At 47.8% G+C, this 57671-nt stretch carries 44 protein-coding genes (2 of these 44 running past the window's edge); 34 read left to right on the forward strand and 10 right to left on the reverse strand.

What is annotated here, in order from left to right:
• Together ACFORK_RS13620 and ACFORK_RS13625 are read left to right on the forward strand one after the other, a co-directional pair.
• Positions 1 to 252, forward strand: partial view of a response regulator gene (locus tag ACFORK_RS13620; protein WP_379199695.1) — the 3' portion only. 426 nt of this gene lie to the left of the window's left edge; only the last 252 of its 678 coding nucleotides appear in the window; its start codon lies off the left edge, out of view; its stop codon occupies positions 250 to 252.
• A 120-nt stretch (positions 253 to 372) separates the two neighbouring features.
• Positions 373 to 1632, forward strand: coding sequence for an MFS transporter (locus tag ACFORK_RS13625; protein ID WP_379199697.1), 1260 nt, complete (start codon positions 373 to 375; stop codon positions 1630 to 1632).
• Between the two features lie 135 nt (positions 1633 to 1767).
• On the opposite strand, the gene ACFORK_RS13630 is transcribed toward ACFORK_RS13625, so the two are convergent.
• Complete coding sequence (locus ACFORK_RS13630) at positions 1768 to 2970, reverse strand: MFS transporter (protein ID WP_379199699.1); 1203 nt, start codon at positions 2968 to 2970, stop codon at positions 1768 to 1770.
• Positions 2971 to 3354: 384 nt separating this feature from the next.
• On the opposite strand from ACFORK_RS13630, the gene ACFORK_RS13635 reads away from it, so the two are divergent.
• Positions 3355 to 5196 carry a UbiD family decarboxylase gene (locus ACFORK_RS13635; RefSeq protein ID WP_379199701.1) on the forward strand — a complete coding sequence of 614 codons (1842 nt, stop codon included), beginning with the start codon at positions 3355 to 3357 and terminating at the stop codon, positions 5194 to 5196.
• A gap of 211 nt (positions 5197 to 5407) precedes the next feature.
• Here the strand turns inward: ACFORK_RS13635 and ACFORK_RS13640 are convergent, their stop codons facing one another.
• Positions 5408 to 6289, reverse strand: a complete 882-nt coding sequence (locus tag ACFORK_RS13640) for a glycosyltransferase family 2 protein (protein WP_379199703.1) — start codon at positions 6287 to 6289, stop codon at positions 5408 to 5410.
• 258 nt (positions 6290 to 6547) lie between these two features.
• On the opposite strand from ACFORK_RS13640, the gene ACFORK_RS13645 reads away from it, so the two are divergent.
• From ACFORK_RS13645 to ACFORK_RS13670, 6 genes are all read left to right on the forward strand, one after another.
• Positions 6548 to 6985, forward strand: coding sequence for a MarR family winged helix-turn-helix transcriptional regulator (locus ACFORK_RS13645; RefSeq protein WP_379199705.1), 438 nt, complete (start codon positions 6548 to 6550; stop codon positions 6983 to 6985).
• Positions 6986 to 7082: 97 nt separating this feature from the next.
• Positions 7083 to 7775, forward strand: coding sequence for an MBL fold metallo-hydrolase (locus ACFORK_RS13650; RefSeq protein WP_379199707.1), 693 nt, complete (start codon positions 7083 to 7085; stop codon positions 7773 to 7775).
• A gap of 479 nt (positions 7776 to 8254) precedes the next feature.
• Positions 8255 to 8668 carry a VOC family protein gene (locus ACFORK_RS13655; protein ID WP_379199709.1) on the forward strand — a complete coding sequence of 138 codons (414 nt, stop codon included), beginning with the start codon at positions 8255 to 8257 and terminating at the stop codon, positions 8666 to 8668.
• Between the two features lie 69 nt (positions 8669 to 8737).
• The gene (locus ACFORK_RS13660; RefSeq protein WP_379199711.1) at positions 8738 to 9607 is read left to right on the forward strand and encodes a LysR family transcriptional regulator; all 870 of its coding nucleotides are present in this window, start codon (positions 8738 to 8740) and stop codon (positions 9605 to 9607) included.
• 204 nt (positions 9608 to 9811) lie between these two features.
• Complete coding sequence (locus tag ACFORK_RS13665) at positions 9812 to 10708, forward strand: NAD-dependent epimerase/dehydratase family protein (RefSeq protein WP_379199714.1); 897 nt, start codon at positions 9812 to 9814, stop codon at positions 10706 to 10708.
• A gap of 365 nt (positions 10709 to 11073) precedes the next feature.
• Entirely contained in the window at positions 11074 to 12954 is a 1881-nt protein-coding gene (locus ACFORK_RS13670; RefSeq protein ID WP_379199715.1) for an amidase family protein, read from the forward strand.
• A 103-nt stretch (positions 12955 to 13057) separates the two neighbouring features.
• Here ACFORK_RS13670 and ACFORK_RS13675 read toward each other — a convergent pair whose 3' ends face one another.
• From ACFORK_RS13675 to ACFORK_RS13690, 4 genes are all read right to left on the reverse strand, one after another.
• Positions 13058 to 14137 (reverse strand): Ger(x)C family spore germination protein, encoded by a 1080-nt coding sequence (locus ACFORK_RS13675; protein WP_379199717.1) that lies wholly within the window; start codon positions 14135 to 14137, stop codon positions 13058 to 13060.
• Positions 14134 to 15198 carry a GerAB/ArcD/ProY family transporter gene (locus tag ACFORK_RS13680; protein WP_379199719.1) on the reverse strand — a complete coding sequence of 355 codons (1065 nt, stop codon included), beginning with the start codon at positions 15196 to 15198 and terminating at the stop codon, positions 14134 to 14136. Before ACFORK_RS13680 ends, ACFORK_RS13675 begins: the two co-directional genes overlap by 4 nt.
• On the reverse strand, positions 15191 to 16537 hold the full coding sequence (locus ACFORK_RS13685) for a spore germination protein (protein WP_379199721.1): 1347 nt from the start codon (positions 16535 to 16537) through the stop codon (positions 15191 to 15193). The genes ACFORK_RS13680 and ACFORK_RS13685 overlap by 8 nt, the downstream gene beginning before the upstream one ends.
• A gap of 159 nt (positions 16538 to 16696) precedes the next feature.
• Positions 16697 to 17350 (reverse strand): helix-turn-helix transcriptional regulator, encoded by a 654-nt coding sequence (locus tag ACFORK_RS13690; protein WP_379199724.1) that lies wholly within the window; start codon positions 17348 to 17350, stop codon positions 16697 to 16699.
• A gap of 224 nt (positions 17351 to 17574) precedes the next feature.
• Here ACFORK_RS13690 and ACFORK_RS13695 point away from each other — a divergent pair, with 224 nt between their 5' ends.
• From ACFORK_RS13695 to ACFORK_RS13735, 9 genes are all read left to right on the forward strand, one after another.
• Entirely contained in the window at positions 17575 to 18804 is a 1230-nt protein-coding gene (locus ACFORK_RS13695; protein ID WP_379199726.1) for a multidrug effflux MFS transporter, read from the forward strand.
• 100 nt (positions 18805 to 18904) lie between these two features.
• The gene (locus ACFORK_RS13700) at positions 18905 to 19471 is read left to right on the forward strand and encodes a dihydrofolate reductase family protein (protein ID WP_379199728.1); all 567 of its coding nucleotides are present in this window, start codon (positions 18905 to 18907) and stop codon (positions 19469 to 19471) included.
• Positions 19472 to 19592: 121 nt separating this feature from the next.
• On the forward strand, positions 19593 to 20390 hold the full coding sequence (locus ACFORK_RS13705) for a helix-turn-helix domain-containing protein (RefSeq protein WP_379199730.1): 798 nt from the start codon (positions 19593 to 19595) through the stop codon (positions 20388 to 20390).
• Between the two features lie 85 nt (positions 20391 to 20475).
• Entirely contained in the window at positions 20476 to 21378 is a 903-nt protein-coding gene (locus ACFORK_RS13710; RefSeq protein ID WP_175371320.1) for a LysR family transcriptional regulator, read from the forward strand.
• A 221-nt stretch (positions 21379 to 21599) separates the two neighbouring features.
• The gene (gene treC, locus ACFORK_RS13715) at positions 21600 to 23303 is read left to right on the forward strand and encodes an alpha,alpha-phosphotrehalase (protein WP_379199733.1); all 1704 of its coding nucleotides are present in this window, start codon (positions 21600 to 21602) and stop codon (positions 23301 to 23303) included.
• Between the two features lie 39 nt (positions 23304 to 23342).
• Positions 23343 to 25433: a PTS system trehalose-specific EIIBC component gene (gene treP / locus ACFORK_RS13720; protein ID WP_379199736.1), complete on the forward strand. Its 2091-nt coding sequence runs from the start codon at positions 23343 to 23345 to the stop codon at positions 25431 to 25433.
• A 108-nt stretch (positions 25434 to 25541) separates the two neighbouring features.
• The gene (gene treR / locus ACFORK_RS13725) at positions 25542 to 26258 is read left to right on the forward strand and encodes a trehalose operon repressor (protein WP_379199991.1); all 717 of its coding nucleotides are present in this window, start codon (positions 25542 to 25544) and stop codon (positions 26256 to 26258) included.
• A 40-nt stretch (positions 26259 to 26298) separates the two neighbouring features.
• On the forward strand, positions 26299 to 27048 hold the full coding sequence (locus ACFORK_RS13730; RefSeq protein ID WP_379199739.1) for an NADPH-dependent oxidoreductase: 750 nt from the start codon (positions 26299 to 26301) through the stop codon (positions 27046 to 27048).
• A gap of 580 nt (positions 27049 to 27628) precedes the next feature.
• Complete coding sequence (locus tag ACFORK_RS13735) at positions 27629 to 29470, forward strand: methyl-accepting chemotaxis protein (protein WP_379199741.1); 1842 nt, start codon at positions 27629 to 27631, stop codon at positions 29468 to 29470.
• A 221-nt stretch (positions 29471 to 29691) separates the two neighbouring features.
• On the opposite strand, the gene ACFORK_RS13740 is transcribed toward ACFORK_RS13735, so the two are convergent.
• Entirely contained in the window at positions 29692 to 30573 is an 882-nt protein-coding gene (locus tag ACFORK_RS13740) for an NAD-dependent epimerase/dehydratase family protein (RefSeq protein WP_379199743.1), read from the reverse strand.
• 35 nt (positions 30574 to 30608) lie between these two features.
• Entirely contained in the window at positions 30609 to 31340 is a 732-nt protein-coding gene (locus tag ACFORK_RS13745) for an RNA polymerase sigma factor (protein ID WP_379199744.1), read from the reverse strand.
• A gap of 185 nt (positions 31341 to 31525) precedes the next feature.
• Here ACFORK_RS13745 and clpP point away from each other — a divergent pair, with 185 nt between their 5' ends.
• Together clpP and ACFORK_RS13755 are read left to right on the forward strand one after the other, a co-directional pair.
• Entirely contained in the window at positions 31526 to 32107 is a 582-nt protein-coding gene (gene clpP, locus ACFORK_RS13750) for an ATP-dependent Clp endopeptidase proteolytic subunit ClpP (RefSeq protein WP_379199745.1), read from the forward strand.
• 30 nt (positions 32108 to 32137) lie between these two features.
• Positions 32138 to 32344, forward strand: a complete 207-nt coding sequence (locus tag ACFORK_RS13755; RefSeq protein ID WP_379199748.1) for a hypothetical protein — start codon at positions 32138 to 32140, stop codon at positions 32342 to 32344.
• Between the two features lie 43 nt (positions 32345 to 32387).
• On the opposite strand, the gene ACFORK_RS13760 is transcribed toward ACFORK_RS13755, so the two are convergent.
• A complete protein-coding gene (locus ACFORK_RS13760; protein WP_379199750.1) occupies positions 32388 to 33383 on the reverse strand; it encodes a LacI family DNA-binding transcriptional regulator in 996 nt (331 codons plus the stop codon).
• A gap of 280 nt (positions 33384 to 33663) precedes the next feature.
• On the opposite strand from ACFORK_RS13760, the gene ACFORK_RS13765 reads away from it, so the two are divergent.
• The 8 genes from ACFORK_RS13765 to nspC all read left to right on the forward strand — a co-directional run bounded on the left by ACFORK_RS13765 (position 33664) and on the right by nspC (position 50088).
• Positions 33664 to 35415 (forward strand): glycoside hydrolase family 13 protein, encoded by a 1752-nt coding sequence (locus tag ACFORK_RS13765; RefSeq protein ID WP_379199752.1) that lies wholly within the window; start codon positions 33664 to 33666, stop codon positions 35413 to 35415.
• 234 nt (positions 35416 to 35649) lie between these two features.
• Positions 35650 to 40038, forward strand: a complete 4389-nt coding sequence (locus tag ACFORK_RS29095; protein ID WP_483874849.1) for an S-layer homology domain-containing protein — start codon at positions 35650 to 35652, stop codon at positions 40036 to 40038.
• 783 nt (positions 40039 to 40821) lie between these two features.
• Positions 40822 to 41094, forward strand: coding sequence for a hypothetical protein (locus ACFORK_RS13785; protein WP_379199754.1), 273 nt, complete (start codon positions 40822 to 40824; stop codon positions 41092 to 41094).
• Between the two features lie 369 nt (positions 41095 to 41463).
• Complete coding sequence (locus ACFORK_RS13790) at positions 41464 to 45036, forward strand: M14 family metallopeptidase (protein ID WP_379199756.1); 3573 nt, start codon at positions 41464 to 41466, stop codon at positions 45034 to 45036.
• A gap of 637 nt (positions 45037 to 45673) precedes the next feature.
• Positions 45674 to 46069, forward strand: a complete 396-nt coding sequence (locus ACFORK_RS13795; protein WP_379199758.1) for a GntR family transcriptional regulator — start codon at positions 45674 to 45676, stop codon at positions 46067 to 46069.
• Between the two features lie 11 nt (positions 46070 to 46080).
• On the forward strand, positions 46081 to 47445 hold the full coding sequence (locus ACFORK_RS13800; RefSeq protein WP_379199760.1) for a DUF5808 domain-containing protein: 1365 nt from the start codon (positions 46081 to 46083) through the stop codon (positions 47443 to 47445).
• 292 nt (positions 47446 to 47737) lie between these two features.
• Positions 47738 to 48937, forward strand: a complete 1200-nt coding sequence (locus tag ACFORK_RS13805; protein ID WP_175370424.1) for a saccharopine dehydrogenase family protein — start codon at positions 47738 to 47740, stop codon at positions 48935 to 48937.
• Positions 48938 to 48951: 14 nt separating this feature from the next.
• A complete protein-coding gene (gene nspC / locus ACFORK_RS13810) occupies positions 48952 to 50088 on the forward strand; it encodes a carboxynorspermidine decarboxylase (RefSeq protein ID WP_379199995.1) in 1137 nt (378 codons plus the stop codon).
• 98 nt (positions 50089 to 50186) lie between these two features.
• Here nspC and ACFORK_RS13815 read toward each other — a convergent pair whose 3' ends face one another.
• Complete coding sequence (locus ACFORK_RS13815) at positions 50187 to 51668, reverse strand: stalk domain-containing protein (RefSeq protein WP_379199763.1); 1482 nt, start codon at positions 51666 to 51668, stop codon at positions 50187 to 50189.
• A 260-nt stretch (positions 51669 to 51928) separates the two neighbouring features.
• Here ACFORK_RS13815 and ACFORK_RS13820 point away from each other — a divergent pair, with 260 nt between their 5' ends.
• The 6 genes from ACFORK_RS13820 to ACFORK_RS13845 form a co-directional block, all read left to right on the forward strand.
• Complete coding sequence (locus tag ACFORK_RS13820; RefSeq protein ID WP_379199766.1) at positions 51929 to 52552, forward strand: deoxynucleoside kinase; 624 nt, start codon at positions 51929 to 51931, stop codon at positions 52550 to 52552.
• Positions 52549 to 53202, forward strand: a complete 654-nt coding sequence (locus ACFORK_RS13825; RefSeq protein ID WP_379199768.1) for a deoxynucleoside kinase — start codon at positions 52549 to 52551, stop codon at positions 53200 to 53202. Before ACFORK_RS13820 ends, ACFORK_RS13825 begins: the two co-directional genes overlap by 4 nt.
• Before the next feature lie 120 nt (positions 53203 to 53322).
• Positions 53323 to 54504 (forward strand): MalY/PatB family protein, encoded by a 1182-nt coding sequence (locus ACFORK_RS13830; protein ID WP_379199770.1) that lies wholly within the window; start codon positions 53323 to 53325, stop codon positions 54502 to 54504.
• Positions 54505 to 54533: 29 nt separating this feature from the next.
• Positions 54534 to 55484 carry a nucleoside hydrolase gene (locus ACFORK_RS13835; RefSeq protein WP_379199771.1) on the forward strand — a complete coding sequence of 317 codons (951 nt, stop codon included), beginning with the start codon at positions 54534 to 54536 and terminating at the stop codon, positions 55482 to 55484.
• A 112-nt stretch (positions 55485 to 55596) separates the two neighbouring features.
• Entirely contained in the window at positions 55597 to 56847 is a 1251-nt protein-coding gene (locus ACFORK_RS13840) for a stalk domain-containing protein (RefSeq protein ID WP_379199773.1), read from the forward strand.
• Between the two features lie 72 nt (positions 56848 to 56919).
• Positions 56920 to 57671, forward strand: the 5' portion of a protein-coding gene (locus ACFORK_RS13845) for an MBL fold metallo-hydrolase (RefSeq protein ID WP_379199775.1). Its footprint extends 100 nt past the window's final position; only the first 752 of its 852 coding nucleotides appear in the window; its start codon is at positions 56920 to 56922; its stop codon lies beyond the right edge, outside the window.

Genomic DNA, 57671 nt, shown 5'->3' on the forward strand with positions numbered 1-57671 from the left:
TCCTCCAGATTGCCAGCCCCTCTGGAGGACCCCGTGCCGGGCCTGTTACCGTCCTTCGATCCACTGACTGAGCGGGAGCTGGACGTCCTCCAGCAAATGGCATACGGACTACGCAATGAAGAGATTGCGGCCGCGCTCTATATCGGCGAGAGTACGGTGAAGACCCATGTCCACCGTATCCTGCAAAAATTCGGCGCGGAAGATCGTACTCAAGCTGTCGTATTTGCTATTCGCAATCGAATCGTCAAGTAGCCCTCCTTTTACAAAAGGAGGGTCTTTTTTTTACAGGAACTCATTTACAAATATGCGCGCTCTGATTATACTCATCCATATATTTCAATTATTACAGAGAGATTCCCTAACAAAGGAGAGTTGAAAACGTTGAGTGCAGTGCCTAACGCACCGAAATCACCAAGCCTTCTCAGCAACCGCTTCATCCAGACGATCATATTTTCTAATGTTCTGCTACAGATCGGAATCTGGGTCCGTAATTTTGCCATTTTGCTGTACGTTGCGGAGAAGACAAACAAGGATCCGTATGCGATCTCATTGATCAGCCTGGCCGAATTCGCCCCGATCTTTGTGTTCTCCTTTATTGGCGGAACGTTCGCAGACCGTTGGCGGCCCAAGCGGACCATGATCTGGTGTGATTTGCTGTCAGCGGTATCCGTATTTGCTGTGCTCCTGACTATTCATTTTGGCAGCTGGCACTCTGTGTACTTTGTGACGTTCATCTCGGCGATTCTGTCTCAATTCTCACAGCCTTCGGGGATGCGCCTGTTCAAGCAGCATGTACCTGAAGAGCAGCTACAGCAGGGGATGGCGCTATTTCAGTCGCTGATGGCGATCTTCATGGTGCTTGGACCGATGCTGGGTACCTTTGCTTACAGCAATTTAGGTCTGGAGTATTCGATAGCGGTGATGGGAGTTGTGTTTCTGCTCTCTGCGCTTGTACTGTTCAGGCTACCGAAAGATAAAGTCGAGCCACGGACGACTGAGACCAAGGGACAATTCCGTAAGGAACTGAGTGAGGGCTTTCGTTATGTATGGCAGAGTCCGGTCTTACGCATGCTTGGCGCGGCTTTTATTCTTGCCGGGCTGGCCGTTGGTGTAGCTCAGGCCTTGAGCTTGTTTATCGTAACGGAGCGGCTGGGGAAGCCTGAGAATTTTCTGCAATACATGCTAATTGTGAATGGGGCGGCTATGCTAATTGGCGGTGGAATTATTGCTGCTTTCTCAAAACGTGTGCCCCCGCAGGCTTTGCTGGGCTTTGGCATGCTGGTTAGTGCCGCATGTACGGCCGTTATTGGGCTCTCAACAAGTGTCAGCCTCACCTTGCTCGCACAATTCGTGAACGGTCTGGCCTTCCCTAGCATCCAGATTGGGATCAGCACGATGATCTTGAAATGGTCGCATGAATCCATCGTGGGCCGAGTGAACGGGGTGCTGATGCCTATGTTCACAGGGATGATGGTAATTTCCATGTCTCTGGCCGGCACATTGAAGCATGCCTATCCGCTGGTAACCATTTATGCCGGAGCCGGTGTTCTGTTCCTGCTTGGCGCACTGCTGATGATCCCGATCCTGAAACAGAGAGCACCGGAGAACTTACAAGCTGTGCCGCAGCAGTAAGGGATTTAATGTCGTTGATCATGTCGTAGATAAACAAGGGCCGCTTTCATTCTGCTCCTCCTTAAGATTAGTAGGGGGAGGGATGAAAGCAGCCTGTTTTGGATGGGGTTATGGAGATACTTCCCCCAATATAGATTAATTTCGTTCAAGTTTGGCTGAAATCCCTGTCAGAATAATTGCCGCGAAGACCATAATGGCACCGACCCAAGGTGTATGAACGAGACCCAGATGGTCGATGACGACGCTACCGACGACGGAGCCAAGTGCAATACCTACATTGAATGCTCCAATGTTAAGCGCAGAGGCAACATCCACCGCTGAAGGGACATACTTCTCCGCAAGCTGGACAATATACAATTGAAGACCAGGTACGTTCATGAAGGCGAACAGACCCATCAGAATGACACCAATGATGCCAGCAATTTTTAATGGGGCAAGGAAAGTCAGCAGGACCAATACCACGGCTTGAATCACGAACATCCAGAACAAGGCGCGGATGGGATTTTTGTTAGCCAGCTTGCCGCCAAGCGAGTTGCCGAAGGCAACGGCAATACCATAGGCGATCAGAATAATGTTAATGGCTCCTTGGCTAATGCCGGTCACATCATGCAGAAGTGGCGTTAGATAAGTGAAGGCTACGAATGTGCCGCCATACCCAAGTGCGGTGATCAGAAAACCAAGCAGCAGACGCCCATTAGTTATCAGTCGGAACATGTCGCTGAATTTGGCAGGCGGGGATTGCTTCAGATTGTTGGGGATCAAGATACTACTAGCAATGATGGCAATCACGCCAAACGCAGCCACACCCCAGAATGTTGCCCTCCAGCCGAAGGCTTGGCCGATATAGGTTCCCAGCGGAACGCCCGTAACAATAGCGATGGTCAGACCCGTGAACATTAGCGCGATAGCACTGGCTTTTTTCTCGGGAGAGACGAGCTGAACAGCGATGGTTGCACCAATGGAAAAGAAAACACCGTGCGAGAAAGCCGTTATGAAACGCGCGATGAGCAGCACGGTGAAATTAGGTGCTAAGCCTGCTATAGCATTGCCGACTATGAACACTACCATCAGGGACATCAGCAGCGTTTTGCGGCTCATCCGGTTCGTAAGTGCGGTCAGAATCGGTGCGCCAATGGCGACTCCAAGTGCATAACCGGAGATGAGCAGACCGGCCAGCGTAAGGGCAATATTCAAATCGTCAGCGATGGAAGCAAGAAGGCCTACAGGTACAAATTCAGTGGTGCCGATCCCAAACGCGCTGATGGCGAGGGCAAAAAGGGCCCAGCTTCCCGAGATTGACGATGTATTCTGATGAGACTGTGAAATAGACTGACTCATGATAATCCTCCTAAGTGTTGATATGATAACCGAAGCAGAGTATTGATGATGCCCTGCGAACGAGAGTTATTATATAGCCATAGGAATTGAAAATATAAGTACGTACTTTTAAGTGCTATAGGTACCTGGAAGTACCCTTTGTGGTCTGGCAGGGGTTCTTCTGTCTTATGAGAGTTAGTGGGAATAAGAAAGCAGATGCAGTCTTGGGTGTTCGTTGAATTCCCGAGACTGCTTTTTGGCATGTAACTGAACTGTGACAAAGGGGAGTGTTAGAAGAGATGTGTTTTTGCGGAATATATCGTAAACTATAACTATATGAATTTTTACAGGAAGAAGAGGTAAACGGTAGTTTATCATTTTAACCTAATAGATTGGAGCAATTACATGAGCTATCGCAATTTGGAAGAATGCATCATTGATCTGGAGAAAAACGGACATTTGGTTCGTATTACCGAAGAAGTTGATCCGCATCTGGAGATGGCGGCCATTCATATGAAGGTGTTTGAAGCGGGTGGGCCGGCATTGCTTTTCGAAAAAGTGAAAGGCTCGAAGTTCCGTGCGGTGTCCAACCTGTTCGGAACGGTGGAGCGCAGCAAATTTATTTTTCGCGATACGTGGGATTCGACTCAGAATGTCATTGCCTTGCGCAATGATCCAGTGAAAGCACTGAAGAATCCGTTCAAATATATCGGCACCGGACTTGCGGCAAGAAGAGCGCTGCCTCTGAAGAAATCCGGCAGTCTGCCGTCCGGCTTCCAGGAAGTTCAGATCTCCGATCTTCCGCTGGTTAAGCACTGGCAAGGGGATGGTGGAGCTTTTGTCACATTGCCCCAGGTGTATTCGGAGGACCCGGACAAGCCAGGCATTATGAACTCCAATCTGGGAATGTACCGTGTCCAGCTCACCGGGAATGAATATGAGTTGAACAAAGAGGTTGGTATCCACTACCAGATACACCGCGGGATCGGCATCCATCAGGATAAGGCCAATAAGCAGGGCAAGCCGCTTAAGGTAAGCGTCTTTATCGGCGGTCCTCCGGCACATACGTTATCGGCAGTGATGCCATTGCCGGAAGGGATGAGCGAGCTGACCTTTGCCGGGCTGCTGTCCGGGCGTCATTTCCGCTACAGCTATGTGGATGGCTACTGCATCAGCAATGATGCAGATTTTGTGATCACAGGTGAGATCTATCCGGGTGAGACGAAGCCGGAGGGGCCTTTTGGCGACCACTTGGGATATTATAGCTTGATTCACCCTTTTCCAGTGATGAGAGTGCACAAGGTGTATGCCAAACAGAATGCCATCTATCCATTCACAGTTGTAGGCAGACCTCCACAAGAAGATACTGCCTTTGGTGCGCTGATTCATGAATTGACCGGAGGGGCGATCCGACAGGAGGTTCCCGGGGTAAAAGAGGTTCACGCCATCGACGCTGCGGGTGTACACCCGCTGTTGTTTGCAATAGGAAGCGAGCGTTACACTCCATATCAGAAAATCAAGCAGCCTGCGGAGATTCTGACCATTGCCAACCGGATTTTGGGCACAGGGCAGCTCAGCCTGGCGAAATTCCTGTTCATTACGGCGGAAGAGGACAAGCAGGTCAGCACGCATGATATTGAGGATTTCCTGGCCTATGTGCTGGAGCGGATTAATCTGCGCCGGGATATTCATTTTCAGACTAACACGACAATAGATACGCTTGATTATTCTGGGACGGGGTTAAACACCGGGAGTAAGGTTGTTTTTGCGGCGGTTGGAGAGGTCAAAAGAGAGCTGTGCCGTGAAGTGCCAGGCATCCTGAAGGATCTCCCGGGAGCCGGACAAGCTCGACTGATCATGCCCGGCATTGTGGCGCTCCAAGCATCCCCATTTGGCAGCTACGATGAAGCGCAGCGGGAAATTGGTGAGTTAAGCAAGGCCATTGAGCAAAGAGGTGCACTGCCATCTTGTCCGATGATTATTCTCTGTGATGACAGTGAGTTCATGAGTGCAAAGCTGGACAATTTCTTGTGGGCTACCTTTACGCGCAGCAATCCGTCACATGACATCTACGGCGTGAACAGCGGGTATGAGCACAAGCATTGGGCCTGTGACAATGTTATTATCGACGCCCGTACCAAGCCACATCAAGCACCGCCATTGATTGAAGACCCTGTGGTGCAGAAGAATATTGAACGAGTGTTCGTGAAAGGTGCAAGCCTGGGCGGAATTGGGACAGGAAAATAAGCTATTTTATGTATTGAAAGAGCAACCTTGAAAACCTCCCGGCAGTGGCCGGGGGGATTTGCTTATATAACGCCCCTGAATCATCTGCCGATCCTGAGGAAATGCGTTGCATACATAAAACAACCCGCCGAGTGCAAAAAGCGCCTGACGGGTTGTTTCACATCCTTTACTCAATGCATGCATCAACGATTGGACGTTGGTTGCTTATAGATTAATATGGAATTCTTGATATACATCTGGAGAAAGCCATTCTTAAAATATCCTGATCGAATACATGGTGTTGTTGATTTTGATCAATTATCCAATTCGCAAAACCTGTTGCTGTTCGATAGTCCTCAATATCATCAGCATTAACCCTAAACTCAGCTAATCTAGTCATTATTGCGTATTCCTCATCCGATAATTGAATGCCTAGTTGAGAAAGCTGTCTTTCACGGATTCTTCGTGCAGTATTATCTTGTATTGGTCGATGTGTATTGGATATTTGTCCTGGATGTGGTCGATAATACATTAAATTATGAGGGATATTGGCCAATTGCGCGCTTGAGGTTAGTCTGTTCCACAGTTCATAATCCTCTGCATGAGGGTAATTATGATCATAACGAATCCCGAGACGATCTATTGAACTACTGCGCATCATAACTGAAGGATGCAGAATGCAACAATTAAATAACAACCAGACCTTAATTTCTTCATGATACATAGGATTTAATTTGACAGGCCCGAGATAGTTCGTTGTATATCCTGTTCCGCAAATATCTATGGTGGGATTCTGGTCCATAAAATAAGCCTGCACATCCAAGCGGTTTAGTGCTGCAATGTCATCACTGTCTATACGGGCGATGTACTGGCCTTGGGCTAGATCGAGCCCTTGATTCAGTGAAGTGACAATACCCATATTCTCGGCATGAAATATCTTTTTTACTCTAGTGTCTTGTATTTCATGTATGATTCCTGCTGATCCGTCGGTTGATCCGTCATCAATTATTATCAATTCTAGGTCACTTAATGTTTGCAACAAGATTGAATTAACGGCTTCCTGCAAATAGATTGCGTTATTGTAGACGGGCATAATTACAGATACTCTTGGCACCAGGCATTCCTCCTAAACACTTGTCTCTCATTAACAAAATATGATGAGATACACTAATGCGCGACAAGAGGAATGAAAAAGGGCATATTTCAGGTAGTAAACTGCCTGCATCTATTCGAGCATCACTTGCAATTGTAATCAATCTATGAAGGCATTAACCTATCAACACTGAATACAAGGTGTGTGATAAGCTGAAAGGAACGTGCTGCTTGACAGTGAAGTGAAAAAGATTAATAATTATTTAGGGAGGCTAAGTAAATGGGGCATCCATTCAGTGGATATATCGTATATTGGAATAAACGGATTTACCGCGAACTTAACGCCATGTATGACAGGAAGTTGGCAGCCTACGGTCTTACTTCAGGACAGGTGAATGTACTGGAGCAATTGTGGACCTTGGGAGATGGTATGACGCAGAAGGAATTGCATGAGCGGCTTGGTATTCGTCCGGCCTCACTTACCAATCTACTTAATGCTCTTGTAGAAGGGAATTGGGTAGTTCGTAAGTCTGATCCGCAGGATGCGCGGTCCAAACGGATTTATCTGACGGATGCAGGACTGGCTCAGAGCAAAATCTGTATGGAGATCATCACGGAGCTGGAAAGTGTGGCCCGGCAGGGGATGGCCCCGGAAGAACTCTCCCTGATGATGGTGTGGCTGCAGAAAATTCATAATAATGTTTCCGACGAGGAATAAAAACAATAGAGAGAGAGGAGGTTTTTTTTGAGAACATATTTAGTCTAACTAAATATATTTCTGGCTAGCCCATTCTAACATAGAAAGGAAGAGAGTGATGAAGATCAAACCTGTAGCTGATGGAATCTATTTACTGCCTCTGAAAAATGTAAATGCCTACCTGCTGGAAATGGAGCATGGGCTTGTACTTATAGATACGGGATTACCCGGGAGTGAACATATAATTATAACAGCCATTGAATCGCTGGGTCACAAGCGTGAGATGTTGCAGTCTATTTTGCTTACGCATTGCCATACCGATCATGCTGGAAGTGCAGCAGCACTAAAACGGATGCTTCCACATGTTAAAATCTATGCCAATGCCATGGATGCGGACATTATAGAGAAGGGGTTGCAGATGCGGCCGATGTCTCCGGCTCCGGGTCTGCTAAACAAGCTGTTGTTCCGTCTCTTTGGCAAGGGGACTCCCATCGAACCTGTTCAGATTGATGTTAGATTAGCAGATGGTGAGCATCCTGATTTTTCTGATGACTTAATGGCTGTTCATCTCCCAGGCCACTGTTTGGGTCAGCTTGGTTTCTTGCATTCTGGTCATGGCGGAATTATGTTCGTAGCAGATGTGGCAACTAATATGACGGGTCTTGGTTTCAGTATGGGGTATGAGGATTTAGAGGTTGGGAAGCAAAGTATTCGAAAATTGGGTCAATACGATTTCGAAATCGCCTGCTTCGGTCATGGTAGACCAATCATGTGGGAAGCTTCACGCCGGTTTCAGAATATGTTGCGGTAATGGTTACGATAGTACCTGACTAATTAACGCACAGCAGCCCTCCGCGTGGAGAGGCTGCTGTTTACGTATATTCTAGATATCATTAAAATATTGTCTATGGTCATAAACCACTAGGAGGCTTGGGGAGAATATATGCTGTTAGCAGAAGAAGATTATCAGTATAGAGACACATATTTTATAGTGTGGCATGCAGAGGGACTACTCCCCATCTTGTTTATCGTCGTTATCATTGCAGTGGGGTTGTTTTGTTGGAGGAAAGGCATAAAGCGGAGAAAGAAATAAACTGAAAGAACGGAGAAACTTATTCTTAAGTATAAGTATTATCAAATTAGATTAATTGCTCTAGTTTTATCGATTGTATGTTGATGGATTGCCTGTGTCATAATAACCAAACCGCAATCCATAAGTAATCATGTCCGACTCAGACGTGTTAATATGGGAGCTATGGACATATTTTAACTTCAAAAGGAGCGATTGCATTGACAAAAGAGTTGTGGATTAACCTTCCGGTAAAGGATCTTCAGAAGTCACGGGAGTTTTTCGGCAAGCTTGGTTTTTCGTTTCATCCACGGCATGAGAACAGTGATGAAGCGGCCGGACTGATCATTGGGGACAAGAATGTGCTAGTGATGCTGTTCCCTGTGGATACTTTTAAGAGCTTTACAGGCCATGAGCTTGCAGATACGCAGCAGGGGACAGAGGTCTTATTGTCCATTGACGCAGAGAGCCGCGAAGAAGTCGATGAACTGGTGAGCAAGGTGCTGGAGGCTGGCGGCACGGTCTACAAAAAGCCCGGAGGCGAGGGCTGGATGTACGGTGCCGGATTTGCTGATCCGGATGGCCACCGCTGGAATGTGTTGTATATGGACATGAGCCAAATGCCGCAGGGATGAGATTTTTCGTGAGCGGTCTAAATGATAGGTGAATTCTGGTGTTTGTATAATAAGGAGACTGGAGGCAATATGGCAGATTTCGAGTGGTACAGAAGCTTCTGCAACATCTATAAACACAACTCGGTGTCCGAAGCTGCTAAGACCCGCATGATGACACAGCCGGCGATGAGCCAGCATCTGGCTTCTCTGGAGGCTGAAGTGGGGGAAGCGCTCTTTATCCGAACGGCCCGGAAGATGCTGCCGACTGAACGGGGGAAGGAGCTGTACTCTCAGCTGGCCCCGCTAATCGAATCGCTGGAGGAGGCGACGATGAATTTCAGAGCGGCTTCGCTGCCAACGCTTACGGTGATTAAGATAGGGACAGCGCACGAGTTCTATATGGAAAAAATACTTCCACGGCTCCATCAATACGATTTTCGCACCATTACCCAGTTCGGGACGGCCAGTGAATTGCTGGAGATGCTGAAAGAGGATAAGGTGGATATCATCATTACCTCACAGAAGGTACAGACACCGGGGATTGAGTACCTGAAATTAATGGACGAGGAATTCGCTATTGTGGCGCCGAGTTATTATGAGATACCGGATACGGATGATCTTGAGGAGAGGGAGCAATGGCTGTCTGCACAGCCATGGTTGAGCTATGGACTGGAGCTGCCAATCATCCGGCGGATATGGAGAGAGCATTTTAACAAACGCCCTCAGATCAGGCCGGTTCATGTTATTCCGAATTTACATATGATCCTAACTGCGATTGGTAACGGCACAGGTCTTAGTGTTATCACTACTTATTTGACTAATGAAGCGGCCAGAGTCAACACGAAAGAGATTTATGAAGATTTAAAAGTGAAGAATGAATTGTTCTTTGCTTATAAGCTTAAGCACAAGCATTTGCCGCAGATCCGCGAGATTATGGCGGTCATTCGTGAAGAGGAATAGAGATCGTCCAGTGTTTGCTGGGCGGTCTTTTTTATATTCTTAATTATAAATATATTTATGGTTAACTCTATAATTAATAATTTGTTTTATGTATTGGGTAGAACTACAATAGGGGAGCAATTCAAATTCAACACTCACCAAAGCGGTGATTGAACAACTAGGCTAATCCGCTATTTATACTAAATATATAGGAGGAGAGAACCAATGAAAGTATTCGTAACAGGTGCAACAGGTTATATAGGCGGATCTGTGGCTAAGGTGCTGATTGATGCTGGACATGTAGTCTATGGGCTTGTGCGTGATCCGAAGAAGGTGGATGCTCTTATGGACATTGGCATTGAGCCTGTACTGGGGACATTGGAAGACAACGAAGTGTTGACCAAATATGCTAGGCTAAGCGACGCAGTTATTCATACCGCCGATTCGGATCATAGAGGGGCAGTGGAGACCTTTATCACCGCCTTGCGTGGTACAGGCAAAGCTTTTCTGCATACATCCGGTTCCAGTGTGGTGGGAGATGATGCTCGGGGGGATACCCAAAGCGACAATATATATGACGAGGAGACGCCGTTTGTTCCAATGGATATCCGGGTTGACCGGGTAGCTATTAACAATTTGGTGCGCCAAGCCGGAATCGATGAGTGGGTGAGAAGCGTCGTTATTGTGCCTACCATGATCTACGGCGATTCCCTAGGCTTACCGACAGAAAGCGACCAGTTGCCGCAGATGATCCGTAAATCAAAGGCGGTGGGAGCAGGCGTTCATGTGGGCAAAGGTGTGAACCGCTGGTCCAACGTTCACATCAAGGATTTGGCGGAATTATATCGATTGGCTCTGGAAAAAGCTCCTTCTGCTTCGTACTTTTTCGCTGAGAATGGGGAAGAGTCCTTTCAGGATATCGCGAAAGCGGTCAGTGAAGCACTGGGTTTTGGGGGCACAACATTGAGTTGGCCGGCCGACGAGGCCATTGCAGAGCTGGGCGACTGGGCTCGCTTTGCCATCGCTTCCAACAGTCGTGTGCGGGCGATACATGCTAGAAATCTGTTGGGCTGGCAGCCTTCTGCAGAACCTATGCTAAGCTGGATAACAAGCATCTCATAAGTATGAATTCGTCCCTTGCAAGACGGCAGAAATGCCGTTTTTTTTGTGTGCAATAATCTATCGCAACGAAAGGATAAAGCGATAATATACGATATTAATGTTAGATAATATTACATATAACATGGTATTTATTATTATTTTTGTATTCATCGTCATATTAGTACAATCAAATTTTATATAAAAATTATATATTATAACTTGAAAAAGATAGTATTAAGTCGAGAATAGTAGATAATTTAAGATAATAAACTATGAAATCGCTTTTTATTCAGAATTTTATGTTTGTAAGGAAATATAACACGGAATATAATGAGGGGGAATTACTAGTCAACCAGATTACATAACTTGAAAGCGGGGGAGTCATCATGTTCAGAAAATCCAGATTTACTATCATCTCCGGTCTAGTAACAGGCGCCTTATTGTTGTCCGTTCCGTTGTCTGCTTTTGCAGCACCGACGGTGGCAGCTCCTATCAAACCGGTTACTTCACAGGAATTAGTCTCCCTGATGAACGATGCCAGTTCACGGGCTGGAAGCACCGTTTCCTTTCATATGAAAGAGGCCCCAAGCGTGTCCCGCGAAGAGTTAGCTGTTATGCTGGGAACTTCATTGAAGCTGGCAGATGCCAAGGAGCCGTTCGTCGACGTGCCTGATCATTCAGCGTCCGCAGGGGCGATTGGAGCTCTGAATGAGAAACAGCTTATGCAAGGAACGAGTCCGGGCCGATTTGAACCTAAAGCGCTTTTGACAGAGAAGCAGGCTCAGGTGCTGGCTGACCGTCTCTATGATTATCTGAAGCCCTTTGAATTGGTAGAAGCGACGATTGCTGATATTCAAAAAGCTGTCGGTCAAGGGAAGCTGACTTATAAACAGTTGACCCAAATGTACCTGGATCGGATCAATAAGTACGATCACCAAGGGGTTAAGCTAAATGCAGTAATTACTGTGAATTCCGATGCTCTTAAGACCGCTGAAGCGATGGATAAAGAAAGAGAGACCCAAGGCATTCGTGGGCCGCTGCACGGGATTCCTATTGTCGTAAAAGATAACTATGCTACTGCTGATCTGCCTACCACCGCAGGCTGTCTTTGCCTGAAGGATGCCATCCCGACGCATGATGCGGAGATGGTTAAGAAGCTCAAGGATGCTGGTGCTATCATCATCGGCAAAACCAATCTGGACGAATTCGCCTCGGGTATTACGGGAGCCAGCTCACTGGGTGGACAGACCTTGAACCCTTATGCTCTTGACCGCTCTCCTGGTGGGTCCAGCGCAGGCACCGGTGCATCTGTAGCGGCTAACTTCGCTTTGGCCGGCCTTGGAACGGATACCGGTGGTTCGATCCGCATTCCATCTTCGTATAACAGCTTGGTTGGTATTCGCCCAACGGTGGGCTTGACGAGCCGGGATGGCATCATTCCACTGGCGCTGACCCAGGACGTAGGCGGCCCGATAGCGCGCACCGTAACGGATGCAGCAATTCTTCTGGGAACCTCCTCTGGCTATGACGCTGATGATGTGGCAACGGCCTATAGTGTTGGTCACTCCAAGACCGATTATACAAAGGATCTGGATGTCAATGGTCTAAGAGGTGCCCGCATCGGGGTAGCTACTGAGTTATTTGGTACGAAGCCGGAAGAAATGCCGACTACTAATCTGATGAATGCTGCTGTTGCCGACATGAAGAAGCTAGGGGCGATTACAACCCCGATCACCATCCCGAACCTGGCAGAAATCATGAAATATCCAAGTCTCAGTGGATATGAATTCAAATCTCAGCTGAATGAATATCTGGCGAATTACCAGCCGGATGCGCCTTACCATACGCTTACAGAGATTATCAACTCCGGACAATTCTTAAAAGGGAACGAAAGTACCTACAAGCTGCGCGATACACGTGATCTGGAATCCCAGGAGTATAAGGATATCGTCCTGAAACGCACCAAGCTGACACGCGATGCGCTCTTGAAGGTAATGGCGGACAATCATCTGGATGCCATCATCTATCCATCCACTGTACAAACCACTGTACCGATTGGCGAATCCTCTAAAGCCGGTAACAATAACCGACTTAGCCCTTTCAGCGGCTTCCCTGCGATCTCGGTTCCAGCCGGATTTACATCGGAAGGTCTGCCGGCAGGCATGGAGTTCCTGGGCCGTCCGTTTGACGAGGCTACACTGATCAAGCTGGCTTACGCTTATGAGCAAGGAACACATAACCGCAAGGCACCTGCACTTTTACCTTAAGAAGTTACCTCTATAAGCAAGTCTATTAAAGTTACAGCAAAGCAGCGAGTCTCTTGTCATGGGAGGCTCGCTGCTTTGTGATCGACAGATCATCTACAGTGCATCACATCCGGAGATCGTTTTGTCTGATTTTATCCTTAAGATAGATGTTGTTTCGGACATTAATCTCAACCTCAATTTTGGACTGCAACTGCGGGTACCATCTTTCCTTCCATTCTTTCAACTGTCCTACCGTCATCTTCGGCTTGAACAACTGTCCAATCCCAAGTACGTCTGCTTTGAGCGTATGCAGCTTGTTCATGATATCGGTGCCGCGTTTCTCGATGGATGTTTTGATCTTCTGAGTGATTTCCTGATTGGAGAGTTTTTGCTTGTTCTCGGAGACCTCGATATCCAGATGGAGTCGGCTGTTTAGCTGCGGGCCGGAATCTCCCCATTTTATTCGATGACGAACTGAGGCTTTTTTAATCAGGATGCTGGTATCCTCAGCTGTCTCAATGGTTCCTCCGGTATATTTTTCAGAAAAAATATTGTTGATTAGTGTCTCGTCTGGCGATAGTTTGCCTACCATCTTGGAACCCCTCATAATGGCTGAGCCCCTGAATTCATATAATGTGTCAGTTCCGGTCTCTACCAGTGGAATGGCTGTATCTTGTGTATAGGAACGGCTAACGTTATAAGCCTCCCACAAGCGGACAAGGGATACATTAGGCGTCCAGCCAGCTTCTTCACTGAAGTAATCGTAGGAGGACACCTCTGGCGTTGGTCCGACTTGATGGTGCAGTGCCTTCTGGAAGTCTCCGGTTACAATGGCCACCATGCCTTTGATGGAAATATCATCGGCCCGAATGGCGTAGTCTATAATGTCGTCGATTCCTTTTTCGGCCATTTTTTCACTAATGAGGATCAACCGCAAATGGAGCAGATCGACATGCTTTTCGGATTTGGTCCGGATCAAATCGAGGGCTTTGCTGATGGACTTGGCTTCCTGTTCCAGAATTTGCGTCGTCCCGGTTACAGTGGGAACCTGAAGGGTTACATGGTAAACATCACTTTTGCCATCACAGATGCCCATCACCACTGGAAGATAACGTTTGTTGATATCTTTGATATCCCAGCAGCCGCTCAGCAGCCAAGGGAGGCAGAGTGCGAGCAGTAGCAGGGGAATAATTCTGCGCTTCAAGCGGAGGCCCTCCTTTTCCTTAAACCGGACAAAGCCACGGCGAGCGGGAGGATGAGCATGCTATAAATTCCCGGGATGCTGTTCCATACTAAAAATTGATTCAAATCATAATTATTTCTAACCAGCATGCTGAGCAAAAACATGCCTACAGTCAAACCTGAAGCGATCCATACTTTGTTGATGGGCAGAAATAGCTTCTTGATCAGAGTCGTAGCTGTCCAGAGTGTTGTAGCTGCTTCGAGAATCCCTAGACCGGTGGAGGAGACCACCGAGAACGTAGGCAACCAATCGAAAACGACCCATTCCAGATCAATCGTGTCTGAGGCCATTACGTTAGGGTATTGAAAGGTGACGGCAACCTCTTCGCTGAAAATAAGCAATGGGACATAGACGACGGAGAGGTAGAAGAAGGCAAGGATAATCATAACCAACATTAATCTGCTAGGCTTAAAAGGTTTGTCGAGGGATAACATGCCAAGAAACAGAAAGCCTGAGAAAGAGATGAGGCTGGAATAATAAGACGGATGGGCCAGAAAAGACATTTTCGGGTCCCAGAGCGGGAAGAGATTATGAAAATCGAAATTATGAACACTGATAAATAGTGAGAATAGCACAAAAGGAATGTAGAAAATGAATAGCGCCGCGCTGATGCGGAGGATGACAGAGAATCCTTTGCACGCTGCATACAAGGGGAGAGCCATGTATAGCAAAGTGATGGCCCAAAGCGGAGTTTCCTGAAGCAAGACCACGTTGATTTTGAAAATTTGGTAACGGTTTAACAAGGTAAGGTGGAAGAACAGGAAGACGGCGAAGGGAAGAAGAATTAGCCGGGCCAGCCATATACTTGTTGCTTCGGAGATGATTTCAATCATATTTTTCCCCGGGAATCGGGATAAACCCTTCAGGTAGATCCAGACTAGCAGCATTTCCACCACACAGTTAAGCAGGATGGCTTCCCAATGAGCTAACGAGGTGACTTCCATGATTCTCACGGTAAAAATGGACAGCATCGCTGTCAGATGCAGTTGGATAAACAGCATGACAACCATGGGTTTAGTCATCCGGACTTTTTCCTTTCGTGCTAAGGCTTAAGTAAGGCACTGAGAACGTCTTGAGTGCGGCAAAATAGATGAACAGCCAAACCATTGCTACCTCTAATCCCAAGATGCCATAAATAGAACTAAGGATCAGGACGACGTACTTGAAGATGCGAATTCCAATCGTGTTGAGGTATCCAGCCATCGAAAAATTGGAAATGGTCGTTGCGGCCAGAATGATAATCAGCAGATTGCTCACCAATCGGGCTTGTACAATCGCCTGCCCAAGGATAATGCCACCAACCATCGTGATGGTGGGGCCGATGTTCTTCGGCAGTCGGATGGTAGCTTCAATAACCATCTCCATGAGGAGCAGCATCAGCATGACCTCTACGAAGGAGGGATAGGGGACGCCCTCCCTGCTCTTCGCGACAGAAATCGCCAGCTGAATTCGTAGAAGTTCTGGATTTACAGAATTAAGCACAACATACAACCCGGGCATAATGATCGCGAAGGCTATGCCTGCAATACGGATACAGCGGAAGAACAGGAGATACAAGTAAGGATAGTTTAGGTCCAGCTTAAAAGTCCACAAATCTTTGACGATGGCTGGAAAAGAGAAGGCGTAAGGAAACAGATCCATCAGAATCACCACTTTTCCATCCAGCAGGTTCTGTGCGGCCTCTCCGGGCAGCTCTGAAGATAAATAGGTGGGAATCAGTGAATATTTAGGCTGCTCCAGCACCTGCAGTAAGCCGTTCACATGGATGACATCTTTATGCTTGTTTCTGAAGAGTCGTTCTTTGACAGATTGAACAACCTTGGGGTTGGCTGCATTTTTCATATAAATCAGTGCGATTTCCCTGTGGGAATTGGTACCCAGAATATATGTTTCGATGACGAGCTCTTTATTGCTAAGCCTTCTGCGGACCAGGCCAATGTTAGTATCCAATTTCTCTGTAAATCCATCGATGGAGGACTGAATCGGATTCTCGTTCTCCGCGGCCGTGATGGAGCGATTAAGCGACCGCATATCTGCGTTCAGCACGAGCGGCTTTCCAGAATCCGGGTCCTTAGCAATCAGTTTGCCTTTGATGAGGGAGTCGGCTACTTCCTGATAGGAGACATCCGGCTTAAACTCCAGTGGAAGTAGATCTCTCTCCAGGGAGGGATTATCGTCCCCGGTACCCGATATGATCTGATCCAATGTAATCAGCGTACTCGAAAGATCCACGAGCGAGCTGAAATAATATACTTTTGCCGATTGACCGGATAACGTGACTGTCTTCATGGAAAAATCGCTGTTCAGCTCGAAAGTTTGAATCAAATCCGTTTCCCAATCTTGTTCGATCAGGCTGCTCATAATAACCACCTCGCACATATTCTGTGATGGTTTCCATTTTTTTATCCATTCGTGAGAACTGAGAGTTCAGCACAAAAAAAGGACGCCGGAAAATGAGTTCCACGGCGCCTGTTATTATTAATATTCAACTGAGTTAAAAGAGTGGGAAAGCTGATGGCGTTACCTGCGCGAGGACTCTTTTTCTTTGCGTACTCGCAGCTCCCGCTGGTAGTTGTAGAGTGTGGCCTGGGAGATAGAGAGCAGCTCACAGACTTTGGGGACCGCGTCCTTAACGTCGAAGACGCCCTTGTCGTCCAATTGCTGGATAATCTTCAGCTTGGCTTCCTTGGAGTCCATGGAGAATGGCTTGGCTTTGAAAATCTCCTCCATAATGAGCTTTGTCGTGATTTGTTTGATGGTTTCGCCGCCTGGTTGTTCTTCCACCTCATAAGTGACAGTGCTGGTGAGGTGGGTCAACAGATCCATAGCGCTTTTATAGGCAGAGATGTCTTGGTTGACACAAAGTGTGTATTTGAGGTTGCCATCCTGATCTTTGATGAAAAGGGTGGATGATTTAAGTGGCTTGTTGCTCTTGGCAGTGCTTAAGTAACCGATCAGTGTGCTATTTTGCTCGGCGCTTTGCGAGAGTAGGGCGATGGTGTTGGAATCCTCCAAATCACCTACCTGTCTTTCGGTGATATGGCCGTTTTCGATATGAATGATTTCTGCGTTCTCCATGTCATGCACAACCACTTCCGTAGAAGGCCCCATCAGGGCTGCGATCATAACCGAAATGCTCTTCAGCAATCCAGCAACATCGATGTTATTCTGCATTTGAATGACTCCTGATTCCATTGGATTTGTAAAAAAATTATAACATATAGCAAGGAAGCAGGCGAAACTCGTGCTGTTTATTCATTGGAAAGGAGATAAGCATAAACTTACCAGTGTTCAATTAAAGATTGACAGGGTAAGATATGTCTTATAAATTTGTTATAAATGTTGTAATAAAATTATAACAACGTTATCTCTTAAAGACAGGTTGTGAAGTGGGAACTATGAATTCTAGCTCCAATGTAAACACCCGGACGTTAGGCAAAGCTGGTCGTCTGTGGATTGCTTTGATTCTGGGGGCGCTCACGGCATTTGGGCCGCTGTCCCTTGACATGTATCTACCTTCTCTGCCGGATCTAGCTAGGGATCTGCATTCCAGTCCCTCGCTGGCTCAACTGAGCCTGACGGCATGTCTGGTGGGTCTTGCAGTAGGGCAACTGGTCGCCGGACCGCTTAGTGATGTACGCGGTCGACGGATGCCTCTGATCGTTGGTTTGTCGCTCTATGTGATTACTTCGTTTCTCTGCTCCATGAGCACATCGATTGAAGCGCTCATTGTTCTCCGATTCATTCAGGGTCTGGGTGGCTCGGCGGGGGTTGTCGTAGCCAGAGCGATAGCTCGGGATATGTATTCCGGGACGGAGTTGACCCGGTTCTTTGCCTTGTTAATGCTTGTCAATGGAGTGGCTCCTATTGCGGCACCCATTGCTGGCGGCCAATTATTGAGATTCACCTCTTGGCCGGGGGTGTTCATCGTGCTTGGTGTGATTGGACTTGTAATGTTGGCCTCTGTCCTGTTCGGTCTGCGTGAGACCCTGCCAGAGGCGCAGCGGTCAGGAGGAGGGCTGAAAAGTACGCTGGCCACCTTTGGCCGTCTGCTGAGTGACCGAATGTTCATGGGATATGCTCTTTCCCAGGGACTGGTGTTTGCAGCTATGTTTGCTTATATTGCGGGTTCACCGTTTGTGATTCAGGATTTGTTCGGAGCGACCCCTCAAATATTCAGCGTGATCTTTGCCGTGAATGGTCTCGGAATTATTATCACCGGACAGGTTACGGGCAAATTGGCGGAACGGTTCGGTGAGACAAAGCTGCTGGTGACCGGACTGATCTACGCCGCAGTCGGTGGTCTACTACTACTAATAATGACCTTGCTTGGAGCCGGGCTAATCGCTATTCTGATTCCACTGTTCATGGTGGTGTCCAGCGTAGGGATTGTTAGCACGGCGGCCTTCTCCCTGGCGATGCAGCAGCAGGGACAATCTGCGGGCAGTGCATCCGCTCTTCAAGGTCTGTTGTCGTTGATAGGTGGAGCGCTGGTCGCCCCTCTGGTTGGGCTTGGCGGCAGCGGGACGGCGCTGCCGATGGGGATTGTCATCGCGGCGGCTGATGTAGGCGCCGTTCTCTGTTATGTGCTAATGATTCAGCGGTCAGGGAAGAGAGTCGGAAAATAGCAATTGATAAGAAGTCCTGCACGTTGTCCCATGGTATACTTAGAGCATATTCCTTTCAATAGATGTGCTAAGTCAGTCGGGATGGTGATGGAGGGAGTTCATGCGAAAAGTAGTTCTGAAAATGAATGTCTCTCTGGATGGATATATCAGCACGCCAAGCGGCGGGGTAGATTGGATCTTCAATAGCTTCGATAGTGGGCTGGAGCAGTATTTAGTAAACCTGTTCTGGCAGGCCGATACCCATATTATGGGCAGAATAACCTATAATATGATGTCTGAACATTGGCAAGATTCTACAGAAGGCTATGCTGCGCCAATGAATGAAATTCCTAAGGTGGTGTTCTCCAGAACCCTGAAAGAAGCGAGCTGGCAAAATTCACGGCTTGTACAAGGTGATCTGGAAGAGGAGCTTGCCTTCCTGAAACGGCAGCCTGGCAAGATGATTCTAGCTCATGGGGGTGCTGGCTTTGCGCAATCCCTGATGAGGCTGGGGTTGGTTGATGAGTATCAGCTGATGATTCATCCTGTAGTGCTGGGAGAAGGAATTCCGCTCTTTAAGGACATGCACCAAGCGCAGCCTCTTAAGCTGTTGGACACGCGGGTATTTGATGCTGGGGCAGTACTTCATGTATACCAACCAGCAAACAGTCTGAAATATCATCATTGAGCAGAAATAAGACCTCCACAGCGATGTGGAGGTTTTTTGGTTTATTATGGATCCGAAATATGATAAACTAATGGCGAACTTACGTTCTTTACCTCATAAAATATTCCTGAAGGGGTGCGCCATGCCTTTGTCCAACCGGTATGCAGAAATCGACGGGGTCATTGCCTATATTCACCGCCATCTCTATGAACCTCTGCCACTGTCCCGGCTGGCCAGATACGCGGGCTACAGTCCTTTTCATTTTACACGTATATTTAAACAAAGGTTCGGTCTGCCACCCCTCTATTATGTTTCTTCTCTTCGGCTGCAAAAGGCAAAGGATCTCCTACTGCGCACGAGCCTGAGTGTCCGTGATATCTCCCTTGAGATTGGTCAGCAAAGCCAGGGCACCTTCACGACCCGCTTTGTCGAACGGGTCGGCGTGACACCGTCTGAATTCAGGCATTCACGGCTTCAGGCGGAGGAAAATTTGAAGTCCTTGCAAAGCCTTGGAGGTTGGAGGGAATGGCAGCCTGAGGCCGCTCGAATAGGGACAATCGAGGGGACGGTGCGGACAGAGGTTCCATTTCAGGGGGTCACGCTGGTGGGATTGTTCGCCAAACCCATCCCTGAAGGTCTGCCGCTGTACGGAATGCTGCTGCACAATATGGGCGATTTTCGCTTTACGAATGTAAGTCCAGGCAGCTATTATTTGATGATTACCTCTGTCTCCTGGGGGACGCAGGCTCTTGATTTTTTGCTGCCGTACGCGACCTTGCGGGGCCGTACGGACGAACCGCTGGTTGTTACTCCCCATTCACCGGTCCCTTATCAGGAAATTACCTTGCATCCTCCCCTGCTGGGTGACCCGCCAATTCTGATTTCGTTACCGCTCTTGATGAACCATTTTCTTAGCAGAATAATGTATGCCAGGAAGTAAAAACTTGAAATATATTATATAATAGAGGGAAGAGAGGCGGGACACATCCCCTCTAAGCTATTGAAATATAGAGAGGATTATTCTATTGACCTTACAACAGTTGAAATATGTCATTGAAGTGGCGAGTCGGGGCTCTATGAACGAGGCGGCCAAGCGCTTGTTTATTTCCCAGCCGAGCCTGTCCAATGCGATCAGAGAGCTTGAGAAAGAATTGGGGATTACGATTTTTGAACGCACGAACAAGGGCATATCACTCTCTCTGGAGGGAGCCGAATTTCTGGGGTACGCCAGACAGGTGGTGGAACAGGCAGAACTGTTGGAGAATCGGTATCTTGATGCGAAGCCGTCTCCACAGCATTTTTCCGTGTCCACACAGCACTATGCCTTTGCGGTCAATGCGTTCGTGAATCTCGTCCGTGAATATGGTCATGATGAATATGAATTGGCACTGCGTGAGACCAAGACGCATGAAATTATTGAGGATGTCAAAAGTCTGCGCAGCGAGATCGGTATCCTGTACCTGAACGAGTTCAATGCCAAGGTTATCAACAAGCTGCTGCAATCGGCGAACCTGGAATTCCACAGCCTGTTTCTGGCCAAGCCGCATATCTTTATCAGCATCAATAATCCGCTGGCCAAGCAGTCCATCGTAACGGTTGACCAGCTGCAGCATTATCCTTATCTGTCTTTTGAGCAGGGGGAATACAACTCTTTTCACTTCTCCGAGGAGATACTCAGCACCTTGTCCCATCAGAAAAGCATTCGGGTGAATGACAGAGCGACGCTGTTCAATCTGCTGATAGGCCTGAACGGCTACACCATTTCTACCGGGGTGCTTAGCGCGGACCTGAACGGCAACGAGATCATTCCGGTGCCTCTGGATTGTGATGAGACCATTAATGTTGGCTGGATTAGCCATAAGAATGCGGCGTTGTCCAAGCTTGCGCTTGCCTATGTTGAGGCGCTTCAGCAGGCGATTGCTGAGTAACGCATAGATCGTTCTGTTATGTGTGAATATTGGTTTAGATTACAGGGAATAGGTTAAGTAACGGTTATTGCTCCCGGGAGCAATAACCGTTTTTTTATATAACAAGACAGGGAATAAATTCTTCCGATTGACAACATGTATATACAAGTAATAATATGATAAGGCTAATGAACTTGTATATACAAGATTAAATTATTTTGCTTGGCAAGGAGGACTAAACTGTGATTATTTCAAAAACGCAGGATTGGTGGCGGCGTTCTACAGTTTATCAGGTATATCCCAAAAGCTTTATGGATTCAACAGGCAGCGGTGAAGGCGATATCCGGGGTCTGACAAGCAAGCTCGACTATTTGCAGCAGCTTGGTATTGATATTATCTGGCTTCAGCCAGTTTATGTATCCCCGCAAAATGACAACGGATACGATGTGGCGGATTACTGCCAAATCAACCCGGAGTTCGGTACGATGGCGGATTTTGATGAGCTGATGGAGGGTGTCCAAAGCCGAGGTATGCACCTTATGCTGGATATCGTGGTTAACCATTCTTCGACAGAACATGTCTGGTTCCAGGCATCCAAAAGCTCCAAGGATAATCCGTACCGGGATTATTATATCTGGAAGGACCCGAAGCCGGATGGCGGTCCACCGAATAACTGGCAGTCCAAGTTCGGAGGTTCAGCCTGGCAGTATGATGAAGGCACTGGACAATATTTCTTGACCCTGTTTGACAAGACGCAAGCTGATCTCAACTGGGAGAATCCGGCGGTACGCAAAGAGGTCGTCAAGCTGATGACATTTTGGGCGGACAAAGGCGTTAGCGGTTTCAGAATGGATGTGATCAATCTCATCTCCAAGGATCAAGCGTTCCCGGACGATGATGGCAGCATCCTTCCCGGCGATGGACGACGTTATTATACCGATGGTCCTCGGGTGCATGAGTACGTAAAGGGATTGTATGAGCAGGTATATGGTCCTTACAACGTGATCACGGTAGGAGAGATGTCCTCGACCACGCTGGAGCACTGTCTGCGCTATTCCAATCCGGATGAGAAGGAATTCTCCATGACCTTCAATTTCCACCATCTGAAGGTGGATTATCCGAACGGACAGAAGTGGGAGCTAATGCCGTATGATTTTGAAGCGCTGAAAAGTCTAATGTCCAACTGGCAGCAGGGTATGCAAGAAGGTGGCGGTTGGAACGCGCTATTCTTCAACAACCATGACCAGCCGCGGGCGTTGTCCCGTTTTGCCGATGACGGACGTTACCGTGTAGAAAGCGCTAAGATGCTGGCGACCACCCTACATGGTCTGCAAGGAACGCCGTATGTCTACCAAGGGGAAGAGATTGGTATGCCTAATCCCCATTGGCAAGACATGAGCGAGCTGCGGGATATTGAGTCTCGGAACATGTACGGCATTCTGCTGGAACGGGGAAAAACACCAGAGGAAGCTATGGACATTATCCGGGAGCGCTCCCGCGACAATTCCCGCACGCCGATGCAGTGGGATGACAGTCCGCAAGCCGGATTTACTACGGGTACACCGTGGATTAAGGTAGATGAGCGTTATCAGGAGATCAATGTACAACAGCAGCTGAATGACCCGGATTCGATTCTCCATCATTATCGCAAGCTGATTGCCTTGCGCAAATCACTGGCGGTTCTCACGGATGGCCGATTTAAGCGTCTGGATGAAGGTCATCCACAAATATTTGCTTATGCACGGGTCACTGACAAAGAGACGTTGGTCGTGGTCTCCAATTTCAGTGATCAGCCGGCGACATTTACACTGCCGGAGTCTTTTGCGGAAACTGCACTGGCGGGCAAGTCTTCTGAACTGCTCATTGCCAATACAGAGGCGGTGCCGGAACTGGGAACAGAGATGAAGCTGACACCTTATGCCTCCTTTATGTGGGTTATTAACTAAGAATGAATACGGAAACAAAGTGATAAAGGAGTGAATCCCATGGCTGTTGATAAAAAAAGTGTAGAAGAGATCGTCCAAGCCGTCGGCGGCAAAGACAATATTGAAGTGGCTACTCACTGTGTCACCCGGCTTCGCTTTTCGCTAGTGGATGAAGACAAGGTAGATCATGCCCTTCTGGAGAGTAACGATCTTGTTAAAGGCCATTTCTCCTCCCAGGGCCAGTTCCAGGTCGTCATTGGACCAGGACTCGTGGATAAAGTATATGATGAAATGATCGCAATTACAGGCGGGCCACGCTCATCCAAGGATGATGTCAAGAACGCAGCCGGGAAGAAGCAGAATCCGCTTCAGCGTGCAGTCAAAACGCTGTCGGATATCTTCATTCCGATCCTCCCGGCTATCGTAACTTCCGGTCTCCTGCTGGGGATCAACAATATTCTGACTGGTCCGGGGATTTTCTTCGCAGGCCAGTCACTGGTGCAGGTCTATCCTCAGTGGACGGACATTGCTTCTATTATTAACCTGATTGCTAATACAGCCTTTATCTTCCTGCCTGCGCTGATCGGTTGGTCGGCAGTGAACCGATTCGGTGGCAGCCCGCTGTTAGGGATTGTACTCGGTCTGATTCTGGTTCACCCGGATCTGCTCAGTGCCTATGGCTATGCAGAGGCTTCTACTAAAGGAACGATACCGGTTTGGAATCTCTTTGGCTGGCATATTGAGAAAATCGGATATCAGGGACAGGTGCTGCCCGTTCTGGTCTCAGCTTACATTTTGGCGAGGATTGAGGGCTTCCTAAATAAACGAGTGGCCGATTCCATCAAGCTGCTTGTTGTGGCCCCACTCACCCTGCTGATTACCAGCTTCCTGGCGTTTGTGTTGATTGGTCCGATTACTTTTGCCTTGGGTAATGCCATTACCTCTGGTCTTGTACATGTATTTAATACATTACCGGCACTCGGTGGACTGCTCTATGGTGGATTGTATGCCTTGCTCGTGGTCACGGGGATGCACCATACCTTCCTTGCGGTCGATGTACAATTGATCGGTAGCGAAGGCGGAACGTTCCTCTGGCCGATGCTGGCTCTCTCCAATATCGCTCAAGGTGCAGCGGCACTCGCGATGATGCTTGTGCTGAGAGAGCAAAAAGCGAAGGGGCTCGCAGCCACTTCTTCGATCTCGGCATTTCTGGGGGTAACGGAACCGGCGATCTTCGGGGTGAACATCCGCTATAAATATCCATTTATCTTCGGAATGATCGGATCGGCTATTGGCGGCGTTCTGTTAACCATAAATCATGTGCTGGCGTCCTCGATCGGGGTCGGGGGTATTCCTGGCTTCCTGTCGATCTTCCCGAAACAATGGGGCGTGTTCTTCATTGGAATGGGCATCGTGCTGATTGTGCCATTTGGCCTAACGGTATTGTATGGCAAAATTGTTGGGCGCAAGGAGGCTGCAGTTGCCACAGGATCAACGGGTACAGCCGCAGTAACAACTCCAGCAGCCTCCGAGAATCACGCAGTGCGTACAGAGACTTCTGCACAAGGCGTGCAAGCTTCCGGTAGCGCTACCGATAAGGTTGCTGCTGGTTCGACTACCTCTGTAGCTAACGACTCCGGTACTTCATCTTCTGATATTGTTACAGAGGAAGATGGTACCCGGGTATTGAATATTTTTGCACCATTGACGGGTAAAGCAGTATCGCTGGAGAACGTTCCCGATCCGGCTTTTGCCGAAAGACAGATGGGACAAGGGATCGCCATTGAGCCGGAAGATGGACGGGTAACCGCACCATTCGATGGGACCGTGGCACATATTATCAAGAGCAAGCATGCTGTCATTCTGGAGCATAGCTCTGGCGTACAGGTACTGATCCATGTCGGGATCAACACGGTGTCTCTGAAAGGCAGTGCTTTTACAAGCCATGTGAGCATCGGGGATCAGGTCAAGGTTGGACAGCTCCTGCTGGAATTTGATATGGAGGCGATTGCTGCGGCAGGATTACCGCTGATTACGCCGATCATTATTCCGGACGGCCAGGATATCATTGCAGGCGTGGAAGAAGCTGCGCCAGGTGCAGTAGCGGCTGGACGGAACGTCAGCTTGAAAATTCGCTTGAACGCGGAGTAAGTGAAAATCAATCATTACGTGAACAGAAACGGGCATCGTCCAGTCAAGGACAGTGCCCGTTTCTTTTTTTAACATAGAATTATGGTAAAATGAAAAACGGTGATGGAATTGAAGGAAAATATATATCAGAGCATTTTTAATACGTATGCAAAACAAATTCGGTCAGGCAAGATTCCCCCGGGGACCAAACTGCCTTCGGAGAATGAACTAATGAGTTCGTACTCTACCTCGCGGGAAACCGTCCGCAAAGCGCTTAATTTACTAGTACAGCACGGGTTTATCCAGAAAATCAGAGGTAAGGGATCTTTTGTGCTGGATATCGGACGCATGAACTTTCCGGTCACAGGGCTTACCAGCTTCAAAGAAATGTCGGGGAAAATAGGCCGTTCCACGCGTACACTTGTACAGAGAACTGGCTGTGTTGAGGCTTCGCCATCTATCGCAGACTATTTACAGATCGAACCGGGGTCTCCAGTGTGGGAGGTCATCCGTGTCCGCGAGATTGAAGGCGAGCGTGTCATTCTGGACAAGGATTATTTTCGGCCGGACAAAGTTGTTCTGCTGACAGAGGAGCTGGCCGCGGGCTCTATCTATGAATATTTGGAGCACACACTGAATCTGGTGATCAGTTATGCCAAAAAAGAGATTTCTGTCGAAGAGGCTACGGACGAGGATCGGGCGCTGCTCGATCTGAACGGACTGGCTCATGTGGTGCTTGTCCGCAACTTTGTTTTTCTGGAAGACACTACGTTGTTTCAGTATACGGAATCGAGGCACCGCTTGGACAAGTTTCAGTTCGTGGATTTTGCCCGGCGGATTCCTTAGAATTTGTTGTAGTCGGTAAAGACAGAAAGGATGAACCTTAGTGAATGAAATCATACGAACATTAACGAACCACCGCTCTTACCGGAGCTATTCTGACCGGGCAGTGAGTACAGAGGATTTGCAGAACATTATTGCTTCGGCTCAGGCCGCACCTTCCTGGGTACATGGTCAGCAGTTTACGATCATCGCGGTTCATAACCAAGAGCGAAAACAGCGGCTGGCAGAACTGTCCGGCAATCAAAAACATGTGGCCGAGGCACCGGTGTTTCTCGTGTTCTGCATGGACTTTTACCGGGCGGGATTGGCAAGCGAGATGGAAGGCCAGCCTTTTGAAGCGGCTTCTGATGTGGATGCTCTGTTGGTTGGAGCGGCTGATGTGGGGCTAGCTATGGCTGGTGCAATCACGGCTGCAGAATCGCTGGGCCTGGGAACAATTCCGATCGGCGGGGTTCGCCGCAATACGAAGGCTGTGATTGAGCTGCTGCAGCTGCCGAAGTATGTTTTTCCTATCGCAGGTCTGTGTGTCGGATATCCCGGCGCGGAAAGCCCGAAGAAATCCCGTCTGCCGATGGAGGCCGTCTACCACGAAGAGCAGTACAACACTGATCAGACCGGGTTACTACAGGCTTACAATGAGACGCACCGCCAATCCTTGCAGCAGCAAGGTCTTCCTGAGCGCAGCTGGACCAGTTGGGTCGCTCATTTCTATGCCAATAATGCTGTGTACGGAGATGCACGGAATACCCTCAAAGAACAAGGGTTTATGTATGATAAGGAGCGGGGGGAGTAACTTCATTCCGCTTTGCACGTTTATGCAAGAAGAAGCATTCCAAAGCCGTGTTTGGCAGGAATGCTTCTTTTGTTGTTTTTTTCGTAACGATTAGTATCAACAGATGGTTCAAGTTGGAGGCGTATTGTGCTGAGAGCGGGAATTTGCTAATAACGAATAATAAATAATCAATAAGATTTACACGTTATATAGAACGTATTTATAAACGACTTGGGTGTCTGAAAATCACTTTCTCGTATCCTAAGTTACAAAATTTACGCTTGATTTACAAAGATTTCACTCATTCAGGGAACAACAAATGCACTGGAAATGCCCCGCGTCCACGTCAGGAACAGGATAAGATCTCTTGTTTCATTATAAGCACGTAACCTTTCTGATCCAAAATTCAGCAGGAACATCCCCTCGGCCGAGGACACAATCTGGACTTCATTTGCGTAATGCCTTCACACTTTCTTAAAACAATCTTTACGTTCACCGAACAAAACTGTGCGGAACAATTAATATCTGGCTCCTACAATCAATATGTGTTGGTAGAATGTACCTACTGGCACTTGAGGCTTTTGATGGAGGGATGATTCTTTTGAAGGTAACCCGTATGCACCTTTCGATGAAATGGAAGCTGATCCTGAGCTTTTCGGCTGTTGCAATGATCTTTTTAGGGGTGGCTGTTTATCAAGGGTACAAAATTAATCAGATCGAAAAATCCATGGAAACGCAAAAAACGGAGATGGAAAATAGAATCACAGTCTCTACGCTTACGCAGCTACTGCAGGAAATGAAGAGCGTGGAAGCCTCGCTGTCCGGTACAAGCGATCTGGAATGGGCCGATGCATTCAAGGAGAAGGAAAATAAATTTCACACGGAAATGGGCAAAGTAGAGTTTGGAGCGGGTACTCCTGCACTAGAGGGTCTGCAGCAATTGCAGAGCCAGGCCAAGGAATATACGGGCGTTGTCGACGAGTTGGTTCAGACCTTAAATGACAGCAGTCTTGACCCGATGACCGTTCTGGATAAAATCGATGAATTACATACGAAGGCGCAGGCACTGAATGCGACTATGCTGGAGGGCAACGGGAAGCTGTACACAGCAGCGGCAGAAAATGCCGGGCTAGCCCAAGGAGAGTCGTTTGATCTGCTGAAGAATACCAATGCAGTAGTGCTATATGCTGCTATATTCGTCCTGATCTTCACCCTTGTGATTGCTGTGGTGCTGATTCGTTCGTTCCTGAATCCTGTTCATAAACTGCAAGTGGCATTACGGAAAATATCCGAAGGAGACCTGCGGGAGCAGATCAATTCTCCATATAATGATGAGCTTGGGCGCTTGAGTCATCATTTTGACCATATGGTGGGCCGGGTTAGAGAAATGCTGCAGCAGACACAGACGGTAGCTTCTACGCTGGCGGATTATTCACATTCTTTCCAGCAGTCGTCGGCTATTACTGCTCACACTAACCAGGATATCGTCAGAACAATTCAGGAAATCTCTTCCGGTGCAGACCAGCAGGCTGGGCAATCTGAGCAGAGTGCCGGACTGATTCAGGAATTGGAGCGTGGCATCCAAGAGATTACGGAGTATACAGAGGTCATGTTGACGACCAGTGAAACGGCCAATCTAAATACACGCAGTGGTTCAGCAGCCGTAACCGCCCTGCGGGAAGTATCCGGGCAGTCCCGTCAATCGGTGGGCAAAGTGTACCATACGCTGGACAAGCTTGCTGAACAGTCACGGGATATTTCGCGGATAACTCAAACCATTACGGATATTTCCAGCCAGACCAACATTCTGTCACTGAATGCTGCGATTGAAGCTGCCAGAGCCGGGGTGCATGGCAAAGGTTTTGCCGTAATTGCAGATGAGGTCAGACAACTGGCCGATCAGACGAAGGCGTCCTCTGGGCATATTCGTGAGATTATCACTGAACTTCAACAGGGGATGGAAGACTTCCAGAAAGATATGCTGGAGACACGGGGAAATCTGGAGGAGCAAGAAGAGAAGGTTGAGGAGACGTTGGCTTCTTTTGAAGCGATTGACCAGTCAATTGCTGAGATCAGCAGACAAATCGGTCATATTCATGACAAAGTGGACGAGACGCGTGGGATGAATACCCGGCTTGCTGAGTCTGTGCACTCTGTTGCCGCTATTGCCGAGGAGACTGCTGCAGGGGTACAAGAAGTGAATGCCTCCAGCATACAGCAGGATCAATCCATCGCTGCAATTGCAAGGCAGGCTGTTGATATTCATGAAATCTCGCAGAAGCTGTTCCAGGAGATCAATGTGTTCAAAATCAATAGCGGGAGTAATTCGGCCATTTCTGCCGAATCACTCCCGCTAGAGAAACGGGTGAAGACGGAGAGCAGCAATACTGCATCCTCCGCTACGGAAACCGTTGTTTCTTACCCCAAAGCAAGTTCGGCTTAAAGCTGAGCTTGCTTGTTTGTTAAGATGTTATCTGGTCTCTCGGTTTTGCCTTATGAATGCTTTTTTACTCCAAATCGATGAATTTAAGGTACAAAAATGCCGTTATTTTAAACGTGGAATAGAGGTTAACTTTCCAGTCAATCTGTTTCTGGAGGTCAGCTCCCCAGTCCAGTCTGTATCCCAGCTTAAGTTCTCTATAAGCTTCAAGTAAGCTAATTGTTCTACTCGTATGAACGGTTTAGCATAGCGATCAGCTCTGGCATCCATGTAGCCAGGTCGAGGAAGGAGTATCCTGCCGACCTGGCTTTTGTTGTGTCCATAAACCACGGCTTCGGGATATAGAACGGGGAACTATGCTCTGGCTGAGCCTCTTCCACAATCACAGCCTTTTGCCCGACGACAGTTTCAATCATACCGAGTAGTTCGCCCATCCTAAGGGTGCCATTCGAGCAGGCGTTAACCGGTCCGGTGATATCGGAACCTCCTAGCCAATATAGAAAATCTGCGGCTTCATTGGAACGGATAAAGGACATGCGCGGCTCCGGATCAATCGCGATGGGTATACCTTTGCGGATGTGTTCAATATGAAAATGCAGCCGACGTGTATAGTCATCCGTGCCAAGTACAATTGGAATTCGGACAGCTGCTACAGGAAATGTGGCGCGTTGGATCAGAACTGCTTCTGCCAGTCTTTTGCCTTCTTTATAGCTGAAGTCCTCCGCTTCGCCATATTGCAGCGGGTAGGTTGCCGCATCAAAATCCCCTTCAGTGATGGTCTGGTCGCTGAAATCATAGACCGACAGACTTGAGGTCAGGATGTAACGCTTGGCTTTGCCGTCAAAAATGTCACAGGCTGCTGCGGCATCATTAGGCGAAAAGCAGATGTTGTCATAGACGACATCCCATTCCCGGTCTCCTACCGCGTCTGCCAGAGCAGCTTGATCCCTGCGGTTGACGTGAACTCTGTGAACACGGTCTCCGAAGGAGTCCGCAGTTTCCCCGCGCGTCACGATTGTCACTTCGCAATATTTATCCTCCAGGAGACGTTCCACTAGTCTTTTTCCAAAAAAACGTGTTCCTCCAAGTACCAATATATTTCTCATCATCGCTCTCCTTGCAGTTCCGTATTTGAATTAAATTAAGCGATCATTCTCATCTCAGGCTGTCCTGTCCAGCCAGTCGCTCCATAACCTCCAGCGGTAATGGATTGGACAGATGTTACAGCCACAGCTACGACGGTATCGCGTACCGTATCGAGCATCGCAAGTCGGATCAGCTCTGCAACCTGTCCTTTCTCGTAGGCGGCGGCAAGCCGCTGAAGGTGAAGCAGATAGTCTGTATCCTCTCGCCAACGTGGTCCTTCATCTGCCAGTTCCTGTCGCACGTCTGGCAGGGCCTGGCGCGCCCGGTGTAGCGCAGCTTTGACCGCACCTTCCGTGGTGTCCAGCAGCTCCGCCGCTTCCAGGGCGGAATGCCCAAGCACATCGCGCAGCAGGAAGACGGTTCGCTGCAGCGGCGACAAATGCTCCAGCAGAGCCTGGAAAGCAGCCTCGATACCGGCGGTTCCGCTGTCTTCCGTACCTTCTGCCGCTAGGGGCTGAAGTCCCAGAATTCGAGCGAAAGTCTTTTTACGTCGTACGGTATCTATCCATGTATTTCGGGCAGTCCGCAGGAGTAGCGCCTCGATATTTCTGTGCCCTGCATTCTGTAGATAGCCCAGTACCTTGATCCAGGTATCCTGCGCGAGATCTTCCGCATCCCAGGATGATTGGGTCAATGAGAGACAATAACGCTTCAGGGCAGCTTGCATCAGTGTGGTCGTATGTTCATCCGGCAGCATTCCGGCAGGTTGATCATTAAAGGTCATCATGTGGGCCATCTCCTTTTTACAGCAAGGTGGAATTCCGTTCCTTCTTAATAATAAACGAATAAAGTATAGATGAAGATACGCAGTTGGCAAAAAAATTGTTGGTGCGGTCGGCGTATCCTTTCGCTTCCCTAAGTCGTTTACGGGTCAGAACACAAAACACAATTGACGGATGGAGGCAAAATACAATGAGCTATGTTCCATATGTTATCGAACAGACCGGTCAAGGAGAACGATCATATGATATTTATTCCCGGCTGCTGAAGGACCGGATTATATTCGTGGGATCACAGATTGAAGATGGAATGGCCAATAGTATCGTAGCCCAGCTACTTTATCTCGCGGCCGAAGACCCGGACAAAGACATCCATATGTACATTAACAGTCCGGGAGGTGTTACTACCGCTGGCTTCAGTATTTACGATACGATGCAGTTAATCAAGCCGCAGGTGAACACGATTTGCACAGGGATGGCCATGTCCTTCGGTTCCTTGTTGCTGCTATCCGGGGCGAAGGGCAAGCGGTGTGCGCTTCCTAACAGTGAGATTATGATTCATCAGCCGAGTGGTGGTGCGCAAGGGCAAGCCAGTGATATCGCGATCAGCGCGAAGCGCATTTTGCAACTGCGGTCCAAAGTGGTTCAGATTACAGCAGAGAGAACGGGGCAGTCCGTGGAAAAGGTCGAGAAGGATATGGATCGTGATTACTTCATGACCGCCGAGGAAGCGTTGGAGTATGGGATTATCGACAAGATTATTACCCGTCTGTAAATAACTTATGTAATAGAAGGAGGAAGAATTATGATGGAAGCATTACAGGGAAAAGAAGTCGCGATACATTTTCTTGACGGCACTAGTGTCAGAGGCGGAGTGCTGAAGGAAGCTGGAGACAAATATCTCAAATACCTCACAGAATATCAGGAGATGTACATTCCTATCACATCCATTCAGGCCGTCACGCTCGATATTAAGGAACATGTGCATCCACGGATAGGTTTTGCTCAATAATGTTCATGTGATCTAAAAAAACGGGCCAGAGAAGTTAACCTCTCTAACCCGTACTTTCCCGAATCTTCAAATGATGCGCTACATTGGTATGGCTGGGGGAGACCGCCTCGCCCTTGATCAGCTTGATCAGGGTTCGCGTCGCGGTTCTCCCTATTTCTGTACCCGAATATTCCACGGAGGACAGCTTCGGGCGGACAAGAGAGGCTACATAGCTGTTGTCAAAACCAAAAACGGCCACATCCTCCGGAATGCGCAGGCCGCTGTCGATGAGATAATTCATCGCCCCCACCGCCATCCAGTCTGTCGAGCAGAATACGGCTGTCGGTTGCTCCCCGCTGTTCAGAATGTTGCTCATTGCCAGCCGCCCGTCTTCCACCGAGAACCCGCTTTCCACAACCCAGCTCTCTTTAACGGGTATCCCCGCATCTTCAAGCGCCTGTCGGTAACCTAAGTAACGATCGCCTCCAACTGAACTTTCACCAGCCGCACGAATCATGGCAATGCTGCGGTGTCCCTTCTGGATCAGATAGGTTACCGCTTCATAGGAAGCAGTGATGTTGTCCAGATGCACTGAAGGTAAGGAGGGAATTTGTGAAGCTTGCCCGGCCAGAACACACGGTACGGCTGAAGCGGCGATTAGCTCCAGATGCTCCTGCTGCGGCACCGACCCTACGAGAATATTTCCCCGGGTCCCGAGACGTCTGAACAAATCCAGATAGTGCAGCTCACTCTCCATACTACTGTCTGTCAATCCGACGATCACTTCATATCCATATAACTCCGCGAGATTGCGAATCCCGAGATTGAAATCGTCCAGTACCGTATTGTTACTCTGCGGAATAATAACACCGATCAGATTGTCATTGCTGCCTCCAGCGCCACCACCAGTGAGATCAGGCCGGTAATTGGTTTGCTTAATGGCGTCGAGCACGCGCTTGCGTACCTCATCATTGACAGGCTTACTATTATTGACCACTCGCGATACGGTGGAGATAGAGACATCGGCCATTTTGGCGATATCTTTAATCGTTACTTTCACTTCGAATCACCATAACTTTCCAGGCTTGTTATCCAATACTTTTATGCGACACCAGCATATCATGGAATCCCGTTAGAATCCAAAGATATGTGTTGACCGGGAAAATAAAAAATCCTATAATGATCGCTATGGGAAAATAATTTCCCTTTGTTTTTATGAATTTTTAGCAAAAATATTGAATTTTGATCTGATTTATAAGTTTATAAGATGTTTTGAATGTTATTTAGGAAAATATTTTCCTGATCACACTTAAATCGCAGTTATATAAAGGAGCATACACATGAATAAAACATGGTGGAAAGAGGCTGCAGCCTACCAGATCTACCCGAGAAGCTTTATGGACAGCAATGGAGATGGTATCGGCGATTTGCAAGGGGTCATTTCCAGACTGGATTATTTGCAGGACCTTGGAATTAATGTCATCTGGATTTGTCCGATTTATAAATCTCCTAATGATGACAACGGATATGACATCTCTGACTATCAGGACATTATGGAAGAGTTCGGCAGCATGGAAGACTTCGATCATCTGCTACGTGAGGTGCACGCGCGGGGCATGAAGCTGATTCTGGATCTGGTCATTAACCATACCTCGGACGAGCATCCGTGGTTTGTTGAGGCGCGTTCAGGCAAGGATAATCCGAAACGGGATTATTATATCTGGAGCGATCCCGTCGACGGCCATGAGCCGAACAACTGGGAGAGTATTTTTAGCGGCTCTGCGTGGGAACTGGACGAGGGGACCGGACAATATTTTATGCACGTTTTCTCTCGGAGACAGCCTGACCTCAATTGGGAGAATCCGGAGGTACGTCAGGAATTGTATGGCATGGTCAACTGGTGGCTGGACAAGGGGATCGACGGCTTCCGGGTGGACGCCATTTCGCATATCAAAAAAGTAGCAGGCTTCCCGGATCTTCCGAACCCGCAGAATCTTCGCTATGTTCCGTCGACAGATGGTCATATGAACCGAGAAGGGATTCACGAGTTTCTGCTGGAACTAAAGCAGGAGACCTTTGACCGCTATGATATTATGACGGTTGGCGAAGCAAGTGGAGTAAGCGTCGAGCAGGCCGAGCAATGGGTCGGTGAGAACCAGGGCAAATTCAATATGATTTTCCAGTTTGAGCATTTGGCCTTGTGGAACAAGAGTGTTACTGGCGGTCTTGATATCATTGCGCTGAAATCTGCTTTGTCCCGTTGGCAGAAAGGGCTGGAGGGTCGGGGCTGGAACGCGCTATTTATAGAAAATCATGATCAGCCGCGCTCCGTTTCCACTTGGGGAAATGACGGCGAATACTGGCTGGAATCGGCCAAGTCACTGGCAACGATGTACTTCCTTATGCAAGGGACTCCATTTATTTATCAAGGACAGGAAATAGGGATGACGAATGTGCGATTCGACTCCATGGATGATTACGACGATGTGGCGATGAAGAACATGTACCGTATTGAGACCGCAGCCGGTCGTAGTCATGAGGAGATCATGGAAGTGATCTGGAAGAATGGACGTGACAACTCCAGAACGCCGATGCAGTGGGATGGCAGCGAGAATGGCGGTTTCACCAGCGGCAAGCCATGGATGAAGGTCAATCCGAACTATGTGGAGATCAACGTCGAACGTGCACAGCAGGACCCGAATTCCATCTATCATCATTATAAAAAACTTATTGCCCTGCGGGCGCAGAATCCGGTCGCGATCTATGGGGCCTATGATCTGCTGCTGGCTGATAATGAAAGCATCTACGCCTATACTCGTACGCTTGGCGCTGAGAAGCTGCTCGTGATGTCGAATCTGACCGCTAAGGAAGCGCTGTTCGATTTGCCGACAGAACTATACTTCGATTCACATCAACTGATGCTGCATAATTATGCTGTGGATTCAGGCGAATCTATCGAAACGGTAGCCTTGCGGCCTTACGAGTCCCGTGTCTATCTGTTGGTGGGTGTGCCTGCTGATGAGGAAAGTCAGGGAGATGCCATCGCTCCATTACAGCAAAGTGATTCTCCTTTCTTAACTGAACCTGTGTGATAAATAATTCAAAATCCTTCGACCATGCTCTAGTTTGCGTCGAAGGATTTTTTTCTGTTAAAAAGGGTGCGCTATTCCATTTATTAGTGTGCTTGTTCAAGGAGTGTGTAAATTTAGGCTTAATTTTAAGCTTTTTTTAACGTTCTTTTAAGCTGCTGCTCACATAGGGAAGACATTGGGTTGTTACCATAAATCGGTACATAAATAAAAACACCACGAATACGGGAGGCACAAATGAGTAGGTTGTTTAAAAAAGCAATATCGATGACACTGGCCCTCATTATGGTATTGGGGGTTGCAGTAAACGGATTTACCGTTTATGCAGCGAATGATGACGAAGGTACAGACCTGCGGGCATTGGCACCTCAACCACTGACACTATTGGCAGGCAATGCTCCATGGAAGTATCTTGATAACGGTACCGATCAAGGTACAGTCTGGCAGGCTGTCTATGATGATTCCACTTGGAAATCGGGACAAGCTCCACTAGGGTACAAAGATGATGGCAGCGGAGTTAGCACCTCCGAATTTGGCCCGCTGAAAACAGAAATTAGTTACGGCGGAGATAAAGCCAATAAATATATGACATCCTATTTCCGTACTAATCTGAACGTAAATAAAGCTCAGCTTGGTGCGTATAACCGGATCATGGGATCTTTCGGATTCGATGATGGCGTAATCCTGTACTTGAACGGCACAGAAATTTACCGTGAAGGTATGCCGGCAGGCCCTGTCAATTATTTAACGAAGAGCACACTTAACAATGGTAATCCCAATACGGCGAAAGTCGATCTTACGGAGATTATTAAAGCGAATCTGAATAACGGAAACAATGAGCTTTCAGCTGAAGTTCATCAGGGAAGAGGAAACAGCTCTGATCTTTATTGGGCGATGAGCCTGATTGCATATCCTCCAGCGGACCCTGTGGTTCCAGGTGCAGGAAAGCCAGAGTCGATTGCTCTGACATTCAACGGAAATCCGCAGACGAGCATGGGGTTTGCCTGGTATGCATCGGAGACGATAACAGGCACGAAGCTGGAGGTAGTGGAGGCCTCGAAATTAGTTGACGGTAAGCTACCGGCAGCCGGTGTCCTGAGCTTCGAGGGGACAACCACACCTGCCAGCGTGTACCAGTCCAAGACAGACAAAGCTGCTAACAAAACCAAAGTAATCACTAGCCATAAAGCGATTGCTGAAGGCTTGCAGCCAGGAACAACCTATGCTTACCGTGTAGGTGATGGACAAGCGGGTAACTGGAGTGATATCGGAACATTCACAACAGAAAAAGCCGACAATAAGGCATTCCAGTTCCTTTATACTACGGACTCTCAAGGTACCACTGAAGCTGATTTTGATATCTGGAATCATACGCTACAAGAGGGTCTTGGCAAATTCCCAGGCGCGGAATTCATCCTGAACTCCGGTGATTTGGTAGATAATGGTGACCTGGAAGATCAATGGGGATGGTTCTTTGATAAGCCAAAGGACATTTTACAGAATACACCGCTCGTTCCACTGGTCGGTAACCATGAGAGCATGAACTACAGCAACTATGCAGGACACTTTAATCTGCCGAATGTATCGAACACAGGCGCTAAGCCGGACGGTTCGGTATATGCGCTGGACTACGGCTCTGCACACTTTATGATCATCAACACCGAGTATTATGGCAAGAGCACCAATGCTGCCAATAATGAAATCTACTACAAGCAAGTAGAATGGCTGCGTAATGAAGTAGCTAAAACAGATAAAAAATGGAAAATTGTGTTGTTGCATAAATCGCCATATTCTGTGGCCAAGCACACGAATGACACAGATGTTAAGTTCTACCGGGCTGAATTAACGAAGGTGTTCGACGAACTGGGCATTGATATGGTCATTGGCGGACACGATCACACCTATACACGTAGCTATCAAATGTTGAACAATGTACCATTGACGGATATCGTACCGGATGATAACGGTCTTGTTAAAGATCCGGCAGGTACGCTTTATCTGATTACGAATGCTGCAGGTAACAAGAAATACAATGTTTCTGCAGGGACATTCCCTTTTGCAGCTAAATACGAACAGCCTGGCAAGGAAATGTTCACGGGTGTAACGATCACCAATGACAAGTTGAATTTCCAAGCTTTTACGACTACGACCGGGGGAACAACGGATCTTTACGATCAATACAGCATTCAAAAGTCGGATGTGACGGTTGCTCCTGTACAGCAAGCCCAAGCGCTTACTAGTGCAGATGGCAAGACGACATTGACATGGAATGCTCCAGCTTCCGGTTCACCGGTAACTGGCTACCGCATCTATGAGAAGAATGATCTGGTGTCCCCTAACTGGAGTACACTGGTTCCGGCTCAGGACGGAGTAACCTCTTACAGTTATACAGTAGATAATCTGGATGCATCGAAGAACTATCAGTTTGTAATTAAAGCGGTTAGCGGAAGAACCAACTCCGCGGGCGTGATCGCAGCTCAACCTTCCGTGAGCAAAGTGACGGTAACCGTTTATGGTGACCCTACCAGTGCTAAAGGATTCACTTGGTATACACCGCTGGTGTCCAAGGGAAATGATCTGCAAGTAGTTGAGAACACTGGAACTACCCCAGACTTTACTCAAGCAACCAAATTTGCTGGCCGCTCGTCTGTCTCCACGAATTCTAAGGGAGAACTGGTGCATAAAGCGGAAGCGACTGGACTTAAAGACAATACATCTTACTACTTCCGTGTAGGTGATGAGGCATTAGGTATCTGGAGTACGACTGGAACCTTCCGTACTGCAGCTAAATCGGGGGCATTTACCTTCGTTGACCTAGCAGATACTCAAGCGAAGACAGAGGATGAAGCGATTCTCTCCGCCGAGACGCTGGCTAAAGCACTGAAGACAGTACCGAATGCTGAATTCGTGCTTCATAACGGGGACATTGTGGACACAGGAACCAATGAGACGCAATGGAATTGGCTGCTTGGCCATTCGCAGGATAGTCTGCTTAACACAACCATTGCACCGGCGGCAGGTAATCATGAAGATAAAGCAAATGCTTTCTATGAGCATTTCAATATTCAGGAAGCAGCCGGTTCAGCGACTGTGACTGGTGCTTACTACTCCTATGATTACAGCAACGCTCATTTCGTGGTCCTGAACAGTAACGAAAATTCCGATCAATATGCTAACTTCAGCAACGAGCAAGTAGAGTGGTTGAAGAAAGATGTTCAAGAGGCTCATAAAGCCGGTAAACGCTGGATTATTGTGAATATCCATAAAGGTCCGTACACGACATCCAATCACGCAACTGATAAAGATATCATGGGCTCGAATGGCGTAAGAGCTAAAATTGCTCCGATTATGGCAGAGCTTGGCATTGACTTTGTCCTGCAAGGACATGACCATATCTATGCCCGCACCAAGCCAATCAAGGCTGACGGAACTGCTGCAGCTACCGAAAAGATTACAGAAACACTCAACGGGAATACCGTAGAATACACGGTTAATCCTGATGGTTCAATCTACCTTATTCCGGCAACAGCAGGAGCAAAGGTCTATTACAAGAACCAAAAGCCAGCGCTGGGAGAGGCTTATTACAACCTCTTTGAAGTGGCTGATGAGAACCATGCTGCTCCATACGGTCCAGACCCTAGCGACAATACTCGCCCTAAACGCGGTCAGGTTCAGAACTTTGTCGGTATCACTGTAGATGGTGACAAACTGACTGCTGTGACGTATGAGATCGACCAGAACAAGAATGGTGCAGAACCATTTATCATTGATCAGTTTGGTATCATCAAGAAAGAAAAAGAAGTAGAAGTGCCAACACCGGAAGTACCAACGCCGGAAGTACCAACGCCGGAAGTACCAACACCAGAAGTACCAACGCCGGAAGTGCCAACACCGGGAGTGCCAACGCCTACACCAGTGGTACCAACACCGACACCGACTCCGACAACAGGTAATTCGGCACCGTCTGTACCAACGCCTACACCTTCGGCTAAGCCATCGGCTACCCCGTCGGCAGCACCAACACAGACGCCTGCACCAACAACTGCACCTGCAACCAATGGTGGAAGCACGGATGCGCCTGCGAAGCCTGTGTTGACGGATGCCGGCAGCCACTGGGCAGCAGCAGCTATTCAAAAGGCTGTTGCAGCTGGATTCGTTAATGGTTATGACGACAACACGTTCCGTCCGAACAAGGAAGTGAACCGTGCTGAGTTCACCACGATGCTGGCTCGCGCACTGCAATTGCCAGAGAGCAGTGACAGTGCAACCTTCAAGGACCTGGACAAAATTCCGGCATGGGCGAAATCCTATGTGGCACAGGCTGTATCTAAAGGTATCATCAGCGGATACAACGATGGATCTTTCCGTCCAGAACAGAAGCTGACCCGTGCAGAATTGACGGTTATGATCGTACGTTCCCTGGGAATCACTCTTGATCCTAAAGCCAAATTAACCTTTGCAGATGCCAAAGATGTACCGGCATGGGCTGTTCCTTATATCGCAGCTGCTGCGAGCGAAGGACTGGTAGGTGGCGTCGGCCAGAACCAGTTCGCTCCTAACCGGACAGCAACACGCGCAGAGGCAGTTACAATCATTATGAATTTGCTTGATAAAAAAGCGGAGTAGTCTGCGCTGTGAGAGTATGATATTAACAAGCTGTTCCTGATACTCAGGGGCAGCTTGTTTTTTATGTATGTAGCTGCGTCTTGAAAGTGAGCTATTCTTGTGTATGACTTATGAAAGATCCTCTATAATGAATATAAGAATTCCCTAAGTGGAATTAAGGGCAATTTTGTACCTTAAATACGCTGCATCTAAGGGAGAGCGGTGATTAAGGGCGATTTTGCACCTTAAATCTTCCGAATTACCCCTTGGGGCATACTTTTTCGGAAAATAAGATGCAAAAACACCCTTATTTTCCTTATTCACATCCTTTTGATGAATATAAGGTGCAAAAATGCCGCTAGTTGGGAAGGGGAAGCTTTTTTTACTGTTAAGACGGGTAAAGGGGGATAGGGGAGTGGGAATTTGGGCCCTAAAGCCCTAACTTCATCAGAATACGCCTGTTCTTCTGTTAGAGTTTTAGGTTGGCTTCATAAATTAGCGCTTGAAATCTAGCGATAGCTTAGGCATATAGGTGGAAGCTTTCCTATGGAAAGCTTCCAAGCGAACGCTTCGCTCTTACAGTTCCAGCCCCAGACTCAAACCCAAACCCAAACCCAAACCCAAACCCAAACCCAAACCCAAACCCAAACCCAAACCCAAACCCAAACCCAGCTCCAGCCCATTCCTTTCATTCCTTCTCGCTTTTTGTGACTTTACATGTCGAAAATAGTCGAAGATCCAGATTCAATGACTCATACAGATTTTGGATAGTACATGCTAGTCTTATATGAGAGGGGGATTCAAATGAATGTTTATCTAGTTGCTATTCTGATATTTATTATTGTGTGCAGTCTATTATTTAACATTTACAAGAAAAAGCAAGGAGAAGGCAGTAAAGCACCGGATGTGGTTATAATCATAGGGTTTATGGTAGCAATTGCTATGTTAGTGACTCAGGCATTATTATATGGTGCCGGGGCGTGGACTTGGAATACAACATTACTTGTAATTGTGTCAGTTATCAATATTGGGCGTATCCTTTTCAGTTGGAAAAAAGGCAACAAAAATAGAGTGTAAAATATTACAAAAATGTAATTATTGAAATCCGGAAAATAGTCTTCCATTCAATGGAGGGCTATTTTTTGAGGGTACGTAAGCATAGGTTTTATCTAATTTCAGTTCATCTGAAGAAAATATATTAATTTTTTTTAATATATTTTAATAAAAGTGCTTCCGAAATTGAAACAAATGCTATATTATAGTATCTCATATGAATAATAATAGTTTATTCTGCATATTAATCCGGTTCTTACATGGGAGTGTTAGTTTTCCGGAGAGGTTCAAAGATATGCTGGAATGGAGGAATGCTAGAAATATAGCTTTATAGAGAGCCGACATGATGTATCGGTCAGAAATCTATCAACACGAACATACAGGGGGTTTACCATGTCTAAAAGATTATTATCTTTGTTAATTGCATTTACCCTGGTGATGTCAGGACTGCTTCCAGCCGCCTATGCCGCACCAGCAGTAACCGAGATTGCACCTCAAGACGTAACAGCGCCTACAACTGATGTAGCAGGGTCTTCCGAAGGGACATCCCAGCCATCGGTAACATCGAATGTCTATGCACCACCTACAGTATCTACTGTGGTATACCAAGCTTCCATGACGGAAGCCAGAACACTGGAAATCATCTTCGACCTTCCGCAAGGCACAACTACTGACCAGATCATCTGGAACTTCGGCAGAAATGCAGAAGAGATGAAGCCGCTGGCGGCTTGGAAGAAATGGAATAATGATTCGAAAGTAAGAGATTATACGGGCGATCCATTCATTAAGGTGACTTATGAGCCTGTCTCTGGCTCTAAAGTCAAAGCACTCGTTCATTTTGACCTTTTGTATGGCGAGAATCTGTCGCTCTCCGGTATCCGTGCAGAGTATGTGAAGCGTGCAGGGATATACAACCTGGTAGCTTCCATTCCGTCCGGATATGTTGTTGCAGAGCAGCCAGTGAAGTTGAACCCGTATGACACTTATCATACATACGATGAGATCAAGCCGGCGATTGACCGCATCACTGCGCCGAGCAACAATAAGTACAACCGCTACGTAGAATATCAGCAAATTGGTACTTCTACTCAGGGTCGTGCAATCCACTTCTCCATCGTGGGTAAAGACAAGGCTTCGGTAGACCAATATTTGAATGAAACCTTGCCACTGATGATGAATGACCCTGCTGCATTGCAAGCGAAGATCAGAAGCGGTCAACTGAAGGACTATAAAGTACCTATCTGGTTGAACAACATTCACGCTGATGAAGCCAATGGGGTAGACGTGATCATCAAGTTCCTGGATACGCTGATGACACAAAAAGTAGTAACTTATGACACAACTGACGATAAAGGCAATGCTAAAAAAGTATCACTAGATATTGATTCGGCATTGGATAATGTGATTTTCCTGCTCGATTATGTAGAAAATCCGGATGGCCGTGCGCTGAACACACGTGCTACTGCTACATTGCTGGACCCTAACCGGGACAACTCTTACCAGACTCAACCCGAGACTCAAGCGGTAACGGCGCAAATCGCCAAATGGACGCCGCTTAGCTTCCTGGATATGCACGGATTTGTCAGTGGTTTCTTGATCGAGCCTTGCACTCCGCCACATGATCCTAACATCGAGTATGACCTGGTCTTGGACAACATGGTTAAGCAAGCCAAAGCAATGGGTAACGCAGCGATTTCGAATACTAAATATGATTCCTATCATATTCCTTACTTGGAAAGTGAAGATAAAAAGAATGATCCGAATTACAAAGATAAATCCGGCACGTATGCTACAGGATGGGATGACGCTTCCCCAGCTTACACGGCTGTATACGCCATGCACCAAGGCGCAATGGGACATACGATCGAGGTTCCTGAGCTGAACGAAGACTCTTTGGATGCTTTCTATTATGCAGCCCTTGGAGCTACTAGCTTTGTAGTGGATAACAAGGAAGAGCTGTTCCTTAATCAGCTGGAAATTTTCAAACGCGGCATCACCAATGAAGACAACAGAGCTGTTGATAAGAACCTGATTAATGCGAAGTACGAGCCGATTGGCCGTCCGCGGGGCGAGAATGCAAACTTCTTCCCTGAGTATTACGTGCTGCCAGTTGACAAGAACCTGCAAAAAAATGAGCTGGAAACGTACAAAATGGTACAGTACCTGCTCCGTAACAATATCAAAGTAGAACAGACTACCACTAGTGTTACTGTGGGTTCTGTCACTTACCCAGCAGGAACCTATGTCGTGAACATGCATCAGGCCAAACGCGGATTTGCGAACCTGGTCCTGTATGATGGACTCAACGTATCCGACTTCAATGAAATGTATTCCGATACTGTACAGAACTTCGCGGACATGCGCGGTTTCGACCGTCACATTATCCGCACTGCTGATGCTTTTAAGGGAGCAACAAAGCAAGTTACAAGTATTGCAATTCCTAGCACCAACCTGGATCGTTATCCATTCGAGCAAAACTACGTAATCCGTAACAGCAACAATGATGCGATCAAAGCAGTGAATGAGCTGCTGGCGAACAAAAAAGCTGTAACTCTGCTCGAAAAAGACGGATATGGATATGAAAAAGGAAGCTTCCTCGTCTCCAGATCGAACTTAAGAACCGTTGCTTCCAAATATCTGCTGGATCTTGTACCATTCAATCCGGATGGAGATAAGACAGGCAAGCTCTTGAAGGCTCCAAGTGTCGCCATTGGCGGTGCACCTGGCTTCATTGTGGCTGATCTTGGATTTAAAGTAACAACAGATACAGCAGCAGCGGACGTTCTTGTGAACTCGGGAACCAATCTGATTACTTCTGGTAAACCGTTTATCGGATACGGAAGAAGTATGCTGAGCACAGTCAAAAATCTTAAGGTTCTGCCTGGTCTGGATTATTCTAACCCAGTCAATGCAGCTGGAAAATCTGACGCTCATGAAGGATTGTTCAAGGCCGTTATCTCCCAGGACAACGTAATCACAGCACCTTACGCAGCTTCTGAATACCTGTATACTGTGTCGGCGGCTTATATTACTTCCGTTCCAGAGGGTGCAGAAGTGCTGGCTAAATACGGCAACGGCGATGATTTCTTCAAAGCCGGCTGGTGGCCGAATAGTAGTGCTGCTAAGGACCAAGTATTGGCTCTGAGCTACAAGCAGAAGAACTTGAATGTAACGTTGTTTGCAAATGACCTGTTGAACAAATATCATCCGCAGAACCAGTTCCGTTTGTTGGCTAATGCGATCTATGCTTCTTCTCCGGCTGCGACTGAAGCAGACGGTATGGATAATGGTGTCCTGGAGACTCCACCGTCGGTGTCATCGGGTGGCAGCGGACCTGTTGTAACTCCTGCACCAACTGCAACCCCAGCACCGACAGCGACACCAGCTCCAACAGTTCAACCGTCTGCTCCTGTGGCAAGTTTCACAGACCTGGGTAAAGTGGTTTGGGCAGCTGATGCCATTAAGGAACTGACGGAAAAAGGTATTATTAAAGGTGTAAGTGAGAATTCATTTGCGCCGCTGAAAGAAGTTACACGTGCTGAATTCATCACTATGATCGTGCGTGCCTTTGATTTGTTTGACGAGAAGGCAGAGGCTTCCTTCAGCGATGTGAAAGCAACGGATTGGTCTTACAGCTACATCGCGTCCGGGGTCAACAACGGCTTGATCAACGGTGTAGGCGGAGGCAAATTCGATCCGAAGCGTGCGATTACACGTGAGGAAATGGCGATCATTGCCGCTAATGCCCTGAAGAAATTCAAAGGCAAGTCTGTAAGCGACGTTGACGCGACACTTGCAACCTTTAAGGATAAAGGAAGTATTGCTTCCTACGGTAAAGAAGCGGTAGCGCTGCTTGCCCAAGAAGGTGTTGTACAAGGTTTAACAGCCGACACGTTCGGACCGAAAGGTGTTGCCAACCGCGCTCAGGCAGCGGTTATCATCAGCAATCTGATTAACCTGAAGTAATAGCATCTACAGATACGAACGAAGGGATGTCCCGGGGCCAGTTATGGCTGAGGGGCATCCTTTTTTTTGTATAAGCTACCTGGTAAGGAAATCTCTCTAATGTTGGCGAACTGGAAGGGAAGTACTAGAACAATGGGTAGTAAGAATGTTAGACCTGACCTGGGAAGCTCCTGCGTTGCTGCTGAAACAAGTCTTCACGAAGGATATCGTGATTACCGAAGTGTAATTAAGTGCATTTTTGTACCCTAAATATTCTGTAGCCAAGGGTTAGTGGGAATTAAGGGCAATATTGTACATTAAATTTTCTGAATAAGTACTATTGAGGTTATTTTTAGAGAAATAGGATACAAAAATGATCTTATTTTCCTTTTTATCCTCTTTTCAAGAAATTTAAGGTACAAAAATGCTCTTAGTTGGGGGAGATGCATCATTTTGGCCGTTATCAAGACAAGTATAGGGATTGGGAGATTGGCGATTGGCGAGCTATAGCTCTAACTTCAATAAAATAACGCTGAGTTCTGTCTCTATGTCTGAATCTTAATTTTCACTTGACATAATAGAAAAATTTTACTTTAAGTATTATCTGTATTAGTATATGTAATACAAATGCCCAAATAACAGCTATACAGGAGGCTCTATGATCATTACTCTGGATTTTAAAAGTGAGCTTCCGATCTATGTCCAGCTCCGCAACGAAATCGTAATCGGTATTGGTTCGGGAGCACTGGCTTACGGTGAGAAATTGCCAACCGTCAGGCAAATGGCACAAGACCTCGGTGTGAACGCGATGACTGTGAACAAGGCTTATGCCATTTTGAAGAATGAGGGATTTATCTCCATTGATCGCAGGCACGGGGCTACGGTCATGCCGCTGGCGGAGGGAGAGGTGGAGTTTAAAACGAAGCTTGAGAATGAGCTGCGTCTGGTCATCTCAGAAGCAAGTTTGAAGGGAATTCCCCGCGATGAGTTCATGCAGATGTGTGAAGGGATTTTTAAAGCTGTAACCTTTAGGTCAAAACCCATTTCCGAATAGGAGGTAGTTTAATGACTCTGTTTTTTTTGTTCTTGTCACTTATTATCTGTGCCATCGTGCTCGGGGTATATCTGGCTGCGTTGAAGCCCAGGGAAAGCCTGTGGTTTGGTGTGAGTCTGCCGCCTGAAGCGATGGAGGATGAAGAACTGACGCGCTTGCGGGTGACAAGTAAAAAAAGGTTCTCTGTCTACACTGTATGGGTACTACTTGCTTTACTTCCTCTTCTATTTCTAATGAAATATTTCTCATTGTCCTTTATCTACATGATGGTCTGGACAGCCGTCATGATGTATGTACTTCGAATCCCCTTCCTGAAAGCACACCATGCCGCCAAGGAGATCAAAGCGAGGAATGAATGGTTTGTAGGAGAGAAAAGGGTTGTCCGGGCGGATACCAAGCTTTCCCTGCTCAAGGAGCGGATGCTGATCTCCCCTTATTGGTTTATTATGCCTGCGATCATTGGAGCTATCCCATTCATGATGGATCAGGGAGACGGAGAGAATCAGGTGATCGGAGCGGCTGCCTTGGCGATGGTAGTGCTGATGCTTGTCATATTCCGGGCTTTTGGCAAAATGAAGCCGAAGGTGTACAGCACAGACAGTGAACTTAATGTGAGGCTTAACCGGATCAGCCTGCGGTACTGGTCGCTGCTCTGGCTTGGGCTCGCCGTTCTGAACAGTGTCAGTGCTGTCTTGCTCGTCTATGTTATTCAGAGCGAGAGCTTCCCGGGGAATACACTATGGATAGCGGGTGTTATTATCGTTAGCGTTCTTGCTGTGCTTGGTATTCTGCTGGTGCACCACAAAGTGCAGACAGTATCGGCGAACATCACTCGGCTGGGAGAGGTCTTTTTTACCGATGATGATGAGTATTGGATTAATGGGACTACATATAATAACCCGAGCGACAGCTCACTTATGGTACCGAAGCGGGTTGGGATTGGCACAACGATTAACATCGGGACAAAAGTGGGTAAAAGTATATATCGCAGTCTTTTTGTATTTGTGCCAGTTGTCCTTATCGGAACGGGCTGGATGACTGTGCAGGCGGAATTTGCAACTCCACATCTTACGGTGGGCGGGAATGGAGGGGTAAGTATAGAATATCCGCTGTACAACTACAAGTTCAATCTAAAGGATGCTGAGGAGATAACACTTGTGAACTTTTTGCCGCGCGCAAGGCGCACAAATGGGATCTCAATGGATACAGTAGCTATAGGCAACTTCAAGCTGGATACCTACGGGAAGACCAAACTGTATACCTACAGAAATTCTCCGCCGTATATTGTGATCAAATTGCCAGATATCTATGTGGTGTACAACACTAAGAATCCGTCCGAAACGGAAAGGATTTTTGCCGAGTTGCAGGGAAGGTGAGTTATATCATTGATTTGTGAAAAATTTGTATCCACTGAGGGGTTGCTGTGATACAATAATCTAGTTGTCTAATTTTAGTTCTCTCCGTATGGATTTTTTGAAATTAAAAGAATAATTCACAGGAAAACAGAGCATTTCAGTGTATTTCGGTGAATTGCAGAGTATTAACGGAGAAAATCAAAGATTTTACTCAAAAGATATCATTTTTTGTCGGTTTTTATTGATTATTTGGGAACTATTCTGTATAATCAGCCTTGTTGATTTTGCATATGGAATTTAGGAGGTTATTAATTTGGGAAAAGCGTTAATTATTGGCGCTGGCGGTGTTTCCAGTGTTGTTGTTCATAAATGCTGCCAGAATCCGGATGTGTTCGAAGAGATTTGTATTGCAAGCAGAACGGTTGCGAAGTGCGACGCGCTGAAAGATAAATTAGATGGTGGCCGTACGAAGATTCAGACGGCACAAGTTGATGCGGACAATACGGAGGAAGTTATCGAGCTTATCAAGAGCTTCGGACCGGATGTTGTCATTAATGTGGCTCTCCCTTATCAGGACCTGACCATTATGGATGCCTGTCTGGCAACCGGTGTTCACTATGTGGATACTGCAAACTATGAACCACAGGATACTGCGAAGTTCGAGTACTCCTGGCAGTGGGCTTACAAGGAAAGATTCGAAAAAGCAGGTCTTACTGCGCTGCTGGGCAGCGGCTTTGACCCAGGTGTGACTGGCGTGTTCACTGCTTATGCGCAAAAACACTATTTTGATGAAATTCATACGATTGATATTGTGGATGCCAATGCAGGTGATCACGGTTACCCGTTCGCAACCAACTTCAATCCTGAAATAAATATTCGTGAAATTACTGCTAATGGACGTTACTTCGAGGATGGCAAATGGATCGAAACACCACCGTTGTCCGAGAAAAAAGTATATGACCTTCCGGAAATCGGTCCGAAGGACATTTACCTGTTGTACCATGAGGAACTGGAATCCCTTGCGGTTAACATCAAGGGAGTGAAGAAAATCCGCTTCTGGATGACCTTCTCCCAGAACTACCTGAACCACCTGAAGGTGCTTGAGAATGTAGGTATGACTTCCATCGAGCCGATTGTCTACGAAGGCAAAGAAATCATTCCTTTGCAATTCCTGAAGGCGATTCTGCCAGATCCAGCTTCCCTGGGACCAAGAACTAAGGGTAAAACAAACATTGGCTGTATCATCCAAGGTACCAAAGACGGCCAACCTAAGACTTACTATGTATACAACGTGTGTGATCACCAAGAGTGCTACGCAGAAGTAGGCTCCCAAGCGATCTCTTACACAACAGGCGTTCCGGCGATGATCGGTGCGATGATGATCCTGAAAGGCATCTGGAACAAACCGGGCGTATACAACGTTGAAGAGTTCGATCCAGATCCATTCATGGAGCAACTGAACAAACAAGGATTGCCTTGGCAAGAAGATTTCTCGCCAACGCTGCTTGACTAAGGCCAATGAAGGAAATCGGTATTGATATCAGCAGCCTGCCGTCGCCCAGCTATCTTGTGGATGAGAGATTGCTGGTTCGCAACCTTGAAGTTCTGAATTCTGTGCAGGAACGCTCTGGCGCCAAGATTCTCTTGGCCCAGAAAGGTTTCTCCATGCACTCCATGTATCCGCTCGTTGGTAAGTACCTGCATGGTGTGACTTCCAGCTCCTTGTTCGAAGCCAGACTTGGCTATGAGAAAATGGGCAAAGAAGTTCATGTCTACGCTCCGGCCTACATGGACCGTGAATTCGACGAAATCATGAGCTACAGTGATCATATTGTGTTTAACTCCTTCGATCAATGGAACCGGTTCAAGGATCGGGTACAGAGTGCACCGAAGAAGATCAGCTGCGGTATCCGCGTTAACCCGGAATATTCAGAGCTTGAGATTCCGCTGTATGATCCGTGCTACGCTTTCTCCAGAATGGGCGTAACGCTACCTAACTTCCGTCCAGAAGAGCTGGAAGGCATTGATGGACTACACTTCCACACGATGTGTGAGCAGAACTCCGATACCTTGGAGCGGACGCTGAAGGTCGTTGAAGAGAAGTTCGGTGAATACCTGCATGGTATGAAATGGCTGAACTTCGGCGGGGGACATCATATTACCCGTCCGGATTATGATCTGGATACTCTGGTTCGCTGTATTGTGTACATGAAAGAGAAGTACGATCTCGAGATTTATCTGGAGCCGGGCGAAGCTGTTGCTCTGAACACCGGATATCTGGTAGCTACTGTTCTCGACGTGATGCACAACGGAATGGATATTGCCATTCTGGATACCTCTGCAGAGTGTCATATGCCAGACGTTCTGGCTATGCCTTACCGCCCTGGTATTATCGGAGCCGGTGAGCCGGGTGAACATCCGTACACGTACAGATTGGGCGGCATGACCTGTCTCGCAGGAGACGTCATTGGCGACTACTCCTTCAAGGAGCCTCTGAAGTACGGCGATAAGCTCGTGTTCCTGGATATGGCGCACTACTCCATGGTGAAGAATCACATGTTCAACGGTGTGAATCTGCCAGCGATTGCTTCCTACAACGAAGAAGAGGGCCTCAAGGTTATCCGCGAATTCCAATTCGAGGATTTCAGTGGTCGTCTGTCCTAATCTTATACATCATTAAAAGGAGCTTCCAATAGCCGTTTACGGCTTTTGGAAGCTCCTTTGTTGTTTTTATCTCGTATGAATCGTCTGTGTTTCTCTGCTTACTTCATGGTGATGGCAATCCGATCCTCCTGCGGCAGCCATTCTACGGTTGCACCCAGCTTTTCACTGATAAACCGCAGCGGCAGATACAGGATTCCATTGGTATTGAACGGTTTATTCTGGAGTGTAACCAGCTCATTATTGACCCTAGTCTGTCCACTCGTAGCACTGACATTGATGGTAATGGTAGGTTTACCTTCATCGGTGCGGGCCACAGTTGCTAACTTATTCATTTGATCATAGGTCACTTTAGCACCCAGCTTCTCAAACACGGAACGGAGGGGAATGAAATTCTGTCCGTTCTTTGTAATGACTCCGCTGGTCAGCGCTACATTCTCACCGTTTAGCGAGACCGAGATCGGATTCTGTACAGGTACTGGCTTATAATGGCTGAAATCATAGTCACCATAACCCAATTCAGCATGCTTGTTCACACCCCAGCCCCAGAGTGTGCCGTCCTGCTTCTGCATAATGATATGGCGCGGACCGCTGCGGATGGATTGTACTTCCGAGACAATCTGTTCAAATTCGGCATCCGCAGGCATGGAGGTGCGGTAGGTGGAGGCAGCGAAGAGCTTGCCGTCCGTGGTCAGGGCAAGAAGAGAGTTCTCCACGACAAAAGCATCCTGCACATGCTTGATCCCGCTCAGGAGGACAGGTACCGGATTATCATTCCATGTAGTTCCATCCGAGACTCCCGTGATGGTCGCCCCCCAGAACCAAAGACGGGATTCGCCGTCAATCGCAATGTTGGAGTAGCTATTATGCCTGATCGCTTTGATGTTGGCTAGCGATTGAAGCTGCACCGGGATCATGGCCTTTGGTTTTGCGCTCTTTCGTTCAAAGGTGGCGGGCCAGGTCCAGACGGTACCGTCCCCCTTAAGGGCCATATTGTGGGCAATCTGTACGACATCGTTTAACCCCTGAACCGGCTCAAAGGACTGTAATCTATTATTATCCTTCCAGACAGACCCGTCTTTCTTCAGAAAGAGATATTGTTCCTCTTCAAATGCATAGTAGCCCTGTATAGCCGCGACATTATCGATGCCAGTTACTGGAGTGAACGCGGCAGGGTCTGAGACCTCCTCATTCGGAATAGAGGCGAATACATCGCCCTGTTCATTCAGGGCCAGTGTGGTGTGTCCATAGCGGAAGACATCAACAATCCGTTCCAATCCTTTGACAGGGACCAGTTCAATGATCAGATCACGGCCTTTCCGTTCCCACAGCCAGAGTGAGCCGTCCTTCTTCAGAACATAACCGTTGTCAAAGATGGCCTGCACATCCGATAAACCAGAGATTTGGGTAGGAACAGGCTGATTGTAGCTCCATACCCACAGACTGCCATCGCTTTTGATCAGGGATTCTTGACTGTAGGAAGTAATTTTACCGGTGGAAGCAGGATCTGCACTGACGATAGAAGCACTCGCTGCCAGCGAAAGGCTCAACATCAGACTGAGAAGGAAGAATTTTGTCTTCATTAACTTTGCACCTCGGATATTTTAATTGGTAAAATATAGAATGTATCACTCCAAGGTTAGACGCATCTTTTTTCAAAAAGTTTCCTTCTAGGATATAACGGTATGAAAGTCGTACATCTCTCAAATAGCGGTGCGGGGCAGATCCAGTTTACCGTTATCATTTAAAATTTTTATTATGCGAAAATAGACGCCGCTGTGATACAATAATTCAGTCTGTTTTTAGAGCAGGGGTCCGTATTTGGAGGAGGAATTCAGCATCAATGAGAAAAGCGCCATTTATTGCTGTGGAAGGGCCGATCGGAGCAGGGAAAACTACGTTGTCTTCGATGCTGGCAGAGACTTTGCACCTTCCTATTATTAAGGAAATCGTTGAAGAGAATCCGTTCCTAGACAAGTTCTATCAGAACATGGACGATTGGAGCTTTCAGCTGGAGATGTTCTTTCTCTGCAATCGGTACAAGCAGTTGGAGGATACGATTACCCAGTATATAGAGAAGGGCAAGCCGGTGATTTCGGATTATCATATTTATAAGAATCTGATTTTTAGCGAGCGGACATTGAAGGGGACGAAGCGGGATAAGTACCGCCAAATCTACCATGTGCTTACCGATGATCTGCCGAAGCCGGATATCATTCTATATATAAGAGCAGATCTCGACACCCTGCTGGCTAGAATTGCAAAGCGCGGCCGCTCTTTTGAAGAGGGCATGGACAAGGCCTATCTGCAGCAGCTGATCGAGGATTACGATGATGCGATGAGTTCCCTGGCTGCTCGTGAGCCGTCCACGATCATTATGACCATAGATGGTAATACGGTTGATTTTGTGGAGAATCGTACCCATTATGAAGAAATTGCCGCAAAAGTAAAGGAGCTTATAGAATGAACCAATATCAAATCCCGGAGAACGCAATCATAACGGTGGCCGGAACCGTGGGTGTAGGTAAATCGACACTGACAGGTGCGCTCGCGAGCCGACTTGGCTTCCAGACCTCACTGGAGCAGGTGGATCATAATCCTTACCTGGAGAAGTTCTATCATGATTTTGAACGGTGGAGCTTCCACCTGCAAATCTATTTCTTGGCGGAACGCTTCAAGGAGCAGAAGAAGATGTTCGAGCTGGGCGGAGGGTTCGTGCAGGATCGTTCCATCTATGAGGACACTGGTATTTTTGCCAAAATGCATGCGGATCAAGGGACGATGTCCAAGACGGATTATGAGACCTATACCAGTCTTTATGAAGCCATGGTAATGACGCCGTATTTCCCGCACCCAGATGTGCTGATCTACATTGAGGGCAGTCTGCCATCCATCCTATCCCGGATTAATGAGCGCGGCCGCGAGATGGAGATTCAGACGGATGTTTCGTACTGGGAGCAGATGCACCGCCGGTATTCCGTGTGGATCGATGAGTTTAAGGCTTGTCCGGTACTGCGTCTGAATATTGACGACTATGATGTGCATAATCCGGCGTCCCTGTCGGATATTCTGGAGCAGGTGGCCCGGACCATAGCGGGCTCGAAAGCAAAAATATAATTTCTGGAAAAGGCGGCATGCTTCAGATGCCGTCTTTTTGCTGTCTGCAGAGGGATGCGTGTTTAATTTGCCCGGCCCATGGTACAATATTTGAACAACAAGATGATGAGGTGACGATAGTTGAAATATGATTTTGACCGTGTAATTAACCGCCGCAATACGGGTTCCGTCAAATGGGACGAATGCGGAAAGCTGTTTGGGAATGAAGATATTCTGCCCTTGTGGGTAGCTGATATGGACTTTGAAAGCCCGCCTGCCGTGAAAAAAGCGCTGTTGCGCCGTGCAGAGCAGGGACTTTATGGATATAGCGTCAGTGATGACTCCTATCAGGAAGCGATTATCTCCTGGTTTGGGAGAAGGCATGATTGGGCATTGAAGCCGGAGTGGATTGTTAATTCGCCTGGTGTCGTAGTCAGCCTGGGGTTATGCGTGGAGCTGTTCAGTCAGCCGGGGGATGGAGTGATTATACAGACTCCTGTCTATGGTCCATTCTATGATGTGATAGAAATGAATGGCCGAACGGTTGTCAAGAATCCGTTGTTGCAGCGTGATGGCCGTTATGAGATGGATTATGAAGGTCTGGAAAGACTAATGCAGGACGGGGCAAAATTGATGATTCTGTGCAGCCCGCATAATCCTGTCGGCCGGATATGGGAACGTGATGAATTGCTGCGTCTAGGTGAGTTGTGCCTGCAGTATGGAGTGACGGTCATCTCGGACGGCATTCATTGCGATATGGAGTTTCAAGGTCATAAATACCTTTCGTTTGCCGGTTTGTCTCCGGAGCTGGCGGACATCACGGTGACAGCATTGTCTGTGACGAAGACCTTCAATCTGCCAGGACTGCAAACCTCCTTTATCGTGGCTTCCAACCCGGTGCTGCGGCGAAAATTCAAGCGTAGACTGGATGCGCTGGGTCTGCACAATCTTGGGTATTTTGTCGCAGAGGTCGTTAAGGCTGCTTACAATGAAAGTGAAGATTGGCTGGAAGAGCTAATTCAATACATTGCCGGCAATGTACACTATGCTACCGAATATTTGGAACGTCATCTGCCGCAGATCGTCATTACCCGCTCGGATGGGACATATCTGCTATGGATTGATTGCCGTGCACTTGGACTTGATGTTCCGGGCCTCAAGAAGCTAATGTACAAGGAAGCCAAAATAGCTTTCAATGAAGGCTCAATCTTCGGCACCGAGGGCCAAGGTTATCTGCGAATCAATCTGGCCTGTCCGCGTTCTACGCTGCGTGAAGCACTGGAGCGCTTCGTCAGAGCTGTCGGAACCATAAACGCACAATAACATTATGTATTTAACAGGAGGAAACAGAGATGGATCAAACTAGACTTATTTTAGATGTAGACACAGGGATAGACGATGCACTCGCGATTTTATATGCCTTGAAAGCACCGAATGTGGTGATTGAAGGGATTACGACGATTTTTGGTAATGTAGATGTGGAGCAGGCTACCGAGAATACGCTTCGATTGCTGTCACTGGCACAGCCTGGTTATGAGATTCCGGTGGCCGTTGGTGCAGGCACAGCATTAGCGAAGAAAACCGCAGGGTATGCCACTAGTGTTCATGGCGAGAACGGGATCGGCGGGGTGGAACTGGCTTCCTCCAGTCAGCAACCAGTCCAAGAAACAGCAGCGGAGTTTATTGTTCGCATCGCCAAGGAGAATCCGGGCGAGATCGTACTGGTCACACTGGCCCATCTGACTAATCTGTCCCAGGCGCTGGAGCTGGAACCGAATCTGAAGAATCTGTTGAAGAAGGTTGTTGTGATGGGGGGAACGGTCTTCAGACCGGGGAATAAAACGCCAGTGGCGGAAGCTAATATCTGGGGTGATCCTGAAGCAGCCGACCATGTCTTCACTTCGGGTCTGCCGCTGACGATGGTAGGACTGGATGTCACTCAGAAGACAGTTATTACGCGGGAGCACCTCAACCTGCTACAGCGCCAGGGACGGGAAGAGAATCGGGAAATCATTGCGTTCATGGAAGAGTCGCTAACTCACTACTTCAAATTCTACCAAGAAGTGAACTATTTCATCGAAAGCGCGCCGCTGCATGATCCTTTGGCATTGATGGTGGCTCTGCAACCAGATCTAGTCACAACTCGGCAGATGAAGGTACGGGTGGAATGCAAGGGTGAACATACGGCTGGAATGGTCGTTGCTGACCTGCGTCCACAGCCTAAAGTTGGGGAGTTTATCGAGGTAGCAGTCGAGGTTGATACGGAGCGTGCGGTGGGTGTATTCCTCAGCGCCTTCATATAAATATCCACATTGTCTTCTTTAATTTGCTATATATATCATATTTGGTAAAATGATAGGGAGAAAAATAGAATAGCAAACTGAAATTCATATTCTCTTAGATTGGAGACTCATTATGAAACGGTTCAGCAAACTCTTATTATCCCTCGCTATCACCTTGGGCAGTGCCTCCGCCTTGCAGGCAAGTACTACCGAGGCCGCCCCAGTATCCGATGGGGTTAAGATCATTCTGGACGGATATCCGTTACCCTTTCCGGTGGAACCAGCTATGATGAACGGAACGACTATGGTGCCCTTCCGGGCGATATCTGAGGCGCTAGGTATCAAGGTGGAGTGGAATCAAGGTGCCAAGCAGATCACAGCCACCAAGGCGGGTGCTGCTGACGCCAAGGTAGTTGTTCTTACACTCGGTAGCAAGGATGCCACCGTGAATGGCGGAACGGTCAAACTGGCCGTCGCTCCGCAAAATGTACGTGGTACCACGATGATTCCGCTGAGCTTTTTCAGTGGGCAGTTCGGTGCGGCGGTGACCTGGGATCAGGCCACCAAGACCGTCTCTATCACTTCGCCGAAGACGGACATGTATAAGCTCGGCTTCTATGCGCAAGGGGCTTATGGAGAGGTATCGCTGATCCCGAGCTTTGACGCCGTAGCTTTCGGCTGGAGTCGGATTGACCGCAGTGGGAACTTTACAACTTCAGGTGATGACTTCAGATGGCCGAAGCCAGCGGGAGATGTGACACCGGAATCTCTTGTTCTGAATGCGGCTGCCGGAGGAACCGAACCTTACCTGATGGTCTATTCCGTGGATGGGAAGCTTGAGTTGACCAAGAACCTGGAGGACAAGGTGCTTCAGGAGCAGACTATTAACGGGATTGTGGATACTGCGTCCCAAAAAGGTTTTAAAGGAATTGCACTCGATTTAGAGGGACTCGGACTTACCGGGGACAAGGCGAAGGTGCAAGGAGAGTACAATGCTTTTGTCAAGAACCTATCGGCCAAAGCCAAGGCAGCAGACTTGAAGCTTACCGTTATTCTTCACCCGCTTAACAGCTCTTATAAAGGTTATGATTACAAGACACTCGGAAGCTTGGCGGATGACCTGATCATCATGGCTTATGCCTATGAGGATGAATCCCGGCCTGAACCAATTAACAAGGTCGATGAGGGCATCCGGTTGGCCCTGCAGCAGGTCAGTAAAGAAAAACTCATTCTCGGCATTTCCGTATATAGTGAGAATGAGAGCTCTGTTAATGCCAAGATCGGGCTGGCCAAACGATATGGTCTCAAAGGCATTGCCATTTGGCGGATCGGCATTATCGGGCAGCCGGCCTTGGCTGAAATGAGCAAATCCGTGGAATTCTAAGGATATGCATCCGACAATCGCCCTGTTGAACAGGATCACAGCAGGCTTGAAGCAGAAAGGCAGGAGACAGCTATGAGTACACAGAATTCGCGTAAAGGTCAAAGCATTATCCAGGAAGTAAATGAAACAGAGGTTCCTTACGGTACTCTGGCGGTATGGTTTCTTGGGCAGGAGAGCGTCATTGTCAAAGGGGACGGGGTTACCGTCTACATAGATCCCTATGTTTCCGAGAATCCGCATCGTACCTATCCCGCGCCGATCGGGCCTGAAGATATCACGAATGCCGATATCTGCCTGATCACACATGATCATCTGGACCACCTGGATACGGGTTCGATTCCTTCTATTGTGAAGAACAATAGTGATGTCCGCTTTATGGCTCCGGCCGTATGCGCAGCACAATTGCACGAACTGGGTGTGAAGGAAGATCAGTTGTTGACCGCGAAGCCGGAGAACTGGATCAGTATGGGACCCAAGCTGAAGGTATTGCCTGTTACAGCCTCGCATGAGCAGCTGGACAGAGACAGCGAAGGCCTTCCGCATTATGTCGGATACATTCTTCAGCTGAACGGGGTCACACTCTATCATGCAGGGGACACCGTATTGTTCCCAGAGTTAATTGAGACAGTTAGCCGCCAGTCGATTGATCTAGCGATGCTGCCGATCAACGGGCGTGATTATTTCCGCAACCAGCGCGACATTGCCGGAAATATGGATTACCGGGAGGCTGCGGAGTTTGCGGCCGTAGCGGGATTCGAGACGGTTATTCCGCTGCACTATGATATTTTTGCGGGAAATGCCGAGAATCCAGGTTACTTTGTGGA

Origin of the sequence: Paenibacillus sp. GCM10012306, from assembly GCF_042649265.1 — a bacterium.
In the GTDB taxonomy this organism is placed as follows: Bacteria; Bacillota; Bacilli; order Paenibacillales; family Paenibacillaceae; genus Paenibacillus_AQ.

Bases quoted from the DNA above. Each gene is read 5' to 3' on its own strand.
- ACFORK_RS13630 (WP_379199699.1), bottom strand. From the start codon at position 2,970: ATGAGTCAGTCTATTTCACAGTCTCATCAGAATACATCGTCAATCTCG.
- ACFORK_RS13635 (WP_379199701.1), top strand. From the start codon at position 3,355: ATGAGCTATCGCAATTTGGAAGAATGCATCATTGATCTGGAGAAAAAC.
- ACFORK_RS13645 (WP_379199705.1), top strand. From the start codon at position 6,548: ATGGGGCATCCATTCAGTGGATATATCGTATATTGGAATAAACGGATT.
- ACFORK_RS13650 (WP_379199707.1), top strand. From the start codon at position 7,083: ATGAAGATCAAACCTGTAGCTGATGGAATCTATTTACTGCCTCTGAAA.
- ACFORK_RS13660 (WP_379199711.1), top strand. From the start codon at position 8,738: ATGGCAGATTTCGAGTGGTACAGAAGCTTCTGCAACATCTATAAACAC.
- ACFORK_RS13665 (WP_379199714.1), top strand. From the start codon at position 9,812: ATGAAAGTATTCGTAACAGGTGCAACAGGTTATATAGGCGGATCTGTG.
- ACFORK_RS13670 (WP_379199715.1), top strand. From the start codon at position 11,074: ATGTTCAGAAAATCCAGATTTACTATCATCTCCGGTCTAGTAACAGGC.
- ACFORK_RS13680 (WP_379199719.1), bottom strand. From the start codon at position 15,198: ATGACTAAACCCATGGTTGTCATGCTGTTTATCCAACTGCATCTGACA.
- ACFORK_RS13685 (WP_379199721.1), bottom strand. From the start codon at position 16,537: ATGAGCAGCCTGATCGAACAAGATTGGGAAACGGATTTGATTCAAACT.
- ACFORK_RS13690 (WP_379199724.1), bottom strand. From the start codon at position 17,350: ATGCAGAATAACATCGATGTTGCTGGATTGCTGAAGAGCATTTCGGTT.
- ACFORK_RS13695 (WP_379199726.1), top strand. From the start codon at position 17,575: ATGAATTCTAGCTCCAATGTAAACACCCGGACGTTAGGCAAAGCTGGT.
- ACFORK_RS13700 (WP_379199728.1), top strand. From the start codon at position 18,905: ATGCGAAAAGTAGTTCTGAAAATGAATGTCTCTCTGGATGGATATATC.
- ACFORK_RS13705 (WP_379199730.1), top strand. From the start codon at position 19,593: ATGCCTTTGTCCAACCGGTATGCAGAAATCGACGGGGTCATTGCCTAT.
- treP (WP_379199736.1), top strand. From the start codon at position 23,343: ATGGCTGTTGATAAAAAAAGTGTAGAAGAGATCGTCCAAGCCGTCGGC.
- ACFORK_RS13740 (WP_379199743.1), bottom strand. From the start codon at position 30,573: ATGAGAAATATATTGGTACTTGGAGGAACACGTTTTTTTGGAAAAAGA.
- ACFORK_RS13745 (WP_379199744.1), bottom strand. From the start codon at position 31,340: ATGATGACCTTTAATGATCAACCTGCCGGAATGCTGCCGGATGAACAT.
- clpP (WP_379199745.1), top strand. From the start codon at position 31,526: ATGAGCTATGTTCCATATGTTATCGAACAGACCGGTCAAGGAGAACGA.
- ACFORK_RS13755 (WP_379199748.1), top strand. From the start codon at position 32,138: ATGATGGAAGCATTACAGGGAAAAGAAGTCGCGATACATTTTCTTGAC.
- ACFORK_RS13765 (WP_379199752.1), top strand. From the start codon at position 33,664: ATGAATAAAACATGGTGGAAAGAGGCTGCAGCCTACCAGATCTACCCG.
- ACFORK_RS29095 (WP_483874849.1), top strand. From the start codon at position 35,650: ATGAGTAGGTTGTTTAAAAAAGCAATATCGATGACACTGGCCCTCATT.
- ACFORK_RS13785 (WP_379199754.1), top strand. From the start codon at position 40,822: ATGAATGTTTATCTAGTTGCTATTCTGATATTTATTATTGTGTGCAGT.
- ACFORK_RS13790 (WP_379199756.1), top strand. From the start codon at position 41,464: ATGTCTAAAAGATTATTATCTTTGTTAATTGCATTTACCCTGGTGATG.
- ACFORK_RS13795 (WP_379199758.1), top strand. From the start codon at position 45,674: ATGATCATTACTCTGGATTTTAAAAGTGAGCTTCCGATCTATGTCCAG.
- ACFORK_RS13800 (WP_379199760.1), top strand. From the start codon at position 46,081: ATGACTCTGTTTTTTTTGTTCTTGTCACTTATTATCTGTGCCATCGTG.
- ACFORK_RS13815 (WP_379199763.1), bottom strand. From the start codon at position 51,668: ATGAAGACAAAATTCTTCCTTCTCAGTCTGATGTTGAGCCTTTCGCTG.
- ACFORK_RS13820 (WP_379199766.1), top strand. From the start codon at position 51,929: ATGAGAAAAGCGCCATTTATTGCTGTGGAAGGGCCGATCGGAGCAGGG.
- ACFORK_RS13825 (WP_379199768.1), top strand. From the start codon at position 52,549: ATGAACCAATATCAAATCCCGGAGAACGCAATCATAACGGTGGCCGGA.
- ACFORK_RS13835 (WP_379199771.1), top strand. From the start codon at position 54,534: ATGGATCAAACTAGACTTATTTTAGATGTAGACACAGGGATAGACGAT.
- ACFORK_RS13840 (WP_379199773.1), top strand. From the start codon at position 55,597: ATGAAACGGTTCAGCAAACTCTTATTATCCCTCGCTATCACCTTGGGC.